The 52111-nt window shown below is 42.5% G+C and carries 42 protein-coding genes, 5 tRNA genes and 1 pseudogene; 23 read left to right on the top strand and 25 right to left on the bottom strand.

What is annotated here, in order from left to right; all coding sequences use genetic code 11:
- Positions 1-8: 8 nt before the first annotated feature.
- The 9 genes from ACSLUR_RS18690 to ACSLUR_RS18650 all read right to left on the bottom strand — a co-directional run bounded on the left by ACSLUR_RS18690 (position 9) and on the right by ACSLUR_RS18650 (position 4427).
- Positions 9-95 (bottom strand) — tRNA-Leu (locus ACSLUR_RS18690).
- Between the two features lie 55 nt (positions 96-150).
- Positions 151-226 (bottom strand) — tRNA-Gly (locus ACSLUR_RS18685).
- Positions 227-304: 78 nt separating this feature from the next.
- Positions 305-391: transfer RNA gene (locus tag ACSLUR_RS18680), tRNA-Leu, on the bottom strand.
- Positions 392-395: 4 nt separating this feature from the next.
- Positions 396-469 (bottom strand) — tRNA-Cys (locus ACSLUR_RS18675).
- Positions 470-525: 56 nt separating this feature from the next.
- A tRNA-Gly gene (locus ACSLUR_RS18670) sits at positions 526-601 on the bottom strand.
- A 146-nt stretch (positions 602-747) separates the two neighbouring features.
- The gene (gene pgsA / locus ACSLUR_RS18665) at positions 748-1329 is read right to left on the bottom strand and encodes a CDP-diacylglycerol--glycerol-3-phosphate 3-phosphatidyltransferase (protein WP_116000330.1); all 582 of its coding nucleotides are present in this window, start codon (positions 1327-1329) and stop codon (positions 748-750) included.
- Between the two features lie 112 nt (positions 1330-1441).
- Positions 1442-3319 (bottom strand): excinuclease ABC subunit UvrC, encoded by a 1878-nt coding sequence (gene uvrC, locus ACSLUR_RS18660; protein WP_448556821.1) that lies wholly within the window; start codon positions 3317-3319, stop codon positions 1442-1444.
- A 7-nt stretch (positions 3320-3326) separates the two neighbouring features.
- Positions 3327-3974: a UvrY/SirA/GacA family response regulator transcription factor gene (gene uvrY / locus ACSLUR_RS18655; protein WP_116002376.1), complete on the bottom strand. Its 648-nt coding sequence runs from the start codon at positions 3972-3974 to the stop codon at positions 3327-3329.
- A gap of 213 nt (positions 3975-4187) precedes the next feature.
- Positions 4188-4427 carry a hypothetical protein gene (locus tag ACSLUR_RS18650; protein ID WP_116000332.1) on the bottom strand — a complete coding sequence of 80 codons (240 nt, stop codon included), beginning with the start codon at positions 4425-4427 and terminating at the stop codon, positions 4188-4190.
- 159 nt (positions 4428-4586) lie between these two features.
- On the opposite strand from ACSLUR_RS18650, the gene fabA reads away from it, so the two are divergent.
- Complete coding sequence (fabA, locus tag ACSLUR_RS18645) at positions 4587-5102, top strand: bifunctional 3-hydroxydecanoyl-ACP dehydratase/trans-2-decenoyl-ACP isomerase (RefSeq protein ID WP_116002377.1); 516 nt, start codon at positions 4587-4589, stop codon at positions 5100-5102.
- A gap of 103 nt (positions 5103-5205) precedes the next feature.
- Here fabA and rmf read toward each other — a convergent pair whose 3' ends face one another.
- Positions 5206-5379, bottom strand: a complete 174-nt coding sequence (gene rmf, locus ACSLUR_RS18640) for a ribosome modulation factor (RefSeq protein ID WP_116002378.1) — start codon at positions 5377-5379, stop codon at positions 5206-5208.
- A 146-nt stretch (positions 5380-5525) separates the two neighbouring features.
- Here rmf and ACSLUR_RS18635 point away from each other — a divergent pair, with 146 nt between their 5' ends.
- Positions 5526-6104: a SixA phosphatase family protein gene (locus ACSLUR_RS18635; RefSeq protein WP_448556818.1), complete on the top strand. Its 579-nt coding sequence runs from the start codon at positions 5526-5528 to the stop codon at positions 6102-6104.
- 39 nt (positions 6105-6143) lie between these two features.
- Positions 6144-6518 (top strand): VOC family protein, encoded by a 375-nt coding sequence (locus tag ACSLUR_RS18630; protein ID WP_448556816.1) that lies wholly within the window; start codon positions 6144-6146, stop codon positions 6516-6518.
- Positions 6519-6533: 15 nt separating this feature from the next.
- On the opposite strand, the gene ACSLUR_RS18625 is transcribed toward ACSLUR_RS18630, so the two are convergent.
- The gene (locus ACSLUR_RS18625; RefSeq protein WP_448556815.1) at positions 6534-7079 is read right to left on the bottom strand and encodes a nitroreductase family protein; all 546 of its coding nucleotides are present in this window, start codon (positions 7077-7079) and stop codon (positions 6534-6536) included.
- A gap of 122 nt (positions 7080-7201) precedes the next feature.
- Entirely contained in the window at positions 7202-7885 is a 684-nt protein-coding gene (locus tag ACSLUR_RS18620; protein WP_448556813.1) for an HvfX family Cu-binding RiPP maturation protein, read from the bottom strand.
- Positions 7886-8072: 187 nt separating this feature from the next.
- On the opposite strand from ACSLUR_RS18620, the gene sppA reads away from it, so the two are divergent.
- Both sppA and ansA read left to right on the top strand, forming a co-directional pair.
- Positions 8073-9956, top strand: coding sequence for a signal peptide peptidase SppA (sppA, locus tag ACSLUR_RS18615; RefSeq protein ID WP_448556811.1), 1884 nt, complete (start codon positions 8073-8075; stop codon positions 9954-9956).
- Positions 9957-9996: 40 nt separating this feature from the next.
- Positions 9997-11037, top strand: a complete 1041-nt coding sequence (ansA, locus tag ACSLUR_RS18610; RefSeq protein ID WP_448556809.1) for an asparaginase — start codon at positions 9997-9999, stop codon at positions 11035-11037.
- Between the two features lie 61 nt (positions 11038-11098).
- Here ansA and ACSLUR_RS18605 read toward each other — a convergent pair whose 3' ends face one another.
- The 5 genes from ACSLUR_RS18605 to ACSLUR_RS18585 all read right to left on the bottom strand — a co-directional run bounded on the left by ACSLUR_RS18605 (position 11099) and on the right by ACSLUR_RS18585 (position 17291).
- Positions 11099-13918, bottom strand: a complete 2820-nt coding sequence (locus ACSLUR_RS18605; protein WP_448556807.1) for a DUF349 domain-containing protein — start codon at positions 13916-13918, stop codon at positions 11099-11101.
- On the bottom strand, positions 13915-14220 hold the full coding sequence (locus ACSLUR_RS18600; RefSeq protein WP_448556805.1) for a YeaC family protein: 306 nt from the start codon (positions 14218-14220) through the stop codon (positions 13915-13917). Before ACSLUR_RS18600 ends, ACSLUR_RS18605 begins: the two co-directional genes overlap by 4 nt.
- Positions 14221-14550, bottom strand: coding sequence for a zinc ribbon domain-containing protein (locus ACSLUR_RS18595; protein WP_116000340.1), 330 nt, complete (start codon positions 14548-14550; stop codon positions 14221-14223).
- Positions 14551-14630: 80 nt separating this feature from the next.
- Entirely contained in the window at positions 14631-16106 is a 1476-nt protein-coding gene (locus ACSLUR_RS18590) for an alanine/glycine:cation symporter family protein (protein WP_448556803.1), read from the bottom strand.
- Between the two features lie 57 nt (positions 16107-16163).
- Complete coding sequence (locus tag ACSLUR_RS18585; RefSeq protein WP_448556801.1) at positions 16164-17291, bottom strand: M14 family metallopeptidase; 1128 nt, start codon at positions 17289-17291, stop codon at positions 16164-16166.
- 277 nt (positions 17292-17568) lie between these two features.
- Here ACSLUR_RS18585 and ACSLUR_RS18580 point away from each other — a divergent pair, with 277 nt between their 5' ends.
- Positions 17569-18189: a glutathione S-transferase family protein gene (locus tag ACSLUR_RS18580; RefSeq protein ID WP_448556799.1), complete on the top strand. Its 621-nt coding sequence runs from the start codon at positions 17569-17571 to the stop codon at positions 18187-18189.
- 257 nt (positions 18190-18446) lie between these two features.
- Here ACSLUR_RS18580 and ACSLUR_RS18575 read toward each other — a convergent pair whose 3' ends face one another.
- Positions 18447-19334 carry a sugar-binding protein gene (locus ACSLUR_RS18575; RefSeq protein WP_448556797.1) on the bottom strand — a complete coding sequence of 296 codons (888 nt, stop codon included), beginning with the start codon at positions 19332-19334 and terminating at the stop codon, positions 18447-18449.
- Positions 19335-19751: 417 nt separating this feature from the next.
- Between ACSLUR_RS18575 and ACSLUR_RS18570 the strand changes: the two genes are divergently transcribed.
- The 6 genes from ACSLUR_RS18570 (at position 19752) to ACSLUR_RS18545 (ending at position 28903) form a co-directional block, all read left to right on the top strand.
- The gene (locus tag ACSLUR_RS18570) at positions 19752-22784 is read left to right on the top strand and encodes a TonB-dependent receptor (protein WP_448556795.1); all 3033 of its coding nucleotides are present in this window, start codon (positions 19752-19754) and stop codon (positions 22782-22784) included.
- Between the two features lie 356 nt (positions 22785-23140).
- On the top strand, positions 23141-24700 hold the full coding sequence (locus ACSLUR_RS18565) for a tryptophan halogenase family protein (protein ID WP_448556793.1): 1560 nt from the start codon (positions 23141-23143) through the stop codon (positions 24698-24700).
- Between the two features lie 23 nt (positions 24701-24723).
- Complete coding sequence (locus ACSLUR_RS18560; protein ID WP_448556791.1) at positions 24724-25452, top strand: SapC family protein; 729 nt, start codon at positions 24724-24726, stop codon at positions 25450-25452.
- An 80-nt stretch (positions 25453-25532) separates the two neighbouring features.
- Positions 25533-26594, top strand: a complete 1062-nt coding sequence (locus ACSLUR_RS18555) for a cupin-like domain-containing protein (RefSeq protein ID WP_448556789.1) — start codon at positions 25533-25535, stop codon at positions 26592-26594.
- Positions 26591-28144: a tryptophan halogenase family protein gene (locus ACSLUR_RS18550; RefSeq protein ID WP_448556787.1), complete on the top strand. Its 1554-nt coding sequence runs from the start codon at positions 26591-26593 to the stop codon at positions 28142-28144. The genes ACSLUR_RS18555 and ACSLUR_RS18550 overlap by 4 nt, the downstream gene beginning before the upstream one ends.
- Before the next feature lie 27 nt (positions 28145-28171).
- Complete coding sequence (locus tag ACSLUR_RS18545; RefSeq protein ID WP_448556786.1) at positions 28172-28903, top strand: DUF6445 family protein; 732 nt, start codon at positions 28172-28174, stop codon at positions 28901-28903.
- Between the two features lie 90 nt (positions 28904-28993).
- Here the strand turns inward: ACSLUR_RS18545 and ACSLUR_RS18540 are convergent, their stop codons facing one another.
- Positions 28994-30331 carry an ATP-binding protein gene (locus ACSLUR_RS18540; protein WP_448556784.1) on the bottom strand — a complete coding sequence of 446 codons (1338 nt, stop codon included), beginning with the start codon at positions 30329-30331 and terminating at the stop codon, positions 28994-28996.
- Positions 30324-31001: a response regulator transcription factor gene (locus ACSLUR_RS18535; protein ID WP_448556783.1), complete on the bottom strand. Its 678-nt coding sequence runs from the start codon at positions 30999-31001 to the stop codon at positions 30324-30326. The genes ACSLUR_RS18540 and ACSLUR_RS18535 overlap by 8 nt, the downstream gene beginning before the upstream one ends.
- Before the next feature lie 226 nt (positions 31002-31227).
- Between ACSLUR_RS18535 and ACSLUR_RS18530 the strand changes: the two genes are divergently transcribed.
- Both ACSLUR_RS18530 and ACSLUR_RS18525 read left to right on the top strand, forming a co-directional pair.
- Positions 31228-32472 (top strand): hypothetical protein, encoded by a 1245-nt coding sequence (locus tag ACSLUR_RS18530; RefSeq protein WP_448556781.1) that lies wholly within the window; start codon positions 31228-31230, stop codon positions 32470-32472.
- A 313-nt stretch (positions 32473-32785) separates the two neighbouring features.
- A pseudogene (locus tag ACSLUR_RS18525) lies at positions 32786-32907 on the top strand (DUF6445 family protein); the annotation flags it as partial.
- 1 nt (position 32908) lies between these two features.
- Here ACSLUR_RS18525 and ACSLUR_RS18520 read toward each other — a convergent pair.
- The 3 genes from ACSLUR_RS18520 to ACSLUR_RS18510 all read right to left on the bottom strand — a co-directional run bounded on the left by ACSLUR_RS18520 (position 32909) and on the right by ACSLUR_RS18510 (position 37473).
- The gene (locus ACSLUR_RS18520; RefSeq protein WP_448556779.1) at positions 32909-33226 is read right to left on the bottom strand and encodes a hypothetical protein; all 318 of its coding nucleotides are present in this window, start codon (positions 33224-33226) and stop codon (positions 32909-32911) included.
- Between the two features lie 262 nt (positions 33227-33488).
- Positions 33489-36095, bottom strand: coding sequence for a glycoside hydrolase family 3 protein (locus ACSLUR_RS18515; RefSeq protein ID WP_448556777.1), 2607 nt, complete (start codon positions 36093-36095; stop codon positions 33489-33491).
- A gap of 109 nt (positions 36096-36204) precedes the next feature.
- Positions 36205-37473 (bottom strand): sugar MFS transporter, encoded by a 1269-nt coding sequence (locus tag ACSLUR_RS18510; RefSeq protein WP_448556774.1) that lies wholly within the window; start codon positions 37471-37473, stop codon positions 36205-36207.
- A 298-nt stretch (positions 37474-37771) separates the two neighbouring features.
- Between ACSLUR_RS18510 and ACSLUR_RS18505 the strand changes: the two genes are divergently transcribed.
- The 5 genes from ACSLUR_RS18505 to ACSLUR_RS18485 all read left to right on the top strand — a co-directional run bounded on the left by ACSLUR_RS18505 (position 37772) and on the right by ACSLUR_RS18485 (position 43024).
- Entirely contained in the window at positions 37772-39097 is a 1326-nt protein-coding gene (locus ACSLUR_RS18505; protein WP_448556772.1) for a GH1 family beta-glucosidase, read from the top strand.
- A 50-nt stretch (positions 39098-39147) separates the two neighbouring features.
- Positions 39148-40500 carry a glycoside-pentoside-hexuronide (GPH):cation symporter gene (locus ACSLUR_RS18500; RefSeq protein ID WP_448556771.1) on the top strand — a complete coding sequence of 451 codons (1353 nt, stop codon included), beginning with the start codon at positions 39148-39150 and terminating at the stop codon, positions 40498-40500.
- Positions 40501-40570: 70 nt separating this feature from the next.
- Positions 40571-41572, top strand: coding sequence for a LacI family DNA-binding transcriptional regulator (locus ACSLUR_RS18495; RefSeq protein ID WP_448556769.1), 1002 nt, complete (start codon positions 40571-40573; stop codon positions 41570-41572).
- A 124-nt stretch (positions 41573-41696) separates the two neighbouring features.
- Entirely contained in the window at positions 41697-42128 is a 432-nt protein-coding gene (locus ACSLUR_RS18490; RefSeq protein ID WP_448556767.1) for an MbcA/ParS/Xre antitoxin family protein, read from the top strand.
- A 131-nt stretch (positions 42129-42259) separates the two neighbouring features.
- Positions 42260-43024 (top strand): RES family NAD+ phosphorylase, encoded by a 765-nt coding sequence (locus tag ACSLUR_RS18485; RefSeq protein ID WP_448556765.1) that lies wholly within the window; start codon positions 42260-42262, stop codon positions 43022-43024.
- Between the two features lie 32 nt (positions 43025-43056).
- Here the strand turns inward: ACSLUR_RS18485 and ACSLUR_RS18480 are convergent, their stop codons facing one another.
- Together ACSLUR_RS18480 and ACSLUR_RS18475 are read right to left on the bottom strand one after the other, a co-directional pair.
- Complete coding sequence (locus ACSLUR_RS18480; protein WP_448556764.1) at positions 43057-46110, bottom strand: efflux RND transporter permease subunit; 3054 nt, start codon at positions 46108-46110, stop codon at positions 43057-43059.
- A gap of 1 nt (position 46111) precedes the next feature.
- Positions 46112-47158: an efflux RND transporter periplasmic adaptor subunit gene (locus tag ACSLUR_RS18475; protein ID WP_448556762.1), complete on the bottom strand. Its 1047-nt coding sequence runs from the start codon at positions 47156-47158 to the stop codon at positions 46112-46114.
- A 309-nt stretch (positions 47159-47467) separates the two neighbouring features.
- Between ACSLUR_RS18475 and ACSLUR_RS18470 the strand changes: the two genes are divergently transcribed.
- The 4 genes from ACSLUR_RS18470 to ACSLUR_RS18455 all read left to right on the top strand — a co-directional run bounded on the left by ACSLUR_RS18470 (position 47468) and on the right by ACSLUR_RS18455 (position 51982).
- Positions 47468-48043 carry a TetR/AcrR family transcriptional regulator gene (locus ACSLUR_RS18470; protein WP_448556760.1) on the top strand — a complete coding sequence of 192 codons (576 nt, stop codon included), beginning with the start codon at positions 47468-47470 and terminating at the stop codon, positions 48041-48043.
- Between the two features lie 185 nt (positions 48044-48228).
- Positions 48229-50331, top strand: coding sequence for a CapA family protein (locus ACSLUR_RS18465; protein ID WP_448556757.1), 2103 nt, complete (start codon positions 48229-48231; stop codon positions 50329-50331).
- A gap of 594 nt (positions 50332-50925) precedes the next feature.
- Complete coding sequence (locus ACSLUR_RS18460) at positions 50926-51372, top strand: hypothetical protein (protein ID WP_448556756.1); 447 nt, start codon at positions 50926-50928, stop codon at positions 51370-51372.
- 352 nt (positions 51373-51724) lie between these two features.
- Positions 51725-51982, top strand: a complete 258-nt coding sequence (locus ACSLUR_RS18455) for a hypothetical protein (protein WP_448556755.1) — start codon at positions 51725-51727, stop codon at positions 51980-51982.
- The last annotated feature ends 129 nt before the right edge of the window (positions 51983-52111 follow it).

Here is a 52111-nt window from a genome sequence, read left to right as displayed (position 1 = left end):
AGATGAAATGGTACCCAGGGCCGGACTTGAACCGGCACGCTCTTACAAGCGAGGGATTTTAAATCCCTTGTGTCTACCAATTCCACCACCCGGGCACTGCTTACTGTTTAAGTAATGCCACTCATTCATCTTGAACTGAGTAGTAAAATTTGGAGCGGCTGACGAGGCTCGAACTCGTGACATCCACCTTGGCAAGGTGGTGCTCTACCAACTGAGCTACAGCCGCTTCGTAAATTGCGGCGCGCATTCTAACGCACCTATTTCTCTATGACAACTTCTTTATACAACACCGTTCGAAGTGAAATGGTACCCAGGGCCGGACTTGAACCGGCACGCTCTTACAAGCGAGGGATTTTAAATCCCTTGTGTCTACCAATTCCACCACCCGGGCATCATGGAGGCGGGTCCCGGAGTCGAACCGAGGTCCACGGATTTGCAATCCGCTGCATAGCCACTCTGCCAACCCGCCATATCACTACGACTGGGTAGTATTCCTTGAAGTTACCTCTTAAAAGAAAGAGAAATTGGAGCGGCTGACGAGGCTCGAACTCGTGACATCCACCTTGGCAAGGTGGTGCTCTACCAACTGAGCTACAGCCGCTTCCTGACGCTGACTCCCTGTCAACTGGTGGTGCATTCTACATTGATATTAATGGGAGTCAACAATTAAATATCAAAAATATTTCAAGTGATTAAAAAGCGTTTAATGTGATGTTTTTTTAGCTTTTTCGCGACAAAAACAAGCATTTATTCCGCTTTTAAATCAGGCCATGCAGCTTTGAAATAACTCACCATAGTTGAGACCGTCAAGACAGTCGCAATGAAATAGAACAAATAAGCAGCTCCCATTAAAATTTCATGTGGGAAATTAAACACAATCAACGGAATATCGTAATCTGGTTGCCAAATTAACCCCATGATCCCGAGCATTTGTGCAGCCGTTTTATATTTTCCTAATGTTGACACCGCTACGGTGTCGCGCTTGCCTTTAGATGACATCAGTTCTCGTAAGGCACTAATAAAAATTTCGCGGGCGATCATTATCATCGCCGGAACCGAGATCCACCACACGGCATAATCTTCAGCAATCATAATCAGCGCTGAAGCGACCATAAGTTTATCGGCGACAGGATCAATAAAGGCACCAAATGCCGAAGATTGATTAAGCTTTCTAGCTAGGTAGCCATCTAATGCATCACTCACCGCTGCTAACCAGAAAATGGCAAACGCACCGAAATGATTCCATGAGACAGGTAAATAGAAAACAATGATAAATACAGGAATTAATACAATTCGAAATAAGGTAATTTGGTTAGGAATGGTCCACATAGATACTTCACAAAGCTATTCTTATCGTTGCTACCGCTACTATATAGAAGACAATCAAACATCATCTCTATAGCAACGGCAGTTTGTGAAGCTATTCTACACAGTTATTAAACTAATTGTCATGCAGCGCATCATATATATTTTGCGCGAGGGTTTGGCTGATGCCTGGCACTTTCTCTAAGGTTTTAACATCGGCATTTTTTACTTCCTGCATACCACCAAGGTATTTAAGCAGAGCTTGACGCTTCTTAGCGCCGATACCTGGAATAGATTCAAGCGAGGAAGTTTTCGCGTGCTTTTGTCGTTTGGCACGATGACCCGTTATCGCAAATCGGTGCGACTCATCGCGAATGTGTTGTACTAAATGCAATGCTGGAGACGTAGCTGGCAATGAAATAAGTTGGTGGCTACCAGCGAGAATAAGCGTTTCTAAGCCTGGCTTACGCGACTCCCCTTTTGCTACCCCCACTAACAGCGGTATTTTAGTGAGCGATAATGAGGCGAAAAACTCTTCCGCTTTAGCTAACTGCCCTTTACCACCATCAATAAAAACAATATCTGGTAATTTATCTTCGTCAGTGACTTTGCCATAGCGCTTGTTTAGCGCGAATGCCATGGCGGCATAATCATCACCCGGCGTTATCCCTTTAACATTGTATCGGCGATAATCGCTTTTCAACGGCCCTTCAGTATTAAACACCACACAAGACGCAACCGTTTGTTGCCCCATGGTATGGCTGATATCAAAACACTCTAACCGCTCTATTTGCTGGTCTAATTCAAACACTTCGTTTAATTGTTCAAAGCGTTTATGCATTGATTCTTTTTCACTATTGCGAGTGATCAGTGCTTGTTCAGCATTCGTTGCAGCAAGCTTTAAATACTGTTTTCGCTCTTGGCGCACATTGCTCGAAATTTTAACTTCGTATTCCGACTGCGCTGACAACAAGGCTGACAATTCGCTGGCACTTTCAATTTTATGGTCGATCACAATTTCTTTCGGAATTGCGCCTTGAAATGCTTCATTGACTAAGTAATGTTGGCCAATAAAAGCAGCAATAATTTCTTCGTCGGTATCTTCTGCCATTAATGTTGGATAGTAGCTTTTACTGCCGAGAATTTTATGATCGCGAACAAATAACACATGTAGACACACTTGCGCCCCTTTACGGTACAAACCAATAACATCCATTTCTGCAGCGACACCGCTAACAAATTGCTGTTGCTGAACTTTGCGAAGCGTCGCTATTTGATCGCGATAACGTGCCGCCTGCTCAAATTCAAGTGCCATACTCGCTTCTTCCATACGGCCAACGAGAGTATCAATCACCTGTGAGCTTTTACCGCGAAGAAATAACTTGGCAAGGCTAACTTGCTGCTGATAGTCGGGCTCTGAAATTTTATCCACGCAAGGTGCGGAACATCGGCCCAATTGATACTGCAAACACGGGCGTGTTCTGGCGCGATAATAGCTGTCTTCACATTGTCGAATGGGAAAAATCTTTTGCATTAAGCGCAGTGACTCCCAAACAGCACCGGGGCTTGGGAATGGGCCAAAGTACTCGCCCTTTTGCCTTTTTACACCGCGATGCATACCAAGCTTGGGGTGTTTATGGCTAGTGATCAGTAAGTACGGATACGACTTATCATCACGCAACAGAATGTTGTATTTAGGCTGGTACTTTTTAATGTAGTTATTTTCAAGAATTAATGCTTCACCCTCGGTATGGGTGATGGTCACGTCAATCGCCAGTATTTGCCGCACTAAGGCTTTGGTTTTGACACTGGCAACGTCTTTGCGAAAATAACTGGCGAGGCGTTTTTTAAGATTTTTGGCTTTACCTACATAAATAACTTCTTGCTCAAGGTTATACATGCGATAAACACCAGCCTTTTCCGTTACCGTTTTAAGAAACGACTGGTGATCAAAAGTTTGTGCAGTTGGTGAACTTTGTGTGGAAAGTTCAGATGATTCTGTTTGTTCAGGCAAGGCGACTCTAGAATTTTTCTGTTTTTAACATGCCGTGGCGAATTGCCAAATGGGTAAGTTCAACGTCATTGCTCACGTTAAGCTTATCAAACATCCGATAACGATAACTATTGATCGTTTTAGTACTTAGTACCAGTTGCTCAGAAATATCTGGCACTTTCTCACCTCGAGTGATCATCCACATAATCTGTAACTCACGCTCTGATAGCGCGTTAAATGGATTCTCTTCTGTAGATTTGAATTGATTGAGCGCCATTTGTTGCGCAATTTCAGGCGTTATATAACGTTGCCCACTGTTAACCGCGCGGATAGCATTGACCATTTCATCTGGCCCTGCGCCCTTGGTTAAATAGCCAGCGGCACCTATTTGCATCACTTTTGTCGGGAAAGGGTCTTCACTATGGATAGTTAAGACAATAACTTTAACATCAGGTGCATAGCGGATGATTTTCTTCGTTGCTTCTAAACCACCAATGCCCGGCATGTTCATGTCCATCAAGACAACATCAGGTTGCTGTTCCTTACGACAGAACTGCACAGCCTCTTCACCGGTTTCAGCTTCGCTGATGACTTTAATTCCTTTAACTTCGTCAAGTATCTTGCGTATCCCTGTACGGACCAATTCATGATCGTCAACTAAAAGAACGTTAATCAAGAGCATCTACCTTTGTTTTGTTATACATTGTTATCCCTGAGTTTTTTATTATGTTTTTCATTGCTATTGCATTATTCGTCTAAGCATTGTTGTTAGTATTTTGCTCTACGAACATATTCAGAGATAGATCAAAACTATATAGTGAATTACCTATTATGACAATTAATTAATTCCATAAAACGCTTATAAATTAGGCGTATAAACACCTTTTGACTAAAGCTTATTCTTTGTTAACCAATTATTTAGTAATCCTATTTGGCCATTTTTATAAGCCGCATAAGTTAGCCTAACCGCATTGCTTAAAATAACAGAATCAGACCAGTTGGTTTGTTCTTGGATTAGCTCATAACATTCCAACGCTTCTTTCGATAGATAGCCGCGCATTTCCTTTTTACCATTTTCTTTTTGACGTTCGCGATAACGCCGCTGTTTTTCTGCATTGCTTAACGCCATGTCATCTCCTTGTCATTAAGCTCAATTAATATACGCTACTGATGGTTACGCATAACCATCGAAATTGCAACAAAATAACTGCTCCGAGTTGTTTAGTGTACAAGTGTTCGCTAAAGTAGCTACTCTAAATTACAGCAATGATTAATGAACAGAAAAAATATGGAACAAAAAAACGCATTCAGCAAAGAAGACTTAGTGTTAGCCGGTACCACCGACTTTTTTGGTGAAGGTAACAGTAAATTGCCCGCTGACAACATGCTGATGATGGACCGTATCAATCTTATTACCGAAGAAGGTGGTGAGTTTGGTAAGGGTGAAATCATTGCCGAACTTGATATTAATCCCGACCTTTGGTTTTTTGATTGCCACTTCAAAGGTGATCCGGTAATGCCAGGCTGTTTAGGTCTAGATGCTATGTGGCAACTTGTAGGCTTTTACTTAGCATGGGCAGGCGGTCCAGGACGTGGCCGTGCATTAGGTGTTGGCGAAGTTAAATTTACGGGCCAAATATTACCTACAGCGAAAAAAGTAACTTATAACATTCAGCTTAAACGAGTGATCAAGCGTAAGCTGTTTATGGGTATTGCTGACGGTACCGTTTCTGTGGATGGCAAAGTGATTTATACCGCAACTGATCTAAAAGTTGGTTTATTTACAGATACATCAAGCTTTTAATTCAAAGCTTGATGTTAAATACTTGAACAGACAAAACACAAAAGCCCGACGACAAGTCGGGCTTTTGCTTTTCTACTATTTGTATTTTCAATTATGTTGTTTTCTACTTGAATAAACCTTGCTGTTTATCGGCAATGGCCTCTCGCCAACCACCTAGCCACTCAGATTTTGCTTCACTGTTTTGATATGGACACATTTCTTTAGAGCGCCCTGCGACGCCTGCTTGGTAACCTTTAGAGTGTGCTCTATCGTGACGATCACGTTTTTGCCTCTTCATCATCGACAAGTTCTCCTTATTATCTTTTCGCTCTTTTATTCTGAACATTTTTCAAACGCCCTATTAACGAATAGAAGAGAGTAAAGGTTATTTCAACAAAGAACTTAGTGATCACAACCAAGAGATTGATATCACGAATTAAATAATTGGCTCTTCCAACCTCTTCAAACCATTATTTGCCAGCAGGAATTGCCAAGATTGGCTACATTAGAAAGGTGGAAAAAATAACCTTACATTTGATCAGGCATGCCAAATCGAGCTGGGATAACCCTATGCTCGAGGATATTGAGCGGCCACTCAATCAAAGAGGCAAGCAAAGTTGTCGGATAATAGCACCCAAAATAGCTGAATTAGGTTGTGACTTTCAGCAGGTAATTGTTAGCAACGCGATACGCGCACAACAAACTATTGAAGGAATCGCAAACAGTCTTCCGAATATTCAATTGCAGTGGCACACAAAAACACAGCTATACACGTTCAACGCATCTGCCCTGTTGGCCTATTTACAAAGTTTAGAGCTTCACATCAGTAACCTTGTCGTTATAGGCCACAACCCTGCTCTAACTGACCTGTGCAACTATTTAACGGGTAGCGACATAGACAACATACCGACAGCTGGCTATGCGCAACTAACATCTATTGGTCCTATTTCATGGCAAGATTTAACGCGAAATAGCTTTGCATTGTGTCATTTTATTAAACCAAAGGACTTTAAAACCAACTGAGCTATACATAAATGAGAAACGCACAAAAGAGGAACACACATGAAACTTGGCGCATTTTCAATCAGCTTAAATGTTAAAGACATTAAGCTCTCTTATGAGTTTTATCAAAAACTAGGCTTCACTCAATTTGGCGGAGATATCGAACAAAAGTGGTTAATTTTACAAAACGAAGACAAGCATATTATTGGCTTGTTCGAAGGAATGTTAGATAACAACACACTCACTTTTAATCCAGGCTGGGATCAAAGCGCACAACCTTTAACAAACTTTGACGATGTACGAAAAATCCAAGCTCAGTTATTAGCCGATGGCGTGAATTTTGTGACGCAAGCTGATAGCAATAGCGAAGGACCTGCAAGTTTTGTAGTGTTAGACCCAGATGGCAACCCCATTCTTGTCGACCAGCATCGCTAAAACTAGCAACGGGTATTAACCCAAATAACGGGTCACTGTTTCAAACGATTTTCGTGGCTTACTTGGCAGTACTTTGCTCTCTGTACCAACATATAAATAGCCAACAATATCTTGCTCTGCTGCTACGTTTAGCGACTGCTTTACGATTTCACAATGCGCCATATCGCCAGTGCGCCACATCGCTTGATAACCCAATGCTACCGCGGCCATTTGCATAGCGTAAACGGCGCAGCCTGCGGTAATTAACTGCTCTTCCTTGGGTACCTTCGGATGTTCTTGGTAATTAGTCGCGACAACAATCATCATTGGCGAGCGAAATGGCATTTTTTCCGCTTTAGTCACTTTAAATTCATCACCACTGTTGACCTGTGCTGATTGTTTGAACGCTTGTGCCAGTGAAGCGCGGGCTTCTTCTTTAACAACGATAATGTTAAATGGCGTTAAACCACCGTGATCAGGCACTGACATTGCGGCTTGCAGCATTTGTTCAAGCTCATGTTCGCTTGGCGCAGGTAAGGTTAAGTTTGGATTTGATTGGCGTTGAAGTAGAAAATCGATCACTAGCGTACTTTTATCTATGTTTATCTGTGTTGTAGTCCTTTCATTGTAATGAATATAAAAATAATAAAAACCCGCACTTAGTGCGGGTTTATAAAAATAGCTAATTTCTCCACTATTTATTATTAATCAGCAGACAAAAATCGTGCACGAACGAAGTGATCGGCACTCGTAAAGCGACCGGCACCAATAAAGAAAAGCGCAAGTAGCATGATGAAATAAGTTACAGCAAACTCAATACCATTGTTTAGCACAACAATATTACCATTTTCATACAACCAGTTGGTGTTGCCATTCTCATCTAAAATATCGCGCATTTTATTTAAGCGTACTGACGTTTCTTCTGAATTTTCTAAGCTCGCTTTTGCACTGTCAAAGCCTAACCAAGCAACCATTTTTGCTGGGCTTGTATCTGGGTTTGTCGGCGTGATGGCGAACCAACCATTGTCAGCGTGCACACTTGTTGCGGCAACAACCATAGTGAACATTAGCGGAATTGAGATTAAGCGCGTGAATAAACCGATAATCAACAACCAACCACCTAAAAACTCAGTCCATGCTGCTAAATTTGCCAACAGTGTTGGGAATGGTAAACCTAAGCCCCATTCCGTGTTGCCAAACCAATTGACAATGTTTGGATCCGCAGCCAGCGATGCTAAACCGGTAACATCTGGGTTGCCAAGTTGTAATTTAGAATAACCAGCAATGATGAATACAGGAGCAAGATATAAACGAATTAACAGCGCTGGAATACCGTCAAGTTTTGAAAGCTGTTGAGTAAAACTTTGATATAAAGAAGGTAAGTTCATAAGTTCACTTTTGTTGTGTTAAATAATATAGTTGGACTAGACCGTAGAAAACCCAAAATAATTCTCCTACGTATTTGTTATATTTAAAGATAATAAATTTTACAAAATTTACTACTGCAAGTTAATAAATTATGTAGCATTAGTACCATGACGGTAACTTCTCAATCCGATGTAGTGGAAAATATGAATGAATAGTAATCCTGGCCTTATTAGACGATTTTTTTCAGCGAGTTGGCGTGTTGTCGACACAAGTCGCAAACTTGTAGTAAACCTAATTTTTCTCGCGATCATTATCGCTATCATTGGCATTATTAGCAGTGACGATACGCAAGTCACCGTCCCAGAAAATTCAGCACTCGTGCTTAATTTGCGTGGTGACTTGGTAGAGCAAAAAGTGGCTATCGATCCAATGGATGCATTATTTAACGAAGCTTTAGGCCAAAAAGAAGAAAGACCCGAAGTGTTAGTGAGCAATGTACTTTCAGCAATTGAGCATGCAAAAAATGATGATCGCATCAAGCTTTTAGTACTTAAGTTAGATCAACTTGGTCGCGGCGGTTTGAGCAAGTTACAAGATATTGGTCAAGCATTAAATGACTTTAAAGCTGCCGACAAACACGTGATTGCTCTTGGCGATTCATATTCACAAGGACAATATTATCTCGCTAGCTACGCCGACGAGATATGGTTAGATCCAAAAGGCTATTTACTGCTCGATGGTTTTGGTCGCTATCAACTTTATTTCAAATCAGCGTTAGAAAAGCTCGCCATCAGCCCTCATATTTTCCGGGTAGGCACCTACAAGTCAGCGGTTGAGCCTTACATTCGCGACGATATGTCTGAGGAAGCGAAAGCAGCAAATCAATTATGGTTAAACGACCTGTGGCAAGAATATAAAAAAGATGTTGCTAAAGAGCGCAGTTTTGAAACAACTAATTTCGACGAAAACATTGAATCTTTGTTAACTAAATTTAGCGAGGCTAATGGCAGTTTTGCTGAATACGCGAAGCAAAACCAGTGGGTAGATTCACTAAAAACTCGCGATGAAATGGTTAACGATTTAATGTCTCGTGTTGGCAAAAACGCCAGTGGTGAATACTTTAAGCACATCAACTATAAGTCTTACCTTAAGGCGATTAAACCTCCATTCCCGTTAGATACAAACGGTAGTGATAAAGTTGCTGTTGTCGTTGCAAAAGGCACGATTTTAAATGGTAACCAAGCACCTGGTACCATTGGTGGCGATAGCACAGCTAAACTATTAAAACGCGCCCGTTTTGACAAGCAAGTAAAGGCTGTTGTACTGCGTGTTGATAGCCCAGGCGGCAGTGCTTATGCATCAGAAATCATTCGCCAAGAAGTAGAACTGTTAAAGCAGGCGGGTAAGCCTGTTGTCGCCTCTATGGGTAGTGTTGCGGCATCTGGTGGTTACTGGATTTCAGCATCTGCAGATAAAATTGTCGCGTCACCAACCACGATTACAGGTTCAATTGGTATTTTTGGCATGTTTATGACGTTAGAAAATACGCTTGGCAAACTTGGTATTCACACCGACGGCGTTGGTACTACTGATATTGCTGGTTTTGGTGTAACCCGCCCACTTTCTGAAGGTATGTCGAAGTTATTTCAATTAAGCATTAATCGCGGTTACGAAGACTTCATTTCGCTAGTGGCAGAAAACCGAGCGATGACCAAGCAGCAAGTAGATAAAGTTGCACAAGGTAGAGTGTGGTCAGGCATTAAGGCGCAAGAGCTTGGCTTAGTTGACGAGCTAGGCTCGCTAGACGAAGCTGTTAATATTGCAGCAGATCTAGCTAAGCTTGAAGACTTTGAACAAGTGTTAATTGAGCGCGAATTGAGCCCTCAAGATTTGTTCTGGCAAAACCTAGTGGACAGCAGCGCATTCGTTGCTGAAAAAATAGGTTATGAATATCAATCTTCTTCACCAATTGCCCATATGGGACAAGCTCGCCAAATCGTGCAGCAAGTTATCGACGAGGTTAAACAACTCGAACAATTTAACGACCCACAAGGCATATACTCATTTTGTTTGACTTGTGAGGTAAATTAATTCTTAATGCCCCGATTACTCGGGGCTTTTTTTACCTACAATGAAGAAAAACATTTATGTCGCCTACACAGGCGGTACTATCGGCATGAAGCAAAGTGATCAAGGGTACATTCCCGTTAAAGGTCACTTAACCGATGCTATCAATCGTACACCTGATTTTCATCGCGCAGAAATGCCAGACTTTGTCATCAATGAATATGAGCCGTTAATTGACTCATCAAATATGACCCCAAAAGACTGGCAACGTATTGCTGATGATATCTACCAACATTACGACGACTTTGACGCCTTTGTCGTGCTGCACGGCACAGACACTATGGCGTATACCGCCTCTGCTCTATCATTTATGTTTCAGCACCTCAGTAAGCCCATTATTGTGACGGGTTCGCAGATCCCTTTTAGTCAATTACGTTCCGACGGACAAGAGAACTTACTGAATTCTTTATTTATTGCCGCTAACTATCCAATCAATGAAGTGGGTTTGTATTTTAATAACAAGCTATTTCGCGGTAATCGAAGTATTAAAGCCTATGCTGATGGTTTTAACGCCTTTGATTCACCGAACATGGAACCACTACTTGAAGCCGGTATAGATATTAAAATAAAGGCTGGAAGGCTTGCCGATGAAACAACGCTAGCCGATACAACAGCGAAAGAAGCGCGACAAACGCTTAAACTCGTGCCAATTACACCGCAACCTGTTGGCGTAGTTCATTTGTATCCAGGAATTAGTCATGAGCTAATTAGCAACGTATTACAACAGCCGGTTAAAGCCTTAATTTTAAGAAGTTATGGTGTGGGTAATGCCCCACAAGATGAACAGCTACTAAGTGTACTTAAGCAAGCGACAGAGAAAAGGATTTTAATTCTAAACCTTAGCCAGTGTGTCAAAGGCAAGGTAAATATGGGTGGTTATGCAACAGGCTCAAGTTTAAGCCAATGTGGCCTAATTAGTGGCGCAGATATGACATTGGAAGCTGCCTTAACCAAGCTGCACTTCTTGTTAAGTCAAAACCTGCCTTATGAAACACTGTGTCAACTTATGCAAGAAAACCTGCGAGGAGAGCTATCACTTTCATAGTGATAGCCACCAACGCATCTTATTTTTACTTAAGCATAAGCCCAAGCCTAAACCTAAACGACTAGCAAAAAATTCTTTTTACTCGCTCTATTAACGGCAAGTCTTCTGCCGTTAATTGTCCATCATTTAGCCAAGACCAAAGCTTATCTTCAGCAGACGTTAATTCACCAGAGTTCATTTTTTGTTGCATGAGCTCAACTTGAATTGTTCTGCGCTGCGCTTGGTCTTGTGCTGGTGACTCTACGCCAGCAATAATCTCTAACGTAATGGTTAGCGCTAAGCGATTTTCAGCGCTCTGCTCAGATAAATGCTCAAACACTTTACGCTTGCTTGCTTTAGACAAGCTGTCATACGCTGCTGTATCTTTACAAGCCTGACGGGTAAGACTTTCTTGCGCAATTTGCTCAAATAAAGCAAAAACCTGTTGCCAGTCCTTTTTACTGCTTTGTGCCAACAACAACTCAAGTTTGCTTTGGCATTCGTTGACAAACTGACTCACTTGGCCTAGCGCCGTTTTATTTGGGTGTGACTCCCCAAGAAGTTGCTGTTTCAACTGCTCAGCCTCGTTTTGCAAGGCCTTTATGTCACTAGGCGTTGTGGTTTCTGCTGTTAGCTTAGCATTGAGTGCTTCAAGCGTAGCTTTTACTGAAGACAATTGCTCGGCACTTTCTTGCTTGTGTTTTGACTGCACTTGTTGTCGCTGACCAAATATTTGATCATTTACGGCGCGAAACTGTTGCCATAAACGGTTTTCTTTTTTCGCACCAGCGTATCCAACTGTCTTCCATTGTTCTTGCAGTCGTTTGACACGGTTAACCGCATCAAAAACAGCTTGCTCATCGTCCATATGACAAGCGAGTGATTGTGCCTCATCAATTAACGCCTGCTTGGCTTTTTCATTGTCGTCGTGATAATGATTAATCGCTGTACGCACAGGCTTAGAGAGCGTTTGATATTCTTGGTTGATATTGCGATAAACTTTGCGATCGACATCTCCGGCATTTCGCCACTGTTGATTTAACTTGTTAAAGCTCGACTCTATCGTCTTAAAATCAATATCCTTGCTAGATAGCTGTTCAGTAAGCAACTTCAGATGTTCAATCAGTTCTTTACGTGTAGCTAAATGTGCATCGCGAATTTTTTCTTGTTCCGCGTAAAACAAACGACAAGGAGCAAAGGCTTGCTCGCAAGCCTGGTTAAACGCTTGGTTTAATTCACGATCAACTTCTTCATCGGCGTGACCTAATGTATTCCACGTTTTTCTATACCATTTAACTTTGTCAGCTTGCTCATTCGGATTATCGAGTGGAGTCTCAGCAAGCGTTTTAATTTCTTGCAGTAACTCTTTCTTACGTGGCGTGGCAATGTAGTGTTCCCAGTCACTTAACTCTGCCATTTTCTCTGACAAATGCTCAAAATCACGATGTAGCTTACGTTGAAGCTCTTCCGTCAACTCTTTATAGGCGCGTTTGAATTTGTTAAATACACCAAATGCCGCATTGTATTTGCCCGACGCTAACAAACGTTTCAAGTCAGACACTTTACGCTGGGTTTGACGCAGCAATTGCTCTTGCTCTTTTTCAAGCGGCGCTAACGCTGCTAACCAAGCTGTTTTTACTTCTTTGTACGCAGCAATAATTGATTCAGGCAATACGCCACTGGCTTGGCGCATATTTTCTTGCCAATCTCTAAGCCAAGATTTAAAGATACCTTGCTTGTCAGATAATTCTGATTGGCTTACTGGTGGCGTTTGCTGCGACATTCTGGCAATTAACTGCGTAGCATTAGCAACAGAAGCGGCAATTTCATTCACTTTGGAAAGCTTGTTGGTCAGCTCTTGTGAGTGTACCAACAACGATTTTACCGCTTGTTCACTAAGCACCGACGCTTTTACTTGACGTTCAAATTCTGCAATATCATTCAGCAATTGCTGCTCATCAAGACTAGCATTTTCAAAAATAGCTTCACTTATTGCTTGTGTTGTTGACGATAAAAATTGCTCAAAACCTTGCTGTTGGTCTTGTTGCTGCTGGGCAACTTTGGCTGCTATTTGTGCTTGTTGGTACTGCTCTGCTTTAGCAATGAAAACCTTATCTAATGTAGCGTTAATCGTTACGTATTTTTCATTGAACGTTTGCGCGCTTTCTTCTGAGAGTAGCTGAAATTGCTCGCATAGCACTTGCCATTCTTTTTCTAACTCAGCACGCTTTGATAAAACAACACCATAGTCAGTCACATCTTTCAGTGCTAATAGCTTAGACAAGTTCAATTGAGCATCTTTGGTAATTTTTATCGGTGCTTGTTCAGCTTCTTTTAGCGCCGTAATTTTATTATTTAACAGCGTTGATGCCGACTCAAGGTTAACTTTCTTGGCAAGCTTTTCCAGCGAATCGATGTCACTATTGTTATCAATAATATATTGCCATAACGCTAGTTGATTCTTTTGCTGCGCGATACTCACCAGCAAGTGAGGCTTATCAAGCTTGCTAAACAATGCCAAAATAAGGTCAATCGAATTGGTTTGGTTTAAAACCTGTTCAGCTAACGCTTTATTTAGCTGCTCACCAAACTCTATTCGCTTTTCAATGCTTAATTGGGTGTCGTCACTGGCGATGTGTTCAACAATTTTTTGCTCAGCTACTCGGCGAATTGAACCGGCACTGTCGTTAGTTAGCGCCTGTTGCCAAAGCGTATAATCATTCAATTTTAACAGCGCAGCACGTCGCACAAGCGCACTCTCGTCTTCGCTGGCAAGCTGGCGAATAATTTGCTCATCTTGTGCTTCGTTTAATTGTAATTCTTGCTCGATGCAGCTAACCCGAACGCTTGGGTCTTGGTGCTGCCAATTCGCTTTTGAAGCGAATAACTTTGAAAAGATCATAGATCCGTAAACCTAGCAATATTGTTCTGTTCAAGGGTTGTTGAAGATTGCTCTTGGTTATGACTAAATTCAGCCTTCAACTCACGTTTGCTTTTACTGACAATTTCACCATTTTCACCAACAGTGAGCATTTCTTTTGATTTAAGTACACGTGCCTGATACGCCATTACAATCTGCATAGCAGTATCGCGCTGTGCTTGATCGACGTTGGTGCCTTCTGGCCACTTTCCCGTTTCTGCGGCACACTTGAAACGTTCAAACATATCCTCAGAAAGATTATCTACAACTTGAATGATATCCATTTATTTTAATTTTCTTTTCACTAATAAAATTCTAACGCGAGTAACGATATACAGAATGAAACCGATCACTGTGCTACTCATGGCGGTAACATACTGCCAGCTACCTGGCTGAGCGTTTTGCCAAAACAAAAACAAGAAACCGCCACAAAATAGCAACATGGCGATAAAGGAATGCGTCATTAACGATTGTTGCTGCTTAATGCGTTTTTCACGCTCAAAACTGGCGAGTTTTTCTTGGTCTACGCCCTTAAGCGGAACGCCACAATGGCTACAAGATTCACTTTTATCAGATATTTTTTTACGGCAAGACGGGCAATTGATAACAGCCATATAGCTTCCTGTTTTTCTAAATACCTCGGTATTTTAACCAAAAAAAACGCCCTTGCGGGCGTTTTTTCTTGGATTATCGATTATTTTTTATCGCGCCAAATGTCGGCATTTTTTATGCCTAGCTTATCAGGGTCAAAACTATACTCTTCAACCCCTTCTTGCTGCTGACGTTCATAGTCTTTCAGTGCTTTAATCGCTGGTTTAGCCATAAAGAAAATCACTAAAATACCAATAATGTTTAACCAGGCCATTAAGCCAACGCCAACATCACCTAAGCCCCATGCAATATCTGCTGCTTTTACCGTACCGTAGAAAGTCGCCACCATAATTGCAACTTTTAACAAGAAGGTTAACGCAGGGATTTTGAACGTACGCTTGATGTAAGCAACATTGTTTTCCGCAATAAAGTAGTAAGCCAAAATAGTGGTAAACGCAAAGAAGAACAAGGCCAATGCAATAAATGGTTTACCAATGCCTGGTAGCATGCCTTCCACAGCAATTTGGGTAAATGCTGGGCTGTTAGCAGCAACATCAGCGGCTACATTTTGAATAATAAAGGCATCGCCAGCGCCGTGAACATTGTACGCACCCGTGATTAAAATCATAAAGGCTGTTGCTGAACAAACAAATAGCGTGTCAATGTAAACAGAGAAAGCTTGTACTAGGCCTTGCTGAGCAGGATGCTTAACCTCGGCAGCAGCTGCCGCATGAGGGCCAGTACCTTGACCAGCTTCATTTGAATATACACCGCGTTTAACACCCCAACCAATAGCCGCACCAACACCAGCCATTGGTGAGAATGCATCGTTGATAATCATCATGAAAACGCCTGGCAATTTATCGATATTAAGCGCGATCATCACACAAGCAATAATGATGTATGCCAATGCCATAAATGGCACGACAACCTGAGTGAAATTAGCTATACGCTTAACACCACCGAAGATGATAAAGCCAAGCAATAACACAATGGCAACCGCAGTATACACTTTAGTGATAGCAAGTGGGCCAAAGGCCGTGTCAACAATATGCCCTTGACCAAAGACCATAGTCACCGCTTCACCAATACTGTTTGACTGCACCGTTGGTAACAACACACCACAGGCTAAAATGGTTGCTATGGCAAATATCCATGCATACCATTTTTGACCCATTGCTTTTTCAATGTAATAAGCTGGGCCACCACGGTATAAACCATCGTGCTCTTCTTTGAATATTTGTGCATTCGTAGATTCGATATAAGCAGTCGCAGCACCAAAAAACGCCACAACCCACATCCAAAATACCGCGCCAGGGCCACCGAAACCGATTGCCGCGGCAACACCTGCAATGTTACCCGTACCAACGCGGCCAGAGAGTGAAACCGCTAATGCCTGAAAGGAAGAAATACCCTGCTCAGAGCTTTTTCCTGACAGCAGCAGGCGCCACATTTCGCGAAAATGGCGAACTTGCACAAAACGGGTAATAACTGAGAAAAACAAACCTGCGCCTAGGCACAAGTAAATAAGCGCAGGGCTCCATATCACGCTGTTAAGCGTATTGACTAGTTCTAACACTAATTAACTCCAATATTGTTATTGTTTTTATTGTCATGTTTCCTGAAATCGTTATTTTTATCGCAGATCGTCTACCACATGGTAAACCGCTGTTAAGACGTCGCGACCAAATAAGCTGCTTCGTTCACCTGACCAGCCAACGCTATAATCTGGCAATAAAGCATTGTCTTTAAATGGCATTTCAATGGTATAAGCTAAACACTTAAAGGTTTCACCAACCCAGTTGCTACCTACAGTTAAGTTAGCTTGGCCTGGCTCATCTTTGTCGTAGCCTTTTTCATCTTGGAATTCAGGCGTAATCGCTAAAAGCACTTGTTTAAATTTGTCTTCTAACGTTTTATGACGTTCGTCGTATGAAGGACAGCCTTCACAACCAGCAACGAAGTTATAAGGTAACGCTTCATCACCATGAATATCAAGGTGCATATCAACACCTGTCTGCTTCATTTTTTCTGTGACGTGGAAAACTTCCGGGCTTTGTTCCATTGATGGCGACTGCCATTCACGGTTTAAGTTAACACCAATCGCATTAGTTCTTAAGTGGCCACGAACACTGCCATCTGGGTTCATGTTCGGCACAATGTAGAATACAGCTTTGTTTAGTAGTGCTCGTGCAACACCGTCATCTTCATCTAATAAACGGTCAATAAAGCCTTCGACAAACCATTCCGCCATCGTTTCACCAGGGTGTTGGCGAGCAGTGATCCAAACGGCTTTTTTGTCGGCCCCTTCTTCACCTATTTTTAACAATGACATATCACGACCATCTAAGGTTTGACCTAATACCTGTAGTTCACAGTCGATGTCTAATTGCGCTTGATGCAATAGGTCTTGATGGCGCTCATAGCTGTAAGGCTGGAAGTAAGCAAAATAAACCGAATCAAATTCCGGCATAAACGCGATTTTAAGCTCTTGGCCATCAAATTCGGTAGGCACGCGGAACCAATGCTCGCGATCGTACGAAGCCACCGCTTGATAATCGTGCCAGCCTTCTACATAGGCTGATTGCCCAGCGTTGACGATGCGAATGTTATGCTCAACACGCTCATTGTTGTGTAATTTAAAGTGAAACCATTGATAGAATTCTGAGCCGTTATCTTTGTTAATGGCTAGTTGAATATCGCTTGGATCATTAGCTGCTAATACTTGAATATTGCCGCTGTCGAAGTTAGAAGAAATTTGCATAACGTTTGTTTTATTGCTCTGACATGAAGCCGTAGTGTACACAAAGCCTTAAGTGATCAGAAGTTTTAATAAAAACATGACACCGAATGACTGTCAGCAACAAGTTACAGCGTACTTTTAGAGCTATTCTCCTCCCCTTTGCCACTTCTCCTTCTTAACTTCCTAACACACTAGTCTAGATTGCATCTATTGGCTTGCGGGGCTATCTTAGCACTAGCCATGACAAGGTTTACTTAGCACATAATTTTAACGACAAAAGAATAACAAGGATCCAAATATGAAGCTCTTTACCTTTCCGCCCGCACCAAACCCTTTGCGCGTTAGCTATTTTTTAAAATACAAAGGGCTAGAAATTGAAACTGAAATTATCGATTTAAAAGAAAAACAACAGTTTAACGCCGATTATGTCGCGGTAAACCCCAATGCCACCGTACCAGCTCTATTGTTAGACGATAACACGCTGCTCACTGACAGCATCGCGATTTGTGCTTACCTAGAGCGCAAGCACCCAGAAAAACCTTTGTTTGGGCAAAATGATGAAGAATACGCGCAAGTCATCGGCTGGTGCCACAAGCTTTACGTTGAGGGGTTTAGTGCAGTTGCAGAGGTGTTGCGTAATGGCAGTGAATTTTTTGCTGATCGCGCCCTTCCCGGCTTAACGCCAATAAAACAATTACCAGCATTAGTTGAGCGTGGCCAAACCCGTATTGGACTATTCTGGAATATGCTTGATAAACACCTAAGTGAACGCGAATTTGTTGCCGCAAGTGGTTTTAGTCAAGCAGATATCGATGCATACGCTATTTGTCAATTTGCGAGTTGGGTAAAAGCAAGCATTCCGACAGAATGTGAAAACTTGAATCGCTGGCATCAACAAGTTGCAGCGATTCTTGATTAAAGGCTACTTTGACTTACGCTTAGCAGCAGCCGACAAAACTAAAGCATCTATCAGGAAATGTGTTATTAAAAGCACCTGACCCTTTGTTTAAATTTGAAAAGCCATCGCTAGCATTTTACTAGCGATGGCTTTTCTTTAACTTTCATTTAACTGATGAGCTCTTCAACTATTGTGCGAAAGTTTATTAAATGGCGCTTACATTCGGCTCTCACAAATGACTAACAAATGGCAATCAAACCGCCAATCAGCATTTTGCATCAATTTTGATTCTCAGAATTGCTATCAACAGACTTAGTATTATTGAAATGATCGTCGCCGACTAAGATCAAGGTATCAAAAACATCTGCTGTTTTATAACCAAGATTTTTATCACCATTTACGGGGGAGATGTCAGTTGAACCAATAAAGTGCTCTCTGTACTCGCTGCCATCATTGTCGCAATAGGCCAACATAAAACCGATTTTTTTACCTTCTACATTGCTCACGCGATAACGTTCAGCATTAGATTCCTGATAAACATAGCGATCATTGTAAAGCTTAACCGCCAGTTCCCAATAAATCGGGTTGCCTGCATCAAGGCTTCGCTGCCATTGACTGTCAATGTGATGGTTAAACAGTTTAGGTTCACCTTGTCTATTTAGTTGATTCACTAATTTATTATGTTTGCCAATCGCTTCTATCGAAGGGGCAATATCAACGACCTGATTGTCGAGCGCAATGTGGTAGGCAAACGCATTAAAATTAGCCAGATGCTCCCCTTTAGAGTTGTCTTCATCGATAAATACCTCTAAACAGTCATCATCCCAATAACGAATCAATGGATCGGGATGTGCATCATACAATACGTTGTCGAATAGCTTTACCAACACATATAAGTAGTCTTCATCCCACAGTAATTTATAACTTGCAGAAAAATCATCAGGTGTTGGGTAGCTACCTATTATCTGTTTATCAATCGGCAACCAACTTGCTTCTAGCCAAGCAGTTTCATTAGCAATGCCGTCAATTTCGATAGCTTGCACAGATCTTTTAACGTGTATCGAATTATTGGCGTATATCACTTCACTGAATACCGTGGTAGCCATGGCAATACCGCCAACAAAACATGATGTAATGATTCTATTAACAAGCCACATGGCGTTCATTTCTTCGTCCTTTAATATTGCACTAATACAAATATTCAATTGCATTCAAGCGATGAATTGTTTCAATTCTTTGCTTCTTAGTTTCATAGCCCTAGAAAGTAAAATTAACTATTCAGTTAGCCGCAAACGAATACTACCTAGCATTTACGTCAGGCTTGATAAGCTCATGTATCTTAATGAGTATTATTGACTTAACGAGTATAAATTCATCAAGCGCACCCTCGCTGGTCAGAGCTTAAACAACTTTTTTGATTTCAAGTTGATCAAAGTTATATTATGAACTAAATTAATGTAAGCGCTTTCAGTTTTCACAAATCTTTATGGCTTGTGATTTTTTTTAAAACAACATGTAAGCGCTTACAACAAATCATTAACGTATAATAATGATGATAAAAAATAGAAATCGAGGGGATTCGAATGGCAAACAAAAAGTTCAATAAGTCAAAGTTGGCGACCAGCCTATCTTTGATTTTAGGTGCTTCTATCGTCACTCCCGCCCAAGCTGCTGAAAGTCAAAATGCCGAAAATGTTGAGGTTATTGAGGTACGTGGTATCCGAAGTTCGCTAGTCAAAGCGATGGATATCAAACGCAGTAGTAAAGGCGTTGTAGAAGCAATTAATGCGGAAGATATTGGTAAGTTTCCTGATTCAAACTTAGCGGAATCACTACAACGTATTTCTGGTGTGGCCATTGACCGTGACAATGGTGAGGGTAGCCGTGTCTCTGTTCGTGGTTTTGGTCCAGATCGTAACTTAGTGTTACTTAACGGCCGCCAAATGCCAACATCAACGGGTGACCGTTCATTTGACTTTGCCAATATCGCCTCAGAAATGATTTCGGGCGCTGAAGTATACAAAACAAGTGATGCAACGATTGCAACTGGTGGTATTGGTGCCACGATTAACATCCAAACCCATCGCCCACTAAACAGCCCTGGCCGCACCGCGACAATTAGCGGAAAATTATTAGATGATACTTCGGCTGAAGATGGTGATATTACGCCAGAATTATCAGGTATGTACTCTGAAACCTTCGCTGATGATACTTTTGGTATCTCTATCGCAGGTAGCTACTCTGAGCGTGAAAGTGGTAATCAACGCGCTGAAGTCGGCACCGGTTGGCGTACCTTTCCTGCTCGCGTTAACCAAGACTGGAGTGGCGGTAATGCAGACTGGGGCGGCGTGCCTTACGAAAACCAAGTTAACCGACCAGATCCTAGTTCGGATGATATCTATTCAGTTCCTCAAACAACCATCTACCGTTTTGAAGAACAACAACGTGAACGCATTAATGGTCAGCTAGTGCTGCAATATGCGCCAACCGAAAATTTCACCGCAACATTAGACGTTACTCACATGAGTAATGAAATTGATGTCCAGTTTAACGATATTTCTGCATGGTACACGTTTGCACCATCTGAAAATGTGTGGACTGATGGCCCAGTCGCTGCCCCACTATTTTACAGCGAAGATTACGAGGCAAATGGCATTGGTAACCAAGATTTATCAATGGCGGTTTCAAACTCATCAACTAAAGCTGAATCAAATTCAATCGCGCTAAATTTACAATGGCAGGTGAATGACAACTTAAACCTTGAGTTTGATCACCACTCGTCAGAAGCAGAAGAGACACCAAATAGCCCTTACGGTAGCTCAAATTCGCTGTCAACGGCGGGCTTTGTGCGCCGCGCAGCCGCCACTGACTTTACAGGTGACTTGCCTATTTTAGCGGTTCGCGGCTCTAGTGGTGTCAGCAAAGCCGACATGCTAGTGACGGGTTCTTTCTTTAGAAATGAAGATAACCGCGCTGAAATCGACCAAACTCAACTGAGAGGTACATACGAGCTAGACGAGTACGGTAGCATCGACTTTGGTGTTAGCTTGATTAAAGCGGAAAAACACAACCGTGCTGTGCAAGTACAACGTAACGATTGGGGCGGTGTCGGTGCAGCAGGTGATTTAACCAATATCGCTGGTGAAATTAGTGGCGTACAAGACAAGTTTGACGATGTTAGCGGTGGTAATTTTGAAGATCACCCTGACGGGCCAGACGGTTTTGAAATTGTTGATAGTATTATCAACTGGGATTTTGAAGCACTGCGCTCATTTGCTGCAGCAAACTATACCCCAGCAGAATTAACCGGTATCGTCGGTGATTGTGGTAACCAATTCTGTGCATCGACTGACTACGCAGCTGATACTGATCGCTTCGTTGAAGAAGAAGTCACCTCTTACTACATTCAATGGAACTATGAAGGTGAAATAGGCGATATGCCTTATGACGTGCACATCGGTGTTCGTTATGAAGAAACGGAAATTGACTCAACCTCTGTGGTACCAATTTACAACGGAGCGCGTTGGGAAGGTGACACCGAAATCGTACTGACAGGTAACGGCGAGCGTGAGTCACTGAGTAAGTCAGGTGACTACGACCATACTCTACCGAATATCAACTTCAATTTAGAAGTGACTGACGACATTATTGTTCGTGCAGCATACAGCGAAACCATTGGCCGCGCAGCATACGACCAATTACAAGGCGGTACAACGGTTGGCACACAGTACAATCGTGGTGGTGGCTCTGGTTCTTCAGGTAACCCGAATTTAGAGCCGTTAGAGTCAACTAACTTTGACCTATCATTTGAATGGTACTACAGCGATTCAAGCTATGCCGCTATCGGTTGGTTTAAGAAGGATGTAGAAAACTGGGTTACCAACGGCCAAATCCGCGATACCCTATTTAACATCCGCAACCCAATTGACGGCCCGAAATACGATGCTGCAGTAGCAGCAGTGGGTGGTGATGCAGGCCAGCAACGTCAATGGATTTTAGATAACTTTGGCGATCGTCCAGAAGTTTACATTCAAGACGGTAAGCTGATTATCGAAGGTGTTGACGAAGATAACTTAGTTGAATTCTTAATTGATGTGCCAGTAAACGACGATATCGAAAATACGTTCGACGGTTTCGAGTTCGCTATTCAACATGTATTCGGCGATTCGGGTTTCGGTTTCTTCGCCAACTACACTATGGTTGACGCTGGTGACGATTACAACACACAAGTTATTACCGGCGCACCTTACGACAATACTGATATCTTAGGCGACACTAACGATGATGTACAAAATGGTATTTCTGATACAGCAAACTTAGTGCTCTTCTATGAGAATTATGGTGTTTCAGCTCGCCTTGCGTACAACTGGCGTGATGATTACCTAGAAAAAGTAGGCGACGATACGGGTTCTAATCCAACTTTTGTTGAAGCTTATGACCAGTTAGATTTTAACATTAGCTACGACACCCCATGGGTTGAAGGGTTATCGGTATTCTTCGAAGGTATTAACATTACGGACGAATATCGCCGTAAACATGGTCGCAACTCTCACCAAGTACTTAACGTAACCCAACAAGGTGCGCGTTATAGCTTAGGTGTTCGTTACAACTTCTAATGTTGATGACGAATGAATAAACTGTAAGTTGTAAGCCGTGTGAATGCTCTCTCCTGTTCACGCGGCTTTACTTTTTCTGCTTTATTTATATTAAAGGCTTAATTTTAAGCCATATAGGAAAAACAAAGAAAATACTTAACTAAGTAATAAGTAAACGTAGTGATTGACTGTACTTATTAACTGAAGCGCTTGCAGCAAGGAGTATGCTCACACTTAACAGGTACTTTGCCAAAACACTTTAGTTTTGAGCATGTAACAGCTAAGTTAAAAAGCATAAGCTAAGACAAATTAAGCGCATGCAAAGCAACAGGTAAAATTACAAACAAATATTTTGTTAAGTATTTTTGGTAGCAAGAATGACAAAAGACGTAACGCAAATTGTTGTCGTAGGTGGTGGTACCGCTGGGTGGTTATCCGCTGGCATTATCGCGGCACACTATCAAACACAAGGTGATAACGCGATAAACGTCACTTTGGTTGAGTCTCCTGATGTCGCCACCATTGGCGTTGGTGAAGGGACTTGGCCGTCAATGCGCGGAACGCTTAAAAAGCTAGGCATTAGCGAAGCCGAGTTTATTCTTCATTGTGATGCGAGCTTTAAACAAGCATCAAAATTTAACAACTGGCTTTATGAAGAAGAAAACGGTGGCGACAGCTACTACCACCCTTTCACCATTCCCTCTGGCTTTTTTGAGGCAAACATTGCTGAACAATGGTTGCAATATCGAGAACAAATCAACTTTGCAAACGCCACCTCTAGTCAAAGCCATTTATGCGAGCAAGGCAAAGCCCCTAAACAAATCGCCACGCCTGAATACTCTTTTTTGCAAAACTATGGCTATCACTTAGATGCTGGAAAGTTTAGCAACTTCCTCACAAAACACTGCACACAAAAGCTAGCCGTTAAACATATTAAAGATAATGTGACCGCGGTAAATACGCGTGATGATGGTGCGATTGCATCCATAGCTACCGCTCTATACGGCGATATTGAAGGTGATCTATTTATAGATTGCACCGGTTTTACGGGTCTTTTGATCGACAAACACTATGGTATTTCGCTAAAACCTCAAGACCATATTTTGTTTAATGATCGCGCGTTAGCCGCACAAGTACCCTATTCGCAAGCCGATGCGCCCATTGCTTCACATACTATATCAAGCGCACAAAACAATGGCTGGATTTGGGACATTGGTTTGCAATCTCGACGCGGTGTCGGTCATGTTTACGCCAGCAATTTTACTAGTGACGAGCAAGCTGAAATTGATTTACGTCGCTATATTAGCCGCACAAGCGATATTAAAGAAGACGATATTAACGTTCGTAAATTGGTGATTAATCCTGGTTACAGAGAGAAATTTTGGCATAAGAACTGTGTTGCTATTGGCCTATCTGCGGGCTTTATTGAGCCGCTTGAAGCTTCAGCAATTGCACTTATTGAGTTATCAGCCAACTTTGTTGCAGAGCAACTGCCTGCTAACAGTGACGTAATGGCGATTACCGCTGCTCGCTTCAATCGCAAATTTAGCCATCGCTGGCAACGTATTATTGAGTTTTTAAAATTACATTACGTGCTTTCCAAACGGGAAAGTGATTATTGGCAAGCAAATCGCAGAGCGCAGACGATTCCAGAAGAACTGCAAGAGCTACTCAGTTTGTGGCGATATCAAACACCTTATCAGTATGACACGCATCAAACTGAAGAGTTATTCCCTGCTGCCAGCTTCCAATATATTTTGTATGGCATGGGGTTTGAGACTCAGCTACCTGCGAGAGAAAAAAGAGCAAATGTTGCAGCTAATGCGCAACAAATCTTTAATGAGAATAAACAACGTACAGCAAAACTAATGCACGCATTGCCAAGCAATCGCGAGCTGATTAATAAAATAAAGCAGTACGGATTAAGTAAAGTCTAAAAACAATTATTAGGGTGAGATATATGGCACAGCATGCGCTAGTGAATAACATTGACCACAAAGATATCAAAATCATCAATAAACGTTCTGCTGAGTTAGGCGATGACCTTTGGTATGCACTAACGTTTCCTAGAGAATTTCGTAGCGTACAAACCCACTACCCTATTCTTCTGCACAAAGACCCGAAAACTGGCCAATTTTTATCCGTTGCGCTATTTGGTTTCCAAGAAGGAGAAAATTTATTTCTCGATGACGCTGGTTGGCACGCAGCCTATATTCCGGTCTCCGTTAAGCGCCAACCATTCCTTATTGCCAATCAAACCCGAATGGTTGATGGTAAAGAAATACAAGATCGCATGCTGTGTATTGATATGGAACACCCGCGCGTAAATAAAGAACAAGGTGAGCCACTGTTTTTAGAGTTTGGTGGTAACACGGAATTTCTTGATCAAACCGCAAGCATGATGGAAGCCATGCATTTGGGCATGAGTGATGGCGAAGCATTTTGCAAAGCCTTAGCTGCCCTTGATCTCATCGAGTCGTGCACCTTTGATATTCAGCTAAAAGACGGCAAAAAGTATCAAATGATTGGCTTTTATACTATCAATGAAGAAATCTTGGATACATTAACGGACGAGCAAGTACTTGAGCTTAAAAATAAAGGTTATTTACAAGCAATTTATATGATGCTCGCCTCACAAGGCAATATTCATCACCTGTTAGCGAAGAAAAACGCACAAGTTTCAGGTTAACAATTTAGCCTTTAAAGCGTTTATTTACACCTGTAACAACAGTTGGATTGAATTGAGCTGAATTGAGTTGAATCGAATTAATGACTAACACTGGCCAAGCTAACCACAAGCAAGTGAGTATAAGCATAGACCACATGGAGCAAGACAACATTAAGCAAGTTAATGATATACGAGCTGACAACATTCCCGATTGGATATATGCCGAAGAACAGCCTGTTGTCCTAAAAAACTTTGGTGAAAGCTGGCCACTTGTTCAAGCTGGGGCAGATTCTGAGCAAAAGGCAGCGGAATGCTTGCTGTCTTTTTACAACGGTCGTCCGGTTAATGCTTGTCACTTGCCGGCAGAAGAAAATGGTCGAGTATTTTACAACGAACGCATCGATGGTTTTAACTTTCAGCCATCGCGCGTTCCATTGCAACAGGTACTCGCTTATTTACTATCGTCGCAGGAAGAAAAGCCTGCTGGCATGTATGTTGGTTCAACTGAGGTTGAAAGCTATTTCCCTGGCTTTAAAACAGCACATGCATCGGCACTTGATGCATTTTCACCATTAACCAGCTTGTGGATTGGCAATAAGAGCCGAGTTGCCGCTCATTACGACTTTCCACACAATATCGCCTGTGCCATGGTGGGTAAGCGTCGCTTCACCCTGTTTCCACCAGAGCAAGTCGTTAACCTTTACCCTGGGCCTATGGAGTTTGCCCCCGGTGGTCAAGATGTTTCCATGGTGGATTTTGCAAACCCTGATTTTGAACAGTTTCCCAACTTCAAAGTAGCACTCGAACATGCACAAGTGGCAGAACTTGAAGCCGGCGATGCGGTTTTTATTCCAAGCATGTGGTGGCACCATGTTGAAGCGCTCAGCAGTTTTAGTGTGCTACTCACCCATTGGTGGCGCGATACGCCTGCATATATGGGTCGCCCCAATAACGCCTTGTTAACCGCGATGCTTAGCTTGCGTAACCTACCGAAAGCTCAACGTAAAGCATGGCAAGCCATATTTAATCACTATATTTTTGAACACGACGATGCTGATTTTGCGTATTTACCTGATCACGCAAAAGGCATGTTAGCAACGCCAATGGATGAGCTAACGGCTCGCCGTATTCGCGCAGAACTATTAGAGAAACTTAAACGATGAATAAGCAAACAGCTAAGCCCGCTCATATGCAGGTAAGTATGCCGGTAAAAAAAGTCGTGATTGCAGGCGGTGGCACCGCTGGTTGGATGGCAGCTGCAGCGATAAGTAAACTGCTTGGCAAAGCGGTTAACGTGACACTCGTTGAGTCCGACCAAATTCCTACTATCGGCGTTGGTGAAGCAACGATTCCAACACTGCATATTCTTCATCAACTGCTAGGGATTAATGAAGCTGAGTTTATGTCGGCGACTAATGCCACCTTTAAGTTAGGAATTTCTTTTGAGAATTGGAAAGATCTAAACCAAGACTATATTCACTCCTTTGGCTACCTAGGGCAAGACTGCTGGGCCTGTGGCTTTCATCATTTTTGGCGCAAGGGCTTAGATTTAGGACTGGTTTCTGAAATTGGCGATTATTGTCCAGAGCACCTCGCTAGTCGAGAAGGTCGATTTGCTGTGATGGCCAATCAAGACCTCAATCATGCGTACCATCTAGACGCAGGACTTTACGCAAAATTCCTACAAGGAATTGCTTTTAAACACGGCTGTGAGCGAGTAGAAGGTAAAATTAGCCAAGTTCATCAAGATAACCATACCGGCTTTATCACAGCACTCACCTTAGATAATGGCCAGCAAGTCAGTGGCGATTTATTTATTGATTGTACTGGCTTTAGAGGCTTGTTAATTGAGCAAGCCCTGCACACAGGCTTTGATGACTGGAGCCACTATTTACCTTGTAACAGTGCCATTGCAGTGCAAACAGAAACGGTTGGTTCACCTGTCCCTTATACTCGCTCTATCGCCCGCGATGCGGGCTGGCAATGGCGAATTCCTCTGCAAAACCGCACAGGCAATGGATTAGTATTTTGTGACAAATACATCAGTGACGAGCAAGCTATTGATACGTTACTCAGTAATATAGAAGGTAAAACGTTAAACGATCCCCGTGTTATTAAGTACACAACAGGTACACGTCGTAAACATTGGAATAAAAACTGTATCGCGGTTGGTTTGTCAGGCGGTTTTGTTGAGCCACTTGAATCAACAGGTATTCACCTGTTCCAAAAGGCAATTGTTCGCTTATTACAACTATTTCCACATACCGGTATTGATGACGCCATTGTGGCTGAGTTTAACAAGCAAACCCAAGAAGAAATGGACAATATTCGCGACTTTATTGTCTTGCACTACTATCAAACTGAGCGCAGTGACACACCGTTTTGGCGACATTGTGCCAACATGCCAATTCCAGATAGCCTAAAGCATCGCATGGCGCTGTTTAAAGAATCAGGGCGAGTATTTAAAAAAGCCGAAGAATTGTTTGGTGAAGCCAGTTGGGTACAGGTAATGATGGGACAGGGGTTACTGCCAGATCAGTACCACCCGATTGTTGATCAAATGTCTGAGCAGGAGCTTGCCAACTTTCTTAACCGAATCAAACAGAACACCAGTAAAAAAGTTGCCAGCTGGCCTTCGCATATTGATTTTATTAATCACTATTGCCGCAGTAAAGTAAGTCGAAGCAAGGTAAGCTCGGCCAAAGCAAGTTAAGCTTAGTCGAAGCAAGGTAACGTAAGCTTGCCAGCCATTGAAGCCGCAACTGAACTTAACATAAGCCCTAACTTTACCGTTGGGGTTAAGCCTATTGGCTTCGAAAAAACACCTGTTTTAATCATTGATGATTACTTAGCGAATATCAATGAACTTAGGCAGCAGGCTAGCAAACAAGACTATGGTGAGGATAAACAAAGTTTTTACCCTGGTATTCGAAGCCCGATAGCCACTGAAACTGTCATTGGGCTTGTTCAACCTGTGTTATCCGGCTTTTACAAAGTGCTAAAGGTACCCGATAGTCACAAGGCTGTCGCACACCCTAGCTACTTTTCGCTCATTACCAAAAAGCCGGAACAACTCTCTGCCATGCAAACAATTCCGCATTTTGACACCTCACGCCCCTACTACTTTGCTGCCTTACTCTATCTAAATGAAGCAACACACGGCGGAACGGGATTTTTTAGACACAGAGCAACCAATTACGAGCGAATAATTGATAGTAAAGTCGATAGTTATTTAACGTCAGTGCAAACAGAATTTGATGGCCAGAATGATCAGAATAGCTATCATCAAGTTTATCAAACGGGCACAAATCAGCAGTATGAACTAATTGATAGCATTGCCTACCAAGCCAATCGGCTAGTGATTTATCCGGGTAACCTACTGCATTCCACCTTAGTTGATAACACTAATGACATTAGTGCTAACCCAAAAGCAGGCCGATTAACCGCGAATATTTTTATCGAATTTCAATAACCATACTCACGATATTGATATCAATTTGAGCCTGCATCAGCGGAACTAAATTGGTATAAGCCCAGCAACTTTATGACTGAGTTGAATCAATTATATCGGTATCGCTACCATAAATTTCGCGCCGTGAGGATCGGCGTCGGTGACCTTTATTGAACCTTGCATTGCTTTGGTGGCTGCACTGGTTATTGCAAGCCCTAACCCTAACCCACCAGTATTCCGATTGCGACTTTTATCAAGACGGGCAAAAGGGATAAAAATATTTGCTCTGTCTTGTTCAGGTATACCATCGCCGTCATCCTCGATATACAACACAACCTGTGCTTCATTGCTCTCAATCCTCACCGTCACCTGTTGGTGAGCATATAAAACCGCATTTTTAAGAAGATTGTCTAGCACCAATCGCAAATTGACTTCATTAACAAACAACTCAATGCTAGTTGCGCAATAAACACGGATTTCAATATCGGGATCTAATGCGAGTTGTTGAACACGAGTATTAATAAATTTGACTAAGGTAACCTGTTTTTTCGAGGATTGTTCAGACTGTAAATTGAGTTTTGAGAAGGCAATAATTTGCGTACAAAGACCGTCGATGTCATCGATATATTGATCGATGTTGTCAATCAATGTGAGTTGTTCTTCAGTTGGCATGTGTTGCCTTAAGATACCTGCTGCAAGCTGTATTCGACTTAACGGTGTACGAAGTTCGTGAGGTACCGCTTGCGCAAAAATTTGGCTCTCATTGAATTTGCTACTCAACTCTTTTGCCATGGTATTAAAACGATCTGCAAGCTTGTTTAGTGGCACAGGTAAGTCTTTGTTAGCCCTCACAGAAAAGTCACCTGCCCCTATTTTCTCACTGACATCATCTAAATGAATTATGTTTTGTTGCAATTGCCTTAATGGCAAATACAAAGCAGCACCCGATGCTAAAATAATAAAAACGCAAACAACCTCAACCGCATATGCCTCTAGATCAAATGCATAAAAGAGGTTTTCATCACGATGTTCAGGCAGTAAGGTTTGTTTATCTCGTAACAACAGGACGCCTGGCATTGCTTGTGTTAGGCGATGCACAGCGACTAATAAGCCATCTAAACGTTCATAAACATCAACATTTTTGTAGCTGCCAATAAACTCACAGTCTGCGCACTCACTTTCGATAGAGGTATTGTTAATCCAATTAACTTCAAAGGGGTAAAGAAGGCTATCAAGCAGAGGGTAAAACACCTGAGCGGTTTGTGCCTTTTCATGCCTTTGTCGCTCTAAAACTGCCACTACAAATAGTGTATCGTCAACAAAATCCTCGGTGTTGTTATGCTCATTCCAGTTATCCAGTACAGCAAACGTCAGTAACATGCTTGCAAGCATAGCAATAACGATATAGCCATATAACCTAGCAAAAAAAGAAGAAAACAGCTTATTCATTAACTAGCATATAACCTTTGTTACGGATTGTTTTGATCATTTGATAAGGGGCCACTTCGTCGCCCAGTTTCTTGCGCAATCCCGAAATACGCATGTCTACTGAACGATCTGAAACCTCATAGTTGATGCCGCGCAGCGCTTGAATACATGCAGCTCTCGAAACCGTTTCTCCTTTGTGACTAGCAAGCAATGCCAACAAGTCAAATTCCGCAGAAGTTAAATCGACTCGTGCCCCGCCAAGTGTAACCGTATGATTATGGTGATGGATGACTAATTGGCTAGCCAACGCAACTGACATAGCACCCTGTTGCGATTTTGCTCGCCTCAACAGCGCTTCAATGCGAGCCAGCATAATATGAGGTTTAACTGGTTTACGTAAGTAGTCATCTGCGCCGAGCTTGAGCAAACTCACTTCACTCATATCGTCTTCGCGGGCAGTCATCACCAAAATAGGGCCAGCATAAAATGTTCGAGCTTGTTGGCAAATTTCAAAACCATCCACAGTAGGCAACATTAAATCAAGCAAGACCAGATCGGGCTGAAGGTTTTGGATGGTTGCCAATGCGTCTTTACCGTCACTCACGAGGCTAGTATCGTAGCCTTCACTTTTTAGAAAAAGCTGTGTCAGGCGGGCAATTTCTGCATCGTCTTCAATAATTAAAATGTGCATAACAACCATACCTTATAGGCAAATTCATTAAGAAAAGCCCCTGTAAAAGCCCGGTGAATAATCGGGCAAGTTAAACAAAGCCCTACATTGTACTTAAATTCTTGAAAAGTTCGATGTCGCTTACAAACGCTTACATAGCGCTTACACACTCTTACCCAACAGCAGCCTTACCTTGGTTAACATAGCTGCACATCCTTTCTGTTAAATTCAAGCGGGTAAAATAGCAGTGAAATTTTTACACCTTTCTTCTCTAGCTTTGCTTTCAGCAGCTACGTTATTAGTTGGCTGTGGCTCAGATTCGTCGACAAACACGACGTCTTCACCCAATACACAGGGGTCGGGTAACACAGCCAACAACTTATCAGATGCCACAAAGGCGCTGGGAATTGAAGCCATTCCTAGTTCATTAAGCAAAACTTACTCGAAGTCGCTAAATTTTGATCGTTACACTAAGGTCGCCACCCCTAATGGCAAAGCTATTCATATCGTGGCGCAAAATCAAATTACCGACAATCAAATGGTACGTGCTCGAAATATCTTAGAAGGCTATCTTGCCCCTTACCCTGGTTCAAAGTATGGCGAAGATAAATCCGCTGTAGCTAACAAAATGTCAGATAACGGCGCGGTTCTCATGCTACTTAATGGCGTTGATGATGGCAGCAACAAGGCCGCAGAGCTTGATGGGCAGCCACTTTATTACGGTGAAATGCAAGTAGAGGGCGGCCTGTGGTACATCCAACAAGACTATCAACACCGCGATGCCTCATTTGAAGAAATCCTTCACCTTGTACATGACTTTGGCATAGGGGTCGATCAAGAGTCTGAATTTTATGGCGCATTACCTGATTTTCAGGCAGATATTCGAGCTGCGCAAATTAATGCCCTAAACTCAGGGATTTGGGGAGCTAACCGAACCAGTTGGCTCGATGAGCTTAGCGACGAAAATAGCTTATCACAGGAATATTTAGCCGCACTTATCGATGTATATTACGGCTTGTGGGGAGCAAACACCGAGTTTCCGGATACCGGTATGTATGAAATTTATCAACCCAAACATCGCGCGGATATAACTACTGAAGATCCACAAGGGGCCGCTTTACTCGACAATAGCTTTTTCTTACCTTACTTGGCATATAACGCACGGATCGACGAAAGCTTTAAAGGTGATTTCAGTTTAAGATTTAACGCAGGCCTGCCCTATACACACCACGCCCAGTACTTAAAAGATATTACGCTGACTGGCGAAAATCCAAGCAATGTTATTGTTAACCAGCTTAATAACTCAATTACAGGTAACAGCGCGGTGAATACGGTAATATTCTCAGGAGCATCTTCTGAGTATCAAATCACGAGTGTTGATAAGGAGGTTACAGTAGTCGACCTAGTTGATAACCGTGATGGTACTAACACCTTAAACGGTATTGAGAAGCTAAGATTTACTGATTCAGAAGTTGAATTATCGACAAACTAGGCTTGTCATCAACGTAACTAAACTAGCGGGGCAACGCTATATCACGCAATGTGTAGTCCCGCGTAATAAATTTCCCAAGCCCTTTATTCCAAGTCCACACTAACCCGCCTTTCAATAGAAAACAGTTACAAAAGCCTGATTGTTGGCATACTTTTATCGCGAAATGAAATTCAACTTGATGGTAAAAATTTGCATTTAAACAACACTACATTGGCATGGGTAATGGTATCAATAGCAACATTGTTAACTACATAATCATACTCGATCTAAACGAAGCTACACATGGCGGGACAGGCTTTTTCAGACACAAGCCAACCGATTAGTGATTTACCCAGGTAACTTAATGCATTCAACGTTAGTCGATAACACTAATGACATCAGTGCTAACCCAGAAACGGCAGACTAACTGCAAATGTTTTTATTGAGTTTCGATAAGTTATTGACTTTTTTGTGCTCGGATTTGCTTATTTGCAACTTCCAACATAATCAGCGTTTCACACGGTGAATATTTTTCCAATAACGATACTGAGCGATAATTTACCCACTCAGAAATAGGGTCAAACTTGTCTTTCTTTTTGAAGGTAAGATCTTTAATCTGAACTAAACACTCTCCTTGCATTTTCGCATTTTCAATCGTTTTACGATCAAGCGAGGATTGTTTATATTTCTCGGCAACGATATCAAATCTGTTGAGTTCAACGGCAACGCAATTAAAGCTTATTGCCGAGATTAATGAACAGATAAACTTTTTCATCCAATACTTCCCTTTGTTAACCGATTTCATATTTCACGCATTTACATTAGTTAAACGACTATTAGTTTTTTAGCAACTACATAGTGCGATGAAACTTACGCTAATACTGTAAATAAAGCTATAGCCATTAATAACTTAACCAAACAAAAAAACGCTCATTAGGTGACTAACCTAGATGAGCGTTTTACATTAATCTAATTAGTTTCAATAATTAGTGACAGTCAACCTAGCGCAGAACTGCATGTATTTACTGACAGCTTGCTTATTGGCAAGATATTGTCGCGCTTTCTGCCATATTAGGTTGGTAGCTGATTTCTGCAAGTTGCAACTCAACAGCACCTTGTGAGTACATCTCAAACGGTACAACTAAGTCGCCAAAGCTTGTGCCTTTGTTAGCAAAACACTGTAAATCAATACTAATTGCTGACCAGCCGTGATGAACAATTTGGTTAAGTGCATCGGTAATATCAATTTCGGCACCACAGTTATCGGTTGGGCTTTCCGCCTTTTGACAACGAGTAGCCACAATCACTTTATCTTGCGGTTTGCTATTCACGCTAACAGCAAAATGAAGGGCTGATTTGTTTTCTAACGCTGAGCGTAGATCTTCTCGGAAATTGCTCTTACTCACCAATGATAAACCGGCTTTAACACTGCCATCTAGGGTAATCTGCCTGGCATCTTCTTGTACTTTTTTATCGACGGTACGATACGCTAACCCTTCCAAAACGTGTGTATTCGCATTAGGCTCTAAACGTGTATCGCCAGCATTTAGCCACATCAGCCAAGGCTTATGCATTTTGCCGTCGAAGAAAATTTCTTGCTGAGCGTCTGTCGCTGAAACCTCTACCGTTTCGTCTAACAACTTCGCTAGTACATTTTCATCACTGGTATTTTTATCATAGGTTAACCCAAAACCGTATGGCAGTAATGGGGCATAGTCTTTGTCGCCGCGGTTTACAACGGCTTGCGTTGGGCTTGCTGGCCAAGAAAATGACAGCTTACCGACAAAGTCATGCTGTACTTTCCCTTGTCCATCCGTAAATAAAACATCAGCTACTCCATTACCTTCAGAGCCAGGTAACCAAGCGGCAACAAATGCATCAGATGCATTAAGTTCAGGATTAACCCACATAGGGCGACCACTGATAAATACCGATACTACTGGTATACTTTGCGCTTTAAGGCTTTTAAGTAACGCCAAGTCGCGCTTGTCGCCACGCTGAAAAGCTAAATTATCACGGTCGCCATGGCCTTCCGCGTAGGGATCTTCACCGAATACAACAATCGCTACATCAGGTTTTTCACTGAAGCTACCATCGGTACTTAAGGTCGCTTTGCCGCCTGCTTTAGCAACTTGCTCTGCAATTCCATCGTAGGTTGAACTGCCGCCTGGGAAGTCCTTGTTATTATTGCCTGTGCCTTGCCAAGTAATTGTCCAGCCGCCAGACTGTTTACCAATATTGTCCGCACCGTCGCCAGCAACCAATACATTAGCAGTTGGCGATAATGGCAATAAATTCTCATTGTTTTTTAATAGAACTAAAGATTCGCGCACGGCTTGTCTGGCAACGGCTCGGTGCTCAGCTGCGCCAATTAGCTCTGTTTTACCTGAAAACGGACGATTAGCAGGGCTTGGTTTTTCAAATAATCCAGCGCGAATTTTTACTCGTAAGATGCGGCGTACAGCGTCATCAATGCGCGCCATTGCAATCTCACCGTTGTTAACCTGCGCGATGGTATTTTCATATAAAGGCTTCCACGCCGCGGTTGGCACCATGAAAATATCTAGGCCAGCATTCACCGCTTGCGGGCAACTTTCATTCGTACAGCCTTTAACTTGACCATGGCCATTCCAGTCGCCAACAACAAAACCATCAAAGCCCATTTTGTCTTTCAACACGTCGGTCATCAGGTATTTGTTGCCATGATTTTTCTTGCCATGCCAACTATTAAATGATGCCATCACCGACTGCGAGCCAGCACTTAAGCCACCAACATAACCTTGTGCGTGAATATCAAACAGCTCTTGTTCTGAGGCGACATTATCGCCTTGGTCGTCGCCAGCAACTGTACCACCATCCCCTAAGAAGTGTTTAACGGTTGAAATAACCCGTTGATCGCTCAAGAAATCTCCATCAGCATGTCCTTGCAGACCTTTTACAATCGCAGCTGAGTATTCACGAACGATTTCTGGATCTTCCGAGTAGCCCTCGTAAGTGCGTCCCCAACGGTCATCACGAACAACAGCAACAGTAGGCGCAAACACCCAATCAATCCCCGTGACCATCACTTCTTTGGCGGTAATTTCAGCAATTTTTTCAATTAACGCGGGGTTATTTGCTGCCCCTAAACCAATATTGTGTGGAAACAAAGTGGCGCCAATCACATTGTTATGGCCATGCACGGCGTCTGTTCCCCACATGGTTGGTATGCTGGAGCCATCTAGTGAATCATCAATTGATGCTTGATAAAGCTTTTCAGCTAATGCGATCCAATCTTGTGGTGTCGCATGTTTATTGTTATTCGGAAACGCGCCGCCACCATTGAGGTAAGAGCCAAAGCCGTATTTGCGCATATCTTCTACGGTGATATCACGAATTTCAGGCTGGATCATTTGCGCCACTTTTTGCGCTAGCGTCATACCGCTTAACAAGTGCTCAACTTTCGCTTCTACCTGCGCGTCTTTTTTAACGGCGATATCAAGTGTTGGCCAAATCGCTAAATTGTGCTTTTCTGCACTGGTAGTTACAGATGCCTGGATAGCTGCCGTTTGCTCTACACTGTCGCTTGGTGCTTTTTCTTGAATACATGCCGTGGCCATAAGCGCCAACGGCAGTAAGTAAGCAATTTTATTTTTCTTAAACATAATGTTCGTTAACTTTTTTGTGTTTGTTGTCTAACCCGTATCAAAGAATTGCAGTTAATTTGCATTCATGATGACGGGCTTCCTTGTTTAAACCTTGCTATATCTGCTTTTATACTTGTTTAACTGCCTGCTTTGGCTTGTGACCAATTAAGCCGTAGTAAGCAATATAGAGGTAGCAGAAAATAGGTAAGAAGAACGACAGCTGAACGCCCATAGAATCGGCCAACATACCTTGGAATACTGGGATAATTGCACCACCAACAATAGCCAAACATAAAATCCCCGAACCTTGTGAGGTATGTTTACCAAGACCGGTAATAGCTAAACTGAAAATCGTTGGGAACATTATCGAGTTACATAGGCCAACCGCCAAGATTGCCCACATCGCCAAGTCGCCTTTAGTGAAAATAGCCACAAGGACAAACAACACAGCAAATGCAGCGTTAAACGCTAATACCTTACCCGCAGCGATTTTTTGCATCACCGCAGCGCCGATAAAACGACCCACCATAGCGCCGCCCCAGTAGTAGGCAATGTAAGTGGCTGCATCCGCTTCTTCTAGACCCGCAATATCCGGTTGATTTAAAAAGCTAACAAGAAAACTGCCAATTGCGACTTCACCGCCCACGTAAACAAATATACCGATAGCACCTAGCACTAAGTGGCTGTATTGCCAAGCACTGCCAGAAACCGCTTTGTCTTCATCTGTCTCTACTTGTTCTACAACAGGTAATTTTAAGTATGCAAAAATTGCTGCCAATAACAGCAACATAGAAGCTAACAAAACGTAAGGCATCTGCACTGCTTCTGCACCTGCCGCCGCATTACCGACCTCTGTTGCCGCTTGCTCTAAAATCAAGAATGCACCGAAGAAAGGCGCCACTGTCGTACCTAATGAATTGAACGCTTGTGTCATCGTTAATCGAGAAGAAGCAGTTTCAGGCTTACCAAGGATACTGACATAAGGATTGGCAGAAACTTGCAATAAAGTAATACCACTTGCTAACACAAAGAGTGCTATTAAAAACACTGGGTAGCTTTGCAAAGAGGCTGCGGGATAAAAACCTAAGCAACCAACAGCAGCGATCACTAAGCCAATCACTATACCCTTTTGAAAACCGAGCTTTTTAACCAATACACCCGATGGAATTGACACAATAAAGTAAGCCCCGAAGAAGCAGAATTGAATCAACATGGCTTGTGTGTAGGTTAGATCAAACACCGCTTTTAAATGCGGGATCAATATATCATTAAGGCAAGTGATAAAACCCCACATAAAAAACAGTGAAGTCAATGATGTAAGCGCAAATCGGTAGTTTTCACCGCTTGCACTTACCTTAGTGTTATTCGTCTCTGGTACCGCAGATGCACCTGCCATACAGCCCCCTTAATTATGAATTTTTGTAATAGTAGAGAAAGCAACTTGCGACACTAGCGCACGATATGCAGTAACATGAAATACGTCGCTACGCGCCCTGCGTTTTCACGCAATTTATTGACGTTAGAGTTGATAACTACTACTCTAATCAATGTAAGCGCTTTCACTCCCCATTATTAAAAACCAACAAGGGTTGTTTTTCAATACATTTGTAAGCGCTTTCAATCTTTCTTGAACTCAGTATAACGTAATTCAAAATGGTCGCAGATAATGTGCCCAATTAAATAGGTAAAAGTGAATGAATAAACTAGAGCTACCCGCTAACTCAACCATGTTAAATAAGGATTTTGTTTATGGTGTTGCAACGGCTTCATTTCAGATTGAAGGCGGTATTGACGACAGGTTAGCTTGTATTTGGGACACTTTTTGTGCCACCGAAGGCAAAATTGCCGACAGCTCTAATGGCGCTATCGCCTGCAACCATTACGAAAAATGGCAAGACGATATCGAGCTTATTGATTCATTGGGGGTAGACGCCTATCGCTTGTCAATTTCATGGCCTAGAGTCATGAACCAAGATGGCTCTGCTAACCAACAAGGCTTGGACTTTTACATTGCTATTTTAGATGCGTTAATTGCACGCAATATTAAGCCTTTTGTCACCCTTTACCACTGGGATCTACCACAGCACCTTGAAGACAATGGTGGCTGGTTAAACCGAGACACTGCCTACAAATTCCAAGAATACGTCGAGCTAGTAACCAAAGCATTTGGCGATCGTGTTCATTCTTACGCAACGCTAAACGAACCTTTCTGTAGTGCCTACCTTGGTTATGAAGTGGGTATTCATGCGCCGGGCAAAGTAGGTAAAGAGTTTGGCAAGAAAGCTGCTCACCATTTGCTGTTAGCGCACGGTTTAGGAATGAAAGTGCTACAAAAAAACAGCCCAAATACTATGAACGGCATTGTGCTGAATTTCACTCCTTGTTATCCAGAAACCTCTGCAGATCAAGCAGCAGCGAATTACGCGGATGATTATTTTAACCAGTGGTATATCAAGCCGATACTTGATAAAGCTTATCCAGAAATTATTGACGACTTGCCAAAGTCGCAACAGCCTGAAGTATTTGATGGTGACTTTGAGATTATTAGTCAGCCGCTAGATTTCCTTGGTATTAACTTCTATACACGTGCAATTTATACCTCGCATGATGAAGAAATTTTTGAACAACTACCACCACCAGCACCAATAACCGCCATCGGCTGGGAGATTTACCCTTCATCGTTTACTAAGTTACTTACGGATTTAAACACCCGTTACCAACTGCCGCCGATTTACATTACCGAAAACGGCGCGGCAATGGCTGATACCTTCGTTGATGGACAAGTTAACGACCTAGATCGCCTAAACTATTACCAGCAGCATTTAGTTGCGGTGAACAATGCAATTGAGCAAGGCGTTAATGTTCAAGGCTATTTTGCTTGGAGCTTAATGGATAATTTTGAATGGGCTGAGGGCTATCTAAAACGCTTTGGTATTGTTCATGTTGATTATGACACGCAACAACGTACGATAAAGCAAAGTGGCCTCGCCTATCGTGATTTGATTTTAAGCCGACCTTAAAAAAAGCACCGATAAAAATAATAATTAGGTATAAAACTTAGGTAATACAAATGACAGCAAACAGCAGCGTTAGTGTACGTGAAAAAATCGCCTATGGCCTTGGCGATACCGCGAGTAACATTATTTTCCAAACGGTCATGATGTTTTTAATGCTTTACTACACTGATGTTGTTGGTTTATCGCCAGCGGTAGTTGGTACCATGTTTTTAGTTGTGCGCGTGGTCGATGCGATTACCGACCCATTAATGGGAACACTAGCCGATCGCACTCACACTAAATGGGGACACTTTCGCCCTTACCTGCTCTGGCTAGCGCTGCCATTTGCCATTATCAGTGTGCTCGCATTTACCACTCCTGACTTGCAAGGTACCAGTAAACTGGTTTATGCCTTTACTACCTATACGCTGTTGATGATTGCCTACACGGCAATCAATATTCCTTATTGTGCGCTTGGCGGCGTATTAACGGCTGATGCCAAAGAGCGCGTCACCGTGCAATCGTATCGTTTTGTCTTTGGTATGCTCGGCGGCGTTATTGTCGCAGGTTGCACCATGCCGTTAGTGGAGTTTTTCGGACAAGGAGATAACGCTAAGGGCTATCAGTACACGATGGCTGCGATGAGTACCATGGGGCTGATTATGTTTTTATTGTGCTTTATCGGCACTAAAGAGCGTATCGAACAGCCAAAAGAGCAAGAAGTGAGTTTATTAAAAAGCGCTCGATCACTATGGCAAAACGATCAATGGCGAATCCTCTGTTTAGCCGCGCTATTTTTACTCACCGGGCAAGTGTTGCGATTTACCTTAGCCGTATACTACGTCAAATATTACCTAGGGCGTGAAGACTTGATCACTTCATTTATGACCCTAGGGGTGGTTGCCAGTATGGTAGGCTGTGCGCTCGCACAACCACTGGCTAAGCGGGTATGTAAAATTAAGGCCTATATTAGCCTTCAGTTTATTGCCGCGACCATTTGCTTATTAAGTTTCTTTATTGGTGCCGATCAACTGGTACTCGCTTTTGTCGCTTTTATTTTATGGAAGTTCTTCCTCGACATGGCAACACCACTGCTGTGGGCCAAAATGGCCGACACCATAGATTACGGTCATGAAAAAACGGGCATTCGTATTACTGGGCTGGTTTATTCTGGTGTTATCTTTTTCATCAAAATGGGGGTAGCTCTTGGTGGCGCAATTGCCGGTTGGTTGCTGGCTTACTATCAATATCAACCAGATGTTGGCCAAACCGAAGCAACCCAGCAAGGTATTTTGTTATCGTTTACGGTATTACCGGCGTTAGGTTCATTTTTAGTTGCGGCGATCATGACCCGCTACACCTTAACATCAAATAAACTAGAAACGATCCAAGGCAAGCTAAAACACAATGCATTAACCTCTGGTTAACAAAGATTATCTTAGGTATGATTGCCGGCCATTTGGTCAAAGAACAACAGCAAGGTAGTTAGTAGCGCTCATGGCAACGATTTATGAAGTATCAAAATTAGCTGGTGTATCACTCGCAACGGTTTCTCGCGTAATGAATAATAATGCGCGTGTTAGCGATAAAACCAAGCAAAAAGTGCTTGATGCCATGAATGAGCTTGGTTACAGACCCAATGCAAGCGCCCGTTCGCTAGCATCAAACCGTAGTGACTCGGTGGGTATTATGGTGTCTGAGCTACATGGTCCTTTCTTTGGTCAAATGATGGCTGGTATTGAATCAGAGCTAAGAGCCGCAGGTAAACACGTTATCTTCACTACTGGGCATTCAGAAGAAGACCGAGAAAAAGACGGTATCGAATTTTTAATGGGCCGTAATTGCGACGCCATTATCATTCATGTTGAAGCGGTAACAGATGACTACTTAGTCGAGGTTAGCCAAGGCAATACGCCTATTTATCTACTTAGCCGCTATGTTGAGCAGCTTAAAGAAAAGTGCATTAGCTTAGACAATGAAGTTGGTGGTTATTTGGCAACAAAAGCGCTGATTGATCACGGCCATAACAACATTGCTTACATCGCAGGACCACAATTTAAAGCAGATGCCAGCAATCGACTGCTAGGTCATAAGCGCGCACTGCAAGAACATGGAATCGAATTTAATAGCGACTTATTGTTCATTGGCGACTTCAAGGAAACTGGTGGCAGTGAAGGATTAAAGCATTTTATCGACAATCAATTGAGTTTTAGCGCTGTCGTTTGTGCGAATGACGAAATGGCATCTGGTGCCATGAAGTATGCACGTGAGCACGGCTATACACTGCCCAACGATTTATCGGTGATCGGGTTCGATAATGTTATTTTTGCCAACTACCTCTACCCTACTTTGACCACCATTGATAACCCTGTTGAAAAAATGGGTCGCATGGCCGCTAAAATGGTGCTAACCGATATTTATAAGCGTAAAGACTTATCAATTGAACGCGTTTTTGAGCCTAGCCTTATAGTGCGCAATTCAATCGTAGAAAGTAAATAACCTCAGCTCTGAGTAAGTTCCTATAGCTGGCTTTAAGGTTCACTTGCTCCTACAGCAGCCAACCTCAAAACTTGCATTTGCACATTTTTTATACCAAACTTTGCATATGCATTTAGGAGGCCTAATGACTGCTGTTCCGAAATTTGACACAAATTCGTCAAGCCAAGCGATATATTCTGGCGCTGATGATCATCACAATACCGATCAACAACGCAGTGAAGCGCACGTGATCATCAAAGCGTTTAACAATGCCTGTCAGTCACTCAATGTATCAACACAAGAAAAAGTCGCTATTTCTGGCGTTAATGCCTCAACGCTTTCACGCAATCAACACAAAGGATTCTCGCCTAAATCTAAAACAGGTGAAATTTTGCTGCACTTTATCCGTTTGTATCGCTCACTTTTCGCGATAGCAGGTGGTGATGAAGCTTTTATGCAACATTGGTATCGCACACATAATAACGCCTTAAATGGAATCCCAGCAGAAATTTGCCCGACCATTGAAGGTTTATATCGGACCAATCAATATTTAGATGCAATGCGCGGCAAAATTTAACGTCCGCTAACTCCGGTAGCGCTATTTCGTTACTTTATATAGCTTCGGTACTGTTATATAGCTTCGTTACTGTTACTTAGTTTAGTTACATTGCCAACACGCAACCTTAATCGCATAGAAATGGAGCTTCTATGATAAACGACATCATTGCTGCCTGCCCCAAGCATACCGCCTATTCAAATCATGTATTTCGCATTGTTGAAACGCAAGAATACGCCGCAACCACTAAAATTGTTGATGATTTAAGTGAACAACATTTACTTGAACAGTTATTAGATGAGGTGAAACCCGCCTATCGCCCAGCAACTGAAGAGCTGCACTATTTAATCAGCACGCCTTTTCGCTACCCACCACTTAAATACGGTTCACGCTTTGGCGATATCACAATGCCCAGCTATTTTTATGGTGCTGAGCAAATCTCAACGGTATTGGTAGAGTGTGCGTATTATCGTTTCGTGTTTTTGCACGATATGGCAACCCCGTATGAAGGTACCATTCAATCTGAACACTCTATTTTTAGCGTTAAAGTACGCACAACACGTTGCAGCGATTTAACTAAACTCGCCGAGCAAGACTACCTCAGTGCCATTAGCTCGGCGACCAGCTACCAAACCTCACAAGCCATAGGTAAACACCTAACACAGCAGCAAAGAACAGAAGTTATCCGCTTTTATTCAGCCCGAGACAAACATGATATAAATCGGGATATGGAACGAGGTGTGAACTTGGCGGTTGCAACGCCAGACGCCATAAAATCAAAAAAGCCAGAGCAAATGCAGCTCTGGCTTTGTCAAACGAATAACGAAAGTGTCGCTTTTTCTGCTCAGGGTCAGCAACCAAGCATCTTTTCCCGCGAAGCATTTTTGTTAGATGGTCAGCTGGCTAAGCCTTTTTAGCCAGCTCTTAAGCTCTTTTAGGTTTAGTTTCTTTATGCTTTAGTTACTTTAATGCGATAGAAAATACTATACAGCACTGGCACAGCGACTAGGGTTAACAGCGTTGCAAATGCTAAACCGCCCATAATGGTCACTGACATATCGGCAAAGAAAGGATCTGCAATCAACGGCATCACCCCTAAAATAGTGGTAATCGCAGCTAGCGATACAGGGCGTAAACGACTTAAGCTCGCATCAACAATTGCCAGACCTTTTGCTTTACCTTCTTCAATTTGCAGATCAATTTCTTCCAGTAACACAATGGCATTTTTAATTAACATACCAAATAAACTCAAGAAACCAAGCAACGACATAAAGCCAAACGGTAAATCAGCAATTAATAAACCTGCGACTACACCAACAATCGCCATTGGCACAACAAGCCAGATGATCAACGGCTGACGAGTGCGGCCAAATAGCAGCACGCTAATAATAAACATCACCAAGAAACCTAACGGTAACCCTTTACCCAATGCAGCTTGTGCATCGCGTGAAGACTCAAACTCTCCACCCCACTCTAAGTGGTAGCCGTCAGGCAGTTCAATAGCTTCTATCAGTGGACGCATACGGTTAAACGCTGCTCCTGCCGTTTCGTTATAACCTGCTTCCGCCATTACAGTTATGGTTCTAACGCGATCGCGGCGGTTAATCAGCATTTCTTCACTATCGAAACTGGTATTGCCACTCACCTGGCGAAATGGAATATAAGTACGTTGACTGGCACTCCACACTAAACCATTTTCTAGCTCGCTAAGTTGCGCTGGTCCCGACTCCCCCTGAGTCACTCGATTTTTCGCCACAATTGGGTATAAATAATCGCCCTCTTGCAACTGCCCTACAGTTAACCCATTAGTGTAGAACTGCACAGTTTGATTAAAGTCACTGCGCGAAACTCCAGCCATACCCGCTGCGTTTATGTCATATTCAGGCATTAACACCATGCCTTTAGTTCGCCAATTATGGCGGACGTCTCGAATATTACCGTCTTGCTGATACAAGGTTTTTGCTTGCTCGGCTAAATCTCTTAGCACCACAGGGTCTGGCCCTGAAAAGCGCACTTGCAGCTTTGCTCCTGAACTTGGGCCAAATTGCATAACTTCTGGATAATAATTAGCGTTCGGATTAATTGCTTGTAATCGCTCGCCTAAGTCCTTGGCAATGCGAGGAATATCTTTCGCATCGTCAACACGCACTAAATACATGCCGTAACTTTCGTTAGGCATTTGCGGCCCGTAAACTAAGGTAAAACGCTCCGCGCCACGACCAATAAAAGTCGTTAATGAGCTTACACCTTCAGTTTCCAAAATGAGTGATTCGCCAGCCTTCATGTACTTTTCTGTTGCACGAATGTCGCTATCTTGTGGCCCCCAATAATGGACAAAGAAGTTAGGAGTGTTAGATGGTGGAAAAAAGCCTTGTTTGATCAAACCAAAACTTGCATAAGCACCAATAGTGATCACCAGCAAAACAAGTACTGACAAGCCACGGTAATGCAATGCATTGCGCAATAAGACTAAATAACCACGATGAAAGAAAGAGTGCTGCTCATGTTCCGTTTCAGTTGCTGCTACTTTGTAGAAGTATTTGCCTAGTAACGGCGTTAACGACACCGCAAGTACCCAACTTAGCATCAATGAAATTAGCACAACCGCAAACAACGAGAATAAGAATTCACCTGTTGCGTCATCAGACAAGCCAATGCCACTAAATGCCGCAATACCAATAATGGTCGCGCCTAAAAGCGGCCATTGAGTGCGCTTTACAATAAAACTGGCAGATTCCAGTGCGGACTTGCCTTTTTCCATACGCAACATCATGCCTTCAGCAACCACAATGGCATTATCCACCAGCATCCCCATCGCGATCACCATAGCACCAAGCGAAATACGCTCTAGTTGCAGGCCATACAGCCACATTATCAGTACTGTGCCCAATACTGTGACGAGCAAAGTGCCACCAACTACGACACCTGAGCGCCAGCCCATAAAAATACACAGCGCAATCGTCACCACAGCAACCGACATTTCAAGGTTTAAAATAAAACCATCAACCGCTTTATCAACGATTTTAGCTTGGTTGTAGATAGGCGATACATCGATACCCGCAGGCAAACCGGCGAGTACATTCGCAAGTTTTGCTTCAATGCGCTCACCAACTTCCACGATGTTGACATCGTTTTGCGCCGAGATACTTAGGGTTATCGCACTTTCGCCATTGTAGCGCTTAAGATCAGAAGGAATATCAACAGGCTGCAAACTTAACGTCGCAACATCTTTGATTTTGATCGACGCATTGCGACCAGGTAAAACGAAAGAAATATTCTCAATTTCAGCTATTTTGTCAGTTGCCGCAGATACCGGAATACGAATTTGCTTGTCGCCAACATGCAAACGGCCGCCCGCAAATGGCTTTAAGTTACTCGCCAGAATTTGTTCAATATCAGGAAATGAAAGCCCTAAACCAGCAATTTGATAAAGGTCAATTTCCGCAACAATTTGCTCTTCTAGAATGCCGCTAACAGCAACTTTTGCGACGCCATCTACCGTTAATAATTCACGGCGAATAATGCGCGAGAATTCACGCATTTGGTAAGCAGAAAAATCTGGTGCCGTAAGTGCGTAGTAAATACCAAATACATCACCAAAATCATCAATCACTACCGGCTGGCTTGCTCCTAACGGTAAATCTGCTCTTACATCACGCAAACGTTTGCGCAATTCATCCCAAATTTGCGGTAGCAGTGGTCCGTCAAGGTTCGATTTTACTTCCATGGTAATGCGTGAAAAGCCCGGTTTACTCTCTGACTCAACCCGCTTTAACTGCCACATTTGTTGCAGCGCGATTTCCAGTTGCTCCGTAACTTCTTTTTCAACCTTTTCCGCATTTGCGCCCGGATAATAGGTCATGATCACCGCTTGCTTGATGGTAAAAGCAGGATCTTCCAAACGGCCAATATCATTTAGGCCAATGACACCACCAACCAAGAAACACAGGGTAATAAGCCAAACATTAATCGGCCGAGTAAGTGAATAACGTGCGATATCCATATTAGAAATCCGCCTGATATTCTTTAACTTTTAACCCTTCGCGCATTTGCTGAACAGCCGCTGAAACAACCTTGTCACCAGCTTTTAAGCCTTTGCCAATTAATGCAAATTCACCGCTAATTGCAGCAATTTCAACAGATGCCTTAGCCACGGTATTTGTGTTTTTATCGAACTTCCACACAAAAAATCCGCTGTCTTTACTGCCAGTTAGGGCATTTAACGGTACCACGAGTGCTGCTTGGCTTTCGTGAACGTCACTTACTTTAACGGTTGCACGAGAACCTGGGTAAAAGAGCTCCGACGCTTCGCCGTCAATTGCAAACGTAATTTTGTAGGTTTGGGCAATCGGGTCTGGTGTTGTTTCATGCTCAACATAATGAATATCAAATACTTGCTGCTCATGACCAATCACCGAGGCCGTCGCCTTAATTTCGCGATTACCTGCATTGGCCGTCATTACGCGCTCGGGTACTTCAAATGAAAAATATAACTCTGAACGATCTTGGATATTTGCAACGGTATCACCAGCACGAATATAGCTGTTATTTTCGATAGAGCGTGTGCCAATAACGGCATCAAAAGGTGCGCGAATTGTGCAGTAGCTTAAATCTTGCTCGGCATCTTCAAGGGCAATTTTGGTGAGTGTAAATAGTGACTGCGCATCGTCTAATTCGCGCTGTGAGGCAACGTTCTTTGCATGAACTTCTTCAATGCGGCGCAGCGCTCTAGCAGCATCTTGATGGCGAGTGCGACTTTCTTCAACCTTACGACGAAACGGTGCAGGATCAATTCTCGCCAGCACTTCACCTTTTTTCACTAGGCTACCTTCGATAAGATTTTCTTCAATTAAGCGGCCAGAGACTTCAAATTTAACATCAACGTCTTTTACTGCTGAAACAATCGCAGGAAATTCATAAACTTCATTAATATTTGTTGCATTAACTTCGGTTAATTGCACAACTAATGGTGGCTTTTCAGCCACTTCTACAGATTGCTCTGAACACGCTTGTAAAGTAAGCGCCATCATCACGATTAAAATACGAAACACATCAACTCCAGTAGTTTGTTACATACCAACAATGGAAATTTTTAAGCTGAGTAAGGTAGCAATTTGGGGTTAGCCTTTTTTCGCTTGTTGGGGCTTGGTATAGCTTGCTGAATTAATAGCAACTAGCCCGCCGTTTTAACCATACTCAAAAGTAATTTGTGTAAACACTAGGTTTACATCATGACAGGCATGCTAACACAGGTTTACACATTTGTATAATGTGTAAACCTGTTTCGTATTTGTATTGTTTATGCATAGACAACACATTATTATTAGCGCATCTATGAACCCCCGCTTGGATTGATTGTTTTGCCTAAATCAGTTGGAAAAATTGTAAGTGCCGCACGAGAATGCTTTTTTCAGCATGGCTATCACGCCAGTAATGTCTCGTTAATTGCGCGGTATGCAGGTATTTCACGAGCAACGATTTATAAAAACTTCAGCTCAAAAGAAGCCTTGTTCCAAGCCATGGTACAACGCCAATTTGCTGAATATGATATTGCGTTAAACCAATACGCCGAAGCGAATGGGGATTTTTGGCAAGAAACAGAAAACCTGTTTGTTAATCGCTGCCAAGGCGTATTTGACGATATATCAAGCCAAGTCATTCGAACTGAATTGGTTCATGCGGGTCACTCCCTTTGCCAAGCGCTTATGGACAAAGAGCAAGAAGATATGCTCGGCGTTATTATCAATCGCATTGAACAAGAAATTGCCGCAAATCGATTAACCCTTGAAAGAATCAACATGACATCCGCACAATTTGCCAGTGCGATGCAATCAATGCCAATTGGTATTTTCTTTTCCAGCAACGAGGCTAATGATTTAGGGTCGCTAAAACAAGTATTAACTATCTTCCGCGTTGCAACCGAAATAAGTCACTAGGCCACAGCTCTTTCAAAAAACTGGTTAGTCCGGCGACTTTTTCACACATCCAGCGAGCTCAAACTTTCATTAACGCGCAAACATTCCTTCAAGTTATAGCCTTTTCACCCAATGGAATAGATATCACTATTATCACCAAGATATACTGCTAAAATCATTACAAAAATAACCACAGCAGGCAGCCCATGAGCAAACTATTTTCGCCGAAATTATTGAGCTTGGCGACTCTCGCCCTTTCATTGTCTCCTTCATTTATTAGTTATGCCGACACAAGGTTTAGCGCAAAGGTTGCAGATGAAAACAACCAGCCTATTGCTGGCGTAGACGTCAGCATTAACGGGCAAAACGTTCGGTCGAACCGACAGGGTGAGTTCACGCTTAATTTGCCAGAGCAAAATTACTATCAAGTAACGTTAAGCAAAGGTGACTACTACCAACGCGTTCATACCTTTAGTCATAAAGAGCTGAAAAACCTTAACACCAAGGCACCATTTCAATTGATTGAGAAAAAGAGCGGTCGAGTGATGTTTGCCTTTGGCGGCGACGTGATGATGGGGAGACGCTACTACAAACCCTACTTTGACGATCCCGTACTTATCAAGCCTGATTCAATTTTGCCTGACAGTAAAGCCTTAGTTGAGCATGTAAAACCCTACATGGCCTTGGCCGATATCGCGGCCGTTAACCTTGAAACTCAATTAGCGGCAGACGAGCCAACACAGCGCCTGCAAAAGTCGGTGACCTTTTATTCAGCGCCAGAAACCGTTACCGCGTTGCAATGGGCAGGCATTGATTACGTTACTTTAGGCAACAACCATACATTCGATTACATGGACGAAGGGTTAACATCAACACTAAACGCTCTAAACGAAGCCAAACTCCCCTATTCTGGTGCGGGTTATAATGAAGCAGAAGCACTCAAACCCTACAATATGACTGTCAACAACCAACCACTGGCACTATTGGGTTATGTTGGCTGGCATGGTGATAAAAAGCCCACGCAAACGGCAGATGCCCATCAAGGTGGTGCGGCCTTTGGCAATATGGAAAATATTAAACAATCGGTAAGCGGCGCCAAACAACAGGGTAACTTGCCTATCGTGCAGTATCACGGCGGATTAGAGTACGTTAAAGAGCCAACCGGCGTTACCGAACAGCGCTTAAAATCAGCGGTAGATAACGGCGCAGCACTGGTCGTTGCACATCACCCACATGTCACCCAAGGTATTGAGTTATATAACGGCAATTTAATTGCCTATTCAATGGGTAACTTTATTTTCGACCAAAACTTTAGTGCCACACAACACAGCTACATTTTATACGTTTGGCTAGATGACGGCGAATTTAGTCGCGCAGAGTTAGTGCCAATTTATGTAAAAGACTACAAACCAACACCAGCAATGGACGACGAACGCAATCGCGCACTAACTCGTATCGCTACCTTGTCGGCAAAGCGTAATACCCATGTTGCTAACCACCATGGACATGGCGTTATTTCTGCGGCAAACACTGTAAAACAAAGTGAAAAGAGCAAGCTTGCTCAAGCATATCGCCTTGATGTTAGCAAGAAGACTACATTGCCTATTCCGTACAAAGCTTGGTCTGAGCAAGTTCAAAAAGTTGAATTACCAAACGCTGGCTTACCAAACACTGACTTACCTAACAATGATTTGCAATACCGTTTGGGTAGTAACTTAGTCAATGGCAGCGACTTTGAACAATTTATTTGGTTTAACGCGCCAGAGCGCAATTTCAAATTACCTAAACAATGGCAATTGGTTACAGGCGGTTATCAAAGCAAACAAGCGATGCAATTAACCGTAGATAAGAACTCAACAAGCTTATTCGGCATGAAGCACTTTCGCCGCGTTTACGCAGCAGATAATCCAATGACTATGACCTTACAAGCAAAAACAGATAAGCCTGTGAAGGTGAATGTTTATTGGCAGGGCCGTAAAAGCGGACAAAAGCTATTAGATGCTTACGCCGAAAGCCCTAAACATTTTATTAAATCGTTTGACCTTGCACAAAGTAATGATTGGCAAGCGCTTGAAGTTGACTTTGACTCACCGCGCATACGCTATCGCAGTTACCGCGTACTCGTTGAGTTTGAGAATATGAAAAACAGCGATGCAAATGTTTTGTTAGATAACTTTGCACTAGTTGAATGGCATACCGCGTTCCAGCAAAACGTTAAGCCATTTACCCTAGATGAAGATGGCCAAATGGCTGACTATATTGGCGTGAATAAAACTGCTAGCAAAGCAATAACAATAAAAAGCCACTAGTTACTAACACTTATCACTCAAAACCATTGTTATAAAAGCTTACTTAGTGAACTTCGCTAAGTAAGCTTTTTTCTACCATAACAATTAATATTAGAGGTAAAGAATCTAGTGTTCCTTTATCTTGTTTATGCACTACCGCTGCTCTATTTTCACCAATGTTTTACTTACTGCGTTGCAATGATGAATATAAATTGAATACTAAATTCCGTGCTAAGAAACTACAAAATGTTATGTAAACAAGATAGGCAGCGTTACGCTGTTAAAGTAAATAATAACCCACCATCAACTCGCTAGTGTATTCAGCTATATAAAACCTGAAAAATCTCTTTTCCTGCGCTAAAAATTACTCTTAAATTTTTTGCTTTAAACCCAAGACAAAAACACTGTGTTTATACTCATAAGCAGGAGATTTAAACACTATTCAGGATCGTGGACACTTTGTCCAAGTTTATCCTCCGCTATATTAGCCAAGGTAAAAAGCCTTGAAATATTATTAACCTAGCGTATGGTTAAAAATCATTAAGAATGTTATTGGACAAAATGTTGGCAGAAACTTGGACATTTTGTCGGATAATAAATTGTTAGGTGTACCAGATGGATTTGAGTAAACAAGAACAATTCGATTTACTTGAAAAGTTCAATGTTTATGAACTTCAGCAAAAATTTGGCTGGGAAGAACTTTATGATGTTTTCACCATAAGTCGTGAAGAGTACATTAACTGGGAAGTTCAACAACCTATAAGCTCGGGTGTTAGAAGGAAAAAAGAGACATTTGATGGTCTTTATTTCATAGAAGCTAACGGTCAATATGAGGTTTACTGGCAAGAACGTGGCATCATAAATGGGTTGGAAGCTTTTAGCGAATATAGTTCTGCACGCAGATGTCTAGCCGAGGGAACAGTTCCATACTTTTTGTATAAAGAACATAGAATACACAAAGAGTTTAAAGGCACACCTAACAAGCCAATGCAGAGAGGGACTTTTAAAAGTTGGCTCGCTCACTGCGTTCGTTATTTTAGCCAACTATTTAAAAGCCCCTGATTGGGGCGTTAGGTGTCATTCGTATTGCATTGAAGTTGTTAATCTTTCAGGCAATTTGTAATATCAAAGACAGGCATACTTAAAGGGAATTTTCTTTAGCTTTAATGGATTGACTCCACGCCCTACTTTCCATTAGCCAGTTAACCTTTTAAGTATTGTTAAAAATTTAAACTTAGGTGTTTTTCCAAGTGCTCAGGTTTTGGCGGCGAAGCCGCGAGAGTTGGGCTGAACACCTAACAAGTAGTTCAATCGGACTTGTAACGCTTGTCTCAGTTTTTGCAAATAGCGCAAAAACACAAGCCAACCATTACAAGCCGGTTAACTAAAGCGTTAGGTACACATGGATAGAAGTGTGAAAAACGATAAAATTGTGAAAATAGCAACGGAACTTAAGTTGCTTATTTCGACAGCAAGAATGCAGTTTCCGGAATCTGCGGAGTCACTTGAGCAGATTATTCCTTTCGTTGACAACGCTATATCTGATGCACCAATTGTCCCTCAACGATTACGTTTTGATTATCTGTTTATTGAAGGTGAATTGGCTAGCAATACCGAGCTAGCTGACCTGTACTCCAAATTTGCTAACCTTTACGAAGGCTTGGAGATATAGTTTACCTAACAAGCGCATTAACAAGGACAATGCAGTTCCCCCGTTTTAGTGGACACCTCCTTATCTCAATGAGGAGGCTATTATGCCCAGATATACCAACCCCAGAAAAACATGGTTTTACCCAGTTGA

The sequence above is a fragment of the Thalassotalea montiporae genome, assembly GCF_053485855.1.
The sequence above is the reverse complement of the archived record's forward strand: the minus strand, read 5'-3'. Positions and strand labels throughout refer to the sequence as shown.

Bases quoted from the DNA above. Each gene is read 5' to 3' on its own strand.
- ACSLUR_RS18505 (WP_448556772.1), top strand. From the start codon at position 37,772: ATGAATAAACTAGAGCTACCCGCTAACTCAACCATGTTAAATAAGGAT.
- rmf (WP_116002378.1), bottom strand. From the start codon at position 5,379: ATGAAGAGGCAAAAACGTGATCGTCACGATAGAGCACACTCTAAAGGT.
- ACSLUR_RS18465 (WP_448556757.1), top strand. From the start codon at position 48,229: ATGAGCAAACTATTTTCGCCGAAATTATTGAGCTTGGCGACTCTCGCC.
- ACSLUR_RS18585 (WP_448556801.1), bottom strand. From the start codon at position 17,291: ATGCAAATTTCTTCTAACTTCGACAGCGGCAATATTCAAGTATTAGCA.
- ACSLUR_RS18630 (WP_448556816.1), top strand. From the start codon at position 6,144: ATGAAACTTGGCGCATTTTCAATCAGCTTAAATGTTAAAGACATTAAG.
- ACSLUR_RS18555 (WP_448556789.1), top strand. From the start codon at position 25,533: ATGACTAACACTGGCCAAGCTAACCACAAGCAAGTGAGTATAAGCATA.
- ACSLUR_RS18565 (WP_448556793.1), top strand. From the start codon at position 23,141: ATGACAAAAGACGTAACGCAAATTGTTGTCGTAGGTGGTGGTACCGCT.
- ACSLUR_RS18515 (WP_448556777.1), bottom strand. From the start codon at position 36,095: ATGTTTAAGAAAAATAAAATTGCTTACTTACTGCCGTTGGCGCTTATG.
- ansA (WP_448556809.1), top strand. From the start codon at position 9,997: ATGAAGAAAAACATTTATGTCGCCTACACAGGCGGTACTATCGGCATG.
- ACSLUR_RS18620 (WP_448556813.1), bottom strand. From the start codon at position 7,885: ATGAACTTACCTTCTTTATATCAAAGTTTTACTCAACAGCTTTCAAAA.
- ACSLUR_RS18650 (WP_116000332.1), bottom strand. From the start codon at position 4,427: ATGGCGTTAAGCAATGCAGAAAAACAGCGGCGTTATCGCGAACGTCAA.
- ACSLUR_RS18575 (WP_448556797.1), bottom strand. From the start codon at position 19,334: ATGAACGCCATGTGGCTTGTTAATAGAATCATTACATCATGTTTTGTT.
- fabA (WP_116002377.1), top strand. From the start codon at position 4,587: ATGGAACAAAAAAACGCATTCAGCAAAGAAGACTTAGTGTTAGCCGGT.
- sppA (WP_448556811.1), top strand. From the start codon at position 8,073: ATGAATAGTAATCCTGGCCTTATTAGACGATTTTTTTCAGCGAGTTGG.
- ACSLUR_RS18550 (WP_448556787.1), top strand. From the start codon at position 26,591: ATGAATAAGCAAACAGCTAAGCCCGCTCATATGCAGGTAAGTATGCCG.
- ACSLUR_RS18490 (WP_448556767.1), top strand. From the start codon at position 41,697: ATGACTGCTGTTCCGAAATTTGACACAAATTCGTCAAGCCAAGCGATA.
- pgsA (WP_116000330.1), bottom strand. From the start codon at position 1,329: ATGTGGACCATTCCTAACCAAATTACCTTATTTCGAATTGTATTAATT.
- ACSLUR_RS18520 (WP_448556779.1), bottom strand. From the start codon at position 33,226: ATGAAAAAGTTTATCTGTTCATTAATCTCGGCAATAAGCTTTAATTGC.
- ACSLUR_RS18605 (WP_448556807.1), bottom strand. From the start codon at position 13,918: ATGATCTTTTCAAAGTTATTCGCTTCAAAAGCGAATTGGCAGCACCAA.
- ACSLUR_RS18485 (WP_448556765.1), top strand. From the start codon at position 42,260: ATGATAAACGACATCATTGCTGCCTGCCCCAAGCATACCGCCTATTCA.
- ACSLUR_RS18535 (WP_448556783.1), bottom strand. From the start codon at position 31,001: ATGCACATTTTAATTATTGAAGACGATGCAGAAATTGCCCGCCTGACA.
- ACSLUR_RS18510 (WP_448556774.1), bottom strand. From the start codon at position 37,473: ATGGCAGGTGCATCTGCGGTACCAGAGACGAATAACACTAAGGTAAGT.
- ACSLUR_RS18580 (WP_448556799.1), top strand. From the start codon at position 17,569: ATGAAGCTCTTTACCTTTCCGCCCGCACCAAACCCTTTGCGCGTTAGC.
- ACSLUR_RS18595 (WP_116000340.1), bottom strand. From the start codon at position 14,550: ATGGCTGTTATCAATTGCCCGTCTTGCCGTAAAAAAATATCTGATAAA.
- ACSLUR_RS18495 (WP_448556769.1), top strand. From the start codon at position 40,571: ATGGCAACGATTTATGAAGTATCAAAATTAGCTGGTGTATCACTCGCA.
- ACSLUR_RS18560 (WP_448556791.1), top strand. From the start codon at position 24,724: ATGGCACAGCATGCGCTAGTGAATAACATTGACCACAAAGATATCAAA.
- ACSLUR_RS18600 (WP_448556805.1), bottom strand. From the start codon at position 14,220: ATGGATATCATTCAAGTTGTAGATAATCTTTCTGAGGATATGTTTGAA.
- ACSLUR_RS18460 (WP_448556756.1), top strand. From the start codon at position 50,926: ATGGATTTGAGTAAACAAGAACAATTCGATTTACTTGAAAAGTTCAAT.
- ACSLUR_RS18500 (WP_448556771.1), top strand. From the start codon at position 39,148: ATGACAGCAAACAGCAGCGTTAGTGTACGTGAAAAAATCGCCTATGGC.
- ACSLUR_RS18480 (WP_448556764.1), bottom strand. From the start codon at position 46,110: ATGGATATCGCACGTTATTCACTTACTCGGCCGATTAATGTTTGGCTT.
- ACSLUR_RS18570 (WP_448556795.1), top strand. From the start codon at position 19,752: ATGGCAAACAAAAAGTTCAATAAGTCAAAGTTGGCGACCAGCCTATCT.
- ACSLUR_RS18540 (WP_448556784.1), bottom strand. From the start codon at position 30,331: ATGAATAAGCTGTTTTCTTCTTTTTTTGCTAGGTTATATGGCTATATC.